Source organism: Candidatus Nitrosacidococcus tergens, assembly GCF_902810445.1.
Lineage (GTDB): Bacteria > Pseudomonadota > Gammaproteobacteria > Nitrosococcales > Nitrosococcaceae > Nitrosacidococcus > Nitrosacidococcus tergens.
This window is the reverse complement of the sequence record NZ_LR778175.1, coordinates 1,653,515-1,711,185: the sequence shown is the minus strand read 5'-3', so window position 1 is coordinate 1,711,185 and position 57,671 is coordinate 1,653,515. Positions and strand designations below refer to the sequence as shown.

The 57,671-nt window shown below is 36.4% G+C and carries 48 protein-coding genes, 1 tRNA gene, 1 other RNA gene and 1 pseudogene (2 of these 51 running past the window's edge); 25 read left to right on the top strand and 26 right to left on the bottom strand.

Annotation, left to right across the window (positions count from 1 at the left end):
- From ybgC to NSCAC_RS08190, 11 genes and pseudogenes are all read left to right on the top strand, one after another.
- Positions 1-372 carry the 3' portion of a tol-pal system-associated acyl-CoA thioesterase gene (ybgC, locus tag NSCAC_RS08240; protein WP_197744327.1) on the top strand. 30 nt of this gene lie to the left of the window's left edge, so 372 of the gene's 402 nt are visible here — the last part of the coding sequence; the start codon falls outside the window, past its left edge; it ends in the stop codon at positions 370-372.
- A 29-nt stretch (positions 373-401) separates the two neighbouring features.
- Positions 402-1,079, top strand: coding sequence for a protein TolQ (gene tolQ, locus NSCAC_RS08235; protein WP_197744326.1), 678 nt, complete (start codon positions 402-404; stop codon positions 1,077-1,079).
- 24 nt (positions 1,080-1,103) lie between these two features.
- Entirely contained in the window at positions 1,104-1,535 is a 432-nt protein-coding gene (gene tolR / locus NSCAC_RS08230) for a protein TolR (RefSeq protein ID WP_197744325.1), read from the top strand.
- On the top strand, positions 1,532-2,482 hold the full coding sequence (gene tolA, locus NSCAC_RS08225; protein WP_197744324.1) for a cell envelope integrity protein TolA: 951 nt from the start codon (positions 1,532-1,534) through the stop codon (positions 2,480-2,482). The genes tolR and tolA overlap by 4 nt, the downstream gene beginning before the upstream one ends.
- A 2-nt stretch (positions 2,483-2,484) precedes the next feature.
- On the top strand, positions 2,485-3,774 hold the full coding sequence (gene tolB, locus NSCAC_RS08220) for a Tol-Pal system beta propeller repeat protein TolB (protein ID WP_197744323.1): 1,290 nt from the start codon (positions 2,485-2,487) through the stop codon (positions 3,772-3,774).
- A gap of 32 nt (positions 3,775-3,806) precedes the next feature.
- Positions 3,807-4,367, top strand: coding sequence for a peptidoglycan-associated lipoprotein Pal (pal, locus tag NSCAC_RS08215; RefSeq protein ID WP_197744322.1), 561 nt, complete (start codon positions 3,807-3,809; stop codon positions 4,365-4,367).
- Between the two features lie 65 nt (positions 4,368-4,432).
- Positions 4,433-5,152 (top strand): tol-pal system protein YbgF, encoded by a 720-nt coding sequence (gene ybgF / locus NSCAC_RS08210; protein WP_197744321.1) that lies wholly within the window; start codon positions 4,433-4,435, stop codon positions 5,150-5,152.
- Positions 5,153-5,169: 17 nt separating this feature from the next.
- Entirely contained in the window at positions 5,170-5,811 is a 642-nt protein-coding gene (gene queE, locus NSCAC_RS08205; RefSeq protein WP_197744320.1) for a 7-carboxy-7-deazaguanine synthase QueE, read from the top strand.
- On the top strand, positions 5,808-6,482 hold the full coding sequence (queC, locus tag NSCAC_RS08200; protein WP_197745360.1) for a 7-cyano-7-deazaguanine synthase QueC: 675 nt from the start codon (positions 5,808-5,810) through the stop codon (positions 6,480-6,482). Before queE ends, queC begins: the two co-directional genes overlap by 4 nt.
- A 63-nt stretch (positions 6,483-6,545) precedes the next feature.
- Positions 6,546-6,621: transfer RNA gene (locus NSCAC_RS08195), tRNA-Lys, on the top strand.
- A 331-nt stretch (positions 6,622-6,952) separates the two neighbouring features.
- Positions 6,953-8,251, top strand: a pseudogene (locus NSCAC_RS08190) (AAA family ATPase); the annotation flags it as partial.
- A 133-nt stretch (positions 8,252-8,384) separates the two neighbouring features.
- Here NSCAC_RS08190 and NSCAC_RS08185 read toward each other — a convergent pair.
- From NSCAC_RS08185 to NSCAC_RS08165, 5 genes are all read right to left on the bottom strand, one after another.
- Entirely contained in the window at positions 8,385-10,070 is a 1,686-nt protein-coding gene (locus tag NSCAC_RS08185) for an ABC transporter ATP-binding protein (RefSeq protein WP_197744319.1), read from the bottom strand.
- Positions 10,071-10,093: 23 nt separating this feature from the next.
- Entirely contained in the window at positions 10,094-11,263 is a 1,170-nt protein-coding gene (locus tag NSCAC_RS08180) for an ABC transporter permease (RefSeq protein WP_197744318.1), read from the bottom strand.
- 3 nt (positions 11,264-11,266) lie between these two features.
- On the bottom strand, positions 11,267-12,643 hold the full coding sequence (locus NSCAC_RS08175) for an ABC transporter permease (protein WP_197744317.1): 1,377 nt from the start codon (positions 12,641-12,643) through the stop codon (positions 11,267-11,269).
- Positions 12,644-12,646: 3 nt separating this feature from the next.
- Entirely contained in the window at positions 12,647-14,431 is a 1,785-nt protein-coding gene (locus tag NSCAC_RS08170) for a peptide-binding protein (RefSeq protein WP_232086015.1), read from the bottom strand.
- 248 nt (positions 14,432-14,679) lie between these two features.
- A complete protein-coding gene (locus NSCAC_RS08165) occupies positions 14,680-14,976 on the bottom strand; it encodes an RNA-binding regulator (RefSeq protein ID WP_197744315.1) in 297 nt (98 codons plus the stop codon).
- A gap of 360 nt (positions 14,977-15,336) precedes the next feature.
- Between NSCAC_RS08165 and secF the strand changes: the two genes are divergently transcribed.
- A complete protein-coding gene (gene secF, locus NSCAC_RS08160) occupies positions 15,337-16,275 on the top strand; it encodes a protein translocase subunit SecF (RefSeq protein ID WP_197744314.1) in 939 nt (312 codons plus the stop codon).
- A gap of 16 nt (positions 16,276-16,291) precedes the next feature.
- On the opposite strand, the gene NSCAC_RS08155 is transcribed toward secF, so the two are convergent.
- The 8 genes from NSCAC_RS08155 to thiE form a co-directional block, all read right to left on the bottom strand.
- Positions 16,292-17,191 (bottom strand): hypothetical protein, encoded by a 900-nt coding sequence (locus NSCAC_RS08155; RefSeq protein WP_197744313.1) that lies wholly within the window; start codon positions 17,189-17,191, stop codon positions 16,292-16,294.
- A 77-nt stretch (positions 17,192-17,268) separates the two neighbouring features.
- Positions 17,269-20,547: a hypothetical protein gene (locus NSCAC_RS08150; protein ID WP_197744312.1), complete on the bottom strand. Its 3,279-nt coding sequence runs from the start codon at positions 20,545-20,547 to the stop codon at positions 17,269-17,271.
- 12 nt (positions 20,548-20,559) lie between these two features.
- The gene (locus NSCAC_RS08145) at positions 20,560-21,417 is read right to left on the bottom strand and encodes a hypothetical protein (RefSeq protein WP_197744311.1); all 858 of its coding nucleotides are present in this window, start codon (positions 21,415-21,417) and stop codon (positions 20,560-20,562) included.
- Between the two features lie 180 nt (positions 21,418-21,597).
- Positions 21,598-22,560: a hypothetical protein gene (locus NSCAC_RS08140; RefSeq protein WP_197744310.1), complete on the bottom strand. Its 963-nt coding sequence runs from the start codon at positions 22,558-22,560 to the stop codon at positions 21,598-21,600.
- Positions 22,561-23,020: 460 nt separating this feature from the next.
- Positions 23,021-25,177 carry a DNA helicase II gene (gene uvrD, locus NSCAC_RS08135; RefSeq protein WP_197744309.1) on the bottom strand — a complete coding sequence of 719 codons (2,157 nt, stop codon included), beginning with the start codon at positions 25,175-25,177 and terminating at the stop codon, positions 23,021-23,023.
- Between the two features lie 121 nt (positions 25,178-25,298).
- Complete coding sequence (gene hemL, locus NSCAC_RS08130; RefSeq protein ID WP_197744308.1) at positions 25,299-26,579, bottom strand: glutamate-1-semialdehyde 2,1-aminomutase; 1,281 nt, start codon at positions 26,577-26,579, stop codon at positions 25,299-25,301.
- Between the two features lie 46 nt (positions 26,580-26,625).
- Positions 26,626-28,329 (bottom strand): mechanosensitive ion channel domain-containing protein, encoded by a 1,704-nt coding sequence (locus NSCAC_RS08125; protein ID WP_197744307.1) that lies wholly within the window; start codon positions 28,327-28,329, stop codon positions 26,626-26,628.
- 105 nt (positions 28,330-28,434) lie between these two features.
- On the bottom strand, positions 28,435-29,061 hold the full coding sequence (thiE, locus tag NSCAC_RS08120) for a thiamine phosphate synthase (protein ID WP_197744306.1): 627 nt from the start codon (positions 29,059-29,061) through the stop codon (positions 28,435-28,437).
- A gap of 98 nt (positions 29,062-29,159) precedes the next feature.
- On the opposite strand from thiE, the gene NSCAC_RS08115 reads away from it, so the two are divergent.
- The 8 genes from NSCAC_RS08115 to NSCAC_RS08080 all read left to right on the top strand — a co-directional run bounded on the left by NSCAC_RS08115 (position 29,160) and on the right by NSCAC_RS08080 (position 35,513).
- Positions 29,160-29,324, top strand: coding sequence for a rubredoxin (locus NSCAC_RS08115; protein ID WP_197744305.1), 165 nt, complete (start codon positions 29,160-29,162; stop codon positions 29,322-29,324).
- Positions 29,325-29,555: 231 nt separating this feature from the next.
- Positions 29,556-30,332 carry a DUF3450 domain-containing protein gene (locus tag NSCAC_RS08110; protein ID WP_197744304.1) on the top strand — a complete coding sequence of 259 codons (777 nt, stop codon included), beginning with the start codon at positions 29,556-29,558 and terminating at the stop codon, positions 30,330-30,332.
- 85 nt (positions 30,333-30,417) lie between these two features.
- Positions 30,418-31,749, top strand: coding sequence for a MotA/TolQ/ExbB proton channel family protein (locus NSCAC_RS08105; protein ID WP_232085922.1), 1,332 nt, complete (start codon positions 30,418-30,420; stop codon positions 31,747-31,749).
- On the top strand, positions 31,733-32,251 hold the full coding sequence (locus tag NSCAC_RS08100) for a MotA/TolQ/ExbB proton channel family protein (protein WP_197744302.1): 519 nt from the start codon (positions 31,733-31,735) through the stop codon (positions 32,249-32,251). The genes NSCAC_RS08105 and NSCAC_RS08100 overlap by 17 nt, the downstream gene beginning before the upstream one ends.
- Before the next feature lie 10 nt (positions 32,252-32,261).
- Entirely contained in the window at positions 32,262-32,672 is a 411-nt protein-coding gene (locus tag NSCAC_RS08095; RefSeq protein WP_197744301.1) for an ExbD/TolR family protein, read from the top strand.
- Complete coding sequence (locus NSCAC_RS08090) at positions 32,669-33,322, top strand: energy transducer TonB (protein ID WP_197744300.1); 654 nt, start codon at positions 32,669-32,671, stop codon at positions 33,320-33,322. The genes NSCAC_RS08095 and NSCAC_RS08090 overlap by 4 nt, the downstream gene beginning before the upstream one ends.
- Positions 33,323-33,411: 89 nt before the next feature.
- Positions 33,412-34,620, top strand: a complete 1,209-nt coding sequence (locus tag NSCAC_RS08085) for a tetratricopeptide repeat protein (protein WP_197744299.1) — start codon at positions 33,412-33,414, stop codon at positions 34,618-34,620.
- An 89-nt stretch (positions 34,621-34,709) separates the two neighbouring features.
- On the top strand, positions 34,710-35,513 hold the full coding sequence (locus NSCAC_RS08080; RefSeq protein WP_197744298.1) for a DUF3298 and DUF4163 domain-containing protein: 804 nt from the start codon (positions 34,710-34,712) through the stop codon (positions 35,511-35,513).
- A gap of 59 nt (positions 35,514-35,572) precedes the next feature.
- On the opposite strand, the gene NSCAC_RS08075 is transcribed toward NSCAC_RS08080, so the two are convergent.
- The 4 genes from NSCAC_RS08075 to NSCAC_RS08060 form a co-directional block, all read right to left on the bottom strand.
- Positions 35,573-37,729, bottom strand: a complete 2,157-nt coding sequence (locus NSCAC_RS08075; RefSeq protein WP_197744297.1) for a TonB-dependent receptor — start codon at positions 37,727-37,729, stop codon at positions 35,573-35,575.
- Positions 37,730-38,190: 461 nt separating this feature from the next.
- Positions 38,191-38,454, bottom strand: coding sequence for a TonB-dependent receptor (locus NSCAC_RS08070; protein ID WP_197744296.1), 264 nt, complete (start codon positions 38,452-38,454; stop codon positions 38,191-38,193).
- A 39-nt stretch (positions 38,455-38,493) separates the two neighbouring features.
- The gene (locus NSCAC_RS08065; RefSeq protein WP_197744295.1) at positions 38,494-40,626 is read right to left on the bottom strand and encodes a TonB-dependent receptor; all 2,133 of its coding nucleotides are present in this window, start codon (positions 40,624-40,626) and stop codon (positions 38,494-38,496) included.
- Positions 40,627-40,944: 318 nt separating this feature from the next.
- On the bottom strand, positions 40,945-43,062 hold the full coding sequence (locus NSCAC_RS08060; protein ID WP_197744294.1) for a TonB-dependent receptor: 2,118 nt from the start codon (positions 43,060-43,062) through the stop codon (positions 40,945-40,947).
- A gap of 693 nt (positions 43,063-43,755) precedes the next feature.
- Here NSCAC_RS08060 and guaB point away from each other — a divergent pair.
- From guaB to NSCAC_RS08035, 5 genes are all read left to right on the top strand, one after another.
- Entirely contained in the window at positions 43,756-45,216 is a 1,461-nt protein-coding gene (gene guaB, locus NSCAC_RS08055) for an IMP dehydrogenase (RefSeq protein ID WP_197744293.1), read from the top strand.
- A 3-nt stretch (positions 45,217-45,219) separates the two neighbouring features.
- Positions 45,220-46,788, top strand: coding sequence for a glutamine-hydrolyzing GMP synthase (guaA, locus tag NSCAC_RS08050; protein WP_197744292.1), 1,569 nt, complete (start codon positions 45,220-45,222; stop codon positions 46,786-46,788).
- A 369-nt stretch (positions 46,789-47,157) separates the two neighbouring features.
- Positions 47,158-48,840, top strand: a complete 1,683-nt coding sequence (locus NSCAC_RS08045; RefSeq protein ID WP_197744291.1) for a P-loop NTPase fold protein — start codon at positions 47,158-47,160, stop codon at positions 48,838-48,840.
- A gap of 85 nt (positions 48,841-48,925) precedes the next feature.
- Entirely contained in the window at positions 48,926-49,354 is a 429-nt protein-coding gene (gene tadA, locus NSCAC_RS08040) for a tRNA adenosine(34) deaminase TadA (protein ID WP_197744290.1), read from the top strand.
- Positions 49,355-49,652: 298 nt separating this feature from the next.
- Positions 49,653-51,008 (top strand): porin, encoded by a 1,356-nt coding sequence (locus NSCAC_RS08035; protein WP_197744289.1) that lies wholly within the window; start codon positions 49,653-49,655, stop codon positions 51,006-51,008.
- Between the two features lie 96 nt (positions 51,009-51,104).
- Here NSCAC_RS08035 and infA read toward each other — a convergent pair whose 3' ends face one another.
- The 9 genes from infA to hflC form a co-directional block, all read right to left on the bottom strand.
- Positions 51,105-51,323: a translation initiation factor IF-1 gene (infA, locus tag NSCAC_RS08030; protein WP_197744288.1), complete on the bottom strand. Its 219-nt coding sequence runs from the start codon at positions 51,321-51,323 to the stop codon at positions 51,105-51,107.
- Between the two features lie 98 nt (positions 51,324-51,421).
- Positions 51,422-52,117, bottom strand: coding sequence for a leucyl/phenylalanyl-tRNA--protein transferase (gene aat / locus NSCAC_RS08025; protein WP_197744287.1), 696 nt, complete (start codon positions 52,115-52,117; stop codon positions 51,422-51,424).
- A gap of 11 nt (positions 52,118-52,128) precedes the next feature.
- Entirely contained in the window at positions 52,129-52,737 is a 609-nt protein-coding gene (gene recR, locus NSCAC_RS08020; RefSeq protein ID WP_197744286.1) for a recombination mediator RecR, read from the bottom strand.
- Positions 52,738-52,750: 13 nt separating this feature from the next.
- Positions 52,751-53,071, bottom strand: a complete 321-nt coding sequence (locus tag NSCAC_RS08015; RefSeq protein WP_197744285.1) for a YbaB/EbfC family nucleoid-associated protein — start codon at positions 53,069-53,071, stop codon at positions 52,751-52,753.
- A 12-nt stretch (positions 53,072-53,083) separates the two neighbouring features.
- A complete protein-coding gene (dnaX, locus tag NSCAC_RS08010) occupies positions 53,084-54,694 on the bottom strand; it encodes a DNA polymerase III subunit gamma/tau (RefSeq protein WP_197744284.1) in 1,611 nt (536 codons plus the stop codon).
- A 26-nt stretch (positions 54,695-54,720) separates the two neighbouring features.
- Positions 54,721-54,817, bottom strand: an RNA gene (gene ffs / locus NSCAC_RS08005) — signal recognition particle sRNA small type.
- A gap of 23 nt (positions 54,818-54,840) precedes the next feature.
- On the bottom strand, positions 54,841-56,130 hold the full coding sequence (locus NSCAC_RS08000) for an adenylosuccinate synthase (RefSeq protein WP_197744283.1): 1,290 nt from the start codon (positions 56,128-56,130) through the stop codon (positions 54,841-54,843).
- The gene (locus tag NSCAC_RS07995) at positions 56,131-57,300 is read right to left on the bottom strand and encodes an ATP phosphoribosyltransferase regulatory subunit (protein ID WP_197744282.1); all 1,170 of its coding nucleotides are present in this window, start codon (positions 57,298-57,300) and stop codon (positions 56,131-56,133) included.
- 73 nt (positions 57,301-57,373) lie between these two features.
- Positions 57,374-57,671, bottom strand: the final stretch of a protein-coding gene (gene hflC / locus NSCAC_RS07990) for a protease modulator HflC (protein ID WP_197744281.1). Its footprint extends 629 nt past the window's final position; the window shows 298 of its 927 coding nt (coding positions 630-927); its start codon lies beyond the right edge, outside the window; it ends in the stop codon at positions 57,374-57,376.

The following is a 57,671-nucleotide window of genomic DNA, read 5'->3' as shown; positions in this document are numbered from 1 at the left end:
TATTATGAAGATACGGATAGTGGAGGGGTAGTGTATCATGCAAATTATCTTAAATTTATGGAACGGGGACGTACTGAGTGGCTCCGAGAGCGAGGGTTTAATTTAGATGTATTAAATCATGAATATAGCGTAATATTTGTGGTACGTACTATACAGTTGGAGTATTTACATCCTGGGCGCTTTAATGATTGCCTAAAAGTGTATACTCGTCTTTTAAGACATGGTGGTGCTAGCCTGTATTTTGAGCAAACAATAATACAACGGGATCAGGGTAACAATCTCTGTCATGCAACAGTTAAGGTAGCTTGTCTTAATGCTCATACTTTTCGCCCTTGCCCTATGCCAAAAAAAGTAATTTCTACTTTATTTTAATTTTTTGGATAAATAATTATCATAATTAAATGGCCAATCATCTTTCTGTCTTTGATTTAATTCTAGAGGCTAGTTTATTAGTTCAACTAGTCATGCTTATTTTACTTGTTATCTCAATTATTTCTTGGACTCTTATTTTTCGTAAAAGAAATGAACTTCAGCTAGCAAAAAGTACTGCAGATAGTTTTGAGGATTATTTTTGGTCAGGCCAAACTCTAAATAATTTATATACACAACTGTCTACCCATGAGCCTCCACTCATTGGGATAGAAGGGATATTTTTTTCAGGATTTAAAGAATTTACACGTCTTTATAAAGAAGAAAATATAGAGAAAAACGCTGCATTAGACGGGATCCAACGAGCGATGCGAATTTCTCTTACTCGGGAAATAGATATTTTAGAAGATTCTCTACCTTTTTTAGCTACTGCAGGATCTATTAGCCCTTATATTGGATTATTTGGTACCGTATGGGGAATTATGAGTGCATTCCGTGGGCTAGGTGATGTACATCAAGCTACTTTAGCTATGGTTGCTCCAGGTATTGCTGAAGCTTTAGTTGCTACTGCGATGGGATTATTTGCTGCGATTCCTGCAGCCATTGCTTATAATCGATACACAAATGAGATCGATCGTTTAATTAGCCGTTATAATACTTTTTCAGAGGAGCTTTTTTCTATTTTTCAACGGCAAATGTATAAATCTTAATACTTACCTTGTAATAATATAGATATGTACTCTACACGATTTGAGCGAAAACGACGGCTTATATCAGAAATCAATATTGTGCCTTATATTGATGTTATGTTGGTACTGTTGGTGATTTTTATGATCACTGCTCCTATGCTTACACAAGGAGTAAAAGTCGAATTACCTCAAGCAAAGGCTGAAATAGTAGAAACTCCAGATAATCTTGATCCTGTACTTGTCAACATTGATGCCCAAGGTCAGTATTATATTGATATTGGAAATACAAAAGAACAGCCTATTACCAGTGACGATCTCTTCAATAAAATCTCCATAGTATTAAATCACCAGCCAAATACCCCAGTTTTTGTAGGTGGAGATCGCCGAGTTTCTTATGGGAAAGTAGTAAAATTAATGGCATTATTACAACAGGCAGGAGCAACTCATGTTGGTCTAGTCACTGAATCTCCTTTATGATGAAAACCTCATCGGCTCTTGGCTTCTTTAGAGAGAGTCTAGATATAAAACAGTCTTTTTTTTTACTATCTTTACTGATACATGGGCTTTTAATTGGAATGCTTGCAATAAAATTAAAATGGCCCCATCATTCCAAGCCTAAAAATATAGCTTCTATACCTGTCATAGAAGCTACAGTTATTAGCAAAGATTTAATTTTTCCTGAAAAAAAAGAAATCCCTCAGAAGTTTCAACAAAAAGATATAGCATCAGAGCAGTTATCCCTCCTTAGGCAAAAAAAGAAAGCCCAAGAAGAAGCCAAGCAAAAAGCTGAAGCCGAACGTAAAGCTAAAGAAGAAGCAGAGCGGAAGCAAAAAGAAGCCGAAGAAATAGCACGTAAAAAAGCAGAAGAGGAACAAAAACAGGCAGAACTGGCTAAAAAGAAAGCTCAAGAAGAAGCCAAGCAAAAAGCTGAAGCTGAACGTAAAACCAAAGAAGAAGCAGAGCGGAAGCAAAAAGAAGCCGAAGAAATAGCACGTAAAAAAGCAGAAGAGGAACAAAAACAGGCAGAACTGGCTAAAAAGAAAGCCCAGGAAGAAGCCAAGCAAAAAGCTGAAGCTAAACGAAAGCAGAGGGAACTACAAGACAGAATAGATGCCGAGAAAAAAAATGAATCGCGAATCAGAGACGCTATTGAGCGATTTATTCCCCAACTACAAATGCGTGTTCAACGCTATTGGGTTCGTCCGCCCGGAGTGCAAAATGATATGGTAACTGTATTACGGGTTGATCTTCTTCCTAGTGGAGATGTAAATAATGTGACAATCATTGAGAGTAGTGGCGATCCAGTATTTGATCGATCTGCACAAGCTGCTGTTTATCGAGCTTCTCCTTTACCAATTCCTACAGATAAAGAAGCAGCAAAGCAGCTTAAAAGTTTTAATTTTAAATTTTGCCCTAATTGTTAATAATGACTAATAGCATAAAAAAATCTTTTTGGATTATCTTTTTTTTGATTTGCTCATCAAAAGTATTTGCTGTACTTACCATTGAAATTACTGGTGGAACTCAAGCGGCATTGCCTATTGCCATTGTTCCTTTCAAAACTAATGGTAGTATGCCTCCAGAGAATGTGTCTGAAATTATCAGAAATGACTTAGCTTTAAGTGGACGTTTCTCTCCTCTAGAAAATAGGGAATTAATTGCTCAACCCCATGATGCTTCAGAGATTCAATTCTATGATTGGCGAAGATTAGGATCGGAAGGATTAGTGATTGGAACCGTTACTAATATAAATACAGATCAATACGACGTAAGTTTTCAATTATTTGATGTATATAAAGGGGAGCAGTTAGTAGGACGACGCTATCATATTTTGACAGAAGATTTGAGGAATTTAGCTCATCAGATTTCAGATGTAATTTATGAAACCCTAACTGGAGAAAAGGGAATTTTCACTACCCACATTGCTTTTGTTGCAGTCTCAAATAATCAAGGAATAAAGGAATATACACTACAAATCTCTGACATGGATGGGCAAAATCCACGTACAGTGCTGCGCTCTAAGGAACCTATTTTATCTCCTGACTGGTCTCCAGATGGTACTCAGATTGCTTATGTTTCTTTTGAACGTAAACAATCAGAAATTTTTATCCAAGAGTTACGTACTGGTAATCGTCAATCTATTGCTGCTTTTCCTGGTATTAATAGTGCACCTGCTTGGTCTCCAGATGGCAATAATTTAGCTTTAGTGCTATCTAAAGATGGAAATCCAGAAATTTATATCTATAATTTTATTAAAAAAATATTCACTAGGCTTACAAAAAATGGAGCAATAGATACTGAACCTACTTGGTCTCCAAATGGGCAGACGATCATATTTACCTCTGATCGAGGTGGGCAGCCACAACTATATGAGATCCCAATTTCAGGCGGGCAAGCAAAACGCTTAACTTACGAAGGAATATATAATACCTCTGCGTCTTTTGCACCAGATGGGCAACATATTGCAGTTACTCACAAAGCAAATACAGGAACATTTCATATTGCTGTTTTAGACCTAATAAGCAAAAAATTACAGACTCTAACGCAAACTAAAATGGATGAATCCCCTAGTTTTTCTCCTAATGGTAGGATGATTATTTATGCCACTGTAGGTGAACAAGGTGGGGCACTTGCTGCAGTTTCTAGTGATGGGAAGATTCAACAGCGCTTGGTACAGCGTGGTGATGAGGTTCGGGAGCCTGCATGGTCTCATTAAATTTAATTAAAATTGTTTTAGGAATTACTACAATGAAAAAAATACACTTATTCATTCCAGTACTTTTTGTATCAGCTTTATGGCTTGCTGGATGTGCAAACGATAGCGAGATCAAAAAAGATGAAGTTGTTCCAATTGCCACTGAAAGTTTATCAGATTCTACTGAAGATTTATCAGATGCTGGTGCTACAGCCCTAGGTATGTCTGATGGTATGATGTATGAAGGAGATGAACTAACTGATCCTAGTAGTATTTTGGCAACTCGCGTATTTTATTTTAAGTTCGATAGCAGTGAAATTGAAGAAGATGATCGAACCGCTATTGAAGCTCATGGTAATTACTTAGCAAAGCATCCAGATACTGTTGTGACTTTAGAAGGTCATACTGATGAGCAAGGTGCTCGAGAGTATAATTTAGCACTAGGAGAGCGTCGAGCTAATACGGTAAAAAACTTAATACTCCTAATGGGTGCTACTGAAGATCAGGTCAAAGTGGTCAGTTATGGGGAAGAGCATCCAGCTGTAGAGGGTCATAATATTAGTGCTTGGAAGCTTAATCGCCGAGTTGAAATTGTTTATCCTAGTAACCCATAGAAAAAACTATAGTGAAACCATCTTATTTTAGAAAAAATATATGGTTTATTATAGGAGGTATTTGTTTGTTTCAATTACCTATCATAGTAAATGGTATTGAAACAATGGGGGCTGGAGCTAATGCAAATTTAGCACAGCGCGTACAGCATTTGGAGAATATTATACAAGGACAGGGATTGTCCAAATTACTTACGCAGTTAAATCAGTTGGAGTCAGAGGTACGTCAGCTGCAAGGAGAAAATGAAAATCTACAATATGAAATTGAAAATTTAAAAAATAAGCAAAGAGAACTATATGTTGATTTAGATCGAAGAATAGAATCGCTAAATACTCTAGAAGGTAACCAATCTTTAGATGAGCGTAACGATGAAGAAAATAGTTTTAAGAGTGGTGGCTTTACAAGCGATTCTGATTTGAGCGATCAAGCATATCAACATGCACTAGAAGTATTACAAGAGGGTCATTATACAGAGGCAATTATAGCATTTACTAAATTTTCTAAACAATATCCTGAAAGCGATAAATTTGCAGATGCTCAATATTGGCTAGGAGAAGCATATTATATGAATCAGAACTTTCAGGAAACAATCACTGCATTTCAAGCATTTATCAATGATTCCCCTGAGAGCTTAAAAGTACCTAACGCTATTTTAAAACAGGGAATTTCCTACTATGAATTATCCCAAAAAAATCAAGCAAAAGATAAATTTGAAAAAATAGTTGCTGAATACCCAAGCTCAACGGCACGCCAACTTGCTGATGAATATCTTAAAAAGATACAGTAATTTTTTCCTAATATTTTGTGAATCAACTTAAAATTACTGAAATTTTCTACTCTTTACAGGGAGAAGCTAACACCGTAGGAATTCCTACTGTATTTATTAGGTTAACAGGCTGCCCTCTGCGATGTCACTATTGCGATACTAGCTATGCTTTCCAAGGGGGCAATTGGTGGGATTTATCAGAAATCATTCATAAAGTTGCTACATTTAATACTCGTTATATAACAGTAACTGGTGGTGAGCCACTGGTACAATCCTCCTGTTTAACACTCCTAACTCTGCTTTGTGATGCAGGATATAAAACTTCTTTAGAGACTAGTGGTGCTTTAGATATTTCTAAGGTAGATATTAGAGTAATTAAGATTATGGATATTAAAACTCCAGAATCTGGGGAAGAATCCCGTAATTTATATCAAAATATTGATTATTTACTTACTCACGATCAAATAAAATTCGTGCTTTGCAGTCGAGAGGATTATATTTGGGCTAAATCTATTCTGAGTAACTATGACTTAGATTCACGATGTGAGGTGCTTTTTTCTCCAAGCTATAATCAGCTAAACCCTACTCATTTAGCCGAGTGGATTTTAGAGGATAAATTACAGGTAAGAATGCAAATTCAGCTACATAAGTACCTCTGGGGAGATATTCCTGGAAGATAAATATGACTAAAGCAGTCATCCTACTTTCGGGCGGATTAGATTCGTCTACTGTACTTGCAATTGCTCGCTCTCAGGGATATTCCTGCTACGCCATCAGTTTTAATTATGGCCAAAAAAATAAGGTTGAACTTGAAGCTGCCCAAGAAATAGCTCAGCACTTTAAAGTGGCTGATCATAAAATTATCAATATTGATTTAGGCAATATAGGAGGATCTGCTCTTACTGATTCAACTATTCCAATTCCTAAAGCTTCCAAAGGACAAATCCCCGTTACCTATGTGCCGGCACGAAACACACTCTTTCTTGCCTTTGCTTTAGGATGGGCTGAGGTATTAGATATACAAAACATTTTTATTGGTGTCAATTCAGTGGATTATTCAGGTTATCCAGATTGTCGACCAGAATTTATTGCTGCTTTTGAGCAATTGGCTAACCTTGCTACTAAAGTAGGAATGGAAGGGAAAAAAATTCGAGTTCAAGCTCCTTTAATAGGTCTTTCTAAGAAAGAAGTTATTAACCAAGGGATTTCACTTGGCGTTGATTATTCCCATACCATTTCTTGTTATCAGATAGATGATAAACGGCGTGCTTGTGGTATATGCGATGCTTGTACTCTTCGTAAAAAAGGGTTTCTAGAAGCTAGAATAAAAGATCCTACAATTTATCGTTAAAATTCATCTCGATAACTTGAGATTCTTGAGAATTAGGGTAAAATTATATTTTCTTATTTCTATGGGCCGTTAGCTCAGTTGGTAGAGCACCGGGCTTTTAATCCGTGTGTCGAAGGTTCAAATCCTTCACGGCCCACCAAAGTTTGCTTTTCAGGCATTCCGCCAGTGTTGCAAGAAAAGTAAAAATTCCTAACAAAATAACCACGCAGCCTAAAGCATTAAACATTTGAATCAGTTGTTCTGATTTATCTTGACTCTTCATTTTTCACTTAAAAGATGAAGTTTCAAAGCAACAAGAAATTATAAAGCAGGAATAGAAAGACCCAATACCAAAAATTAGTTTTGCTTCAGATCTAGATTTATCTAATATCTACGATGAAGTAATTGGTATTTGTAAAGAAACGGTTGAAACAAATGTGATTAGTAGACTTGCAGAAAATCAGGATATTTCAGCGTGAGTTGAGCACGGGTTAACTTTACACTCAAAAGATAGCGAGCAGTGTGAGTTTTGCGGCTCTAATCTGCCAAACGGCAGAATTGAAGCATTACTTGGTCATTTCAACGAAGCTGATAAAAAGTTAAAAGAGAAAATAAGCGAAAAGATTGCTAATCTTCAACAAATCATTCAATCTGTTGAAAAACCTCAGGCTCCAATCAAAGAACAGTTTTATACAGATTTACAAAAAACTTTTGTACCACAAGCAATTACCTATAACCAAGAAAAAGACAATTATTGTGCCGAATTGTCAGATATGGTTGATATTTTGAATGCTAAAAAGCAAAAAACGACAGAAAAAATACCCTTCTCAAGATCGTTGAGTAACAATTTTCAATTTGTTCTTGATTCTATAAATAAGATTATAGAACAGCACAATCGAAAAAGCGATAATTTCCAGGACGAAAAAGATGAAGCCACTAAATCACTAAAAACTCATTACTTGAGCGAGATTTTTGATGAGGTGAAAGGCTTAGTACGGGAAATTGAGGAGTGCAAAAAAGAAATTTCAAGAATTCAGAATGATATAGAGGTACTCAATGAACAGATTACTGAAAGTAAGAATAAAATTCTATCAGAACACAAGGCTTGCAACACACTAAATAAACAATTACAAACCTTCTTAGGTAGAAATGAGATTACTTTTGAGGTAGCTCCCGAAGGTGGCTATGTTATTAAGCGTAATGGTATCATTGCAAAAAATCTAAGCGAAGGCGAAAAAACAGCCATAGCATTTGTGTATTTTGTAGTGCACTTAAAAGATCAAAATTTTGATGTAACCAATGGCATAATTGTCGTAGACGACCCTATATCAAGCCTTGATTCAAATTCACTGCATCAAGCTTTTGCTTTTCTACAAAATGCAGTTAAAGGCGCGAAGCAGGTTTTTATTTTTACGCATAATTTCAATTTCTTGAGACTTATTCTGAACTGGCTAAAATATAAACCTAATAAGAAACATAGTCGGTATTATATGATTAAGAATCAAAATGAAGTGGCAAATGGCAGAACCGCATTTGTTTCGAAACTTGATAAAGCTTTGATAGACCACGAAAGCGAGTACCACTATTTATTTAAGGTTTTATATACATTTGAATCGGACGATAGTATTGCTTCTGTCTATCACATACCAAATATTGCGAGAAAAGTTCTTGATACTTTTTTGATGTTCCGTGTTCCAAGCAGCGAAACCTCCTATAAGAAAACGGAAAGTTGTTCAATATTTGCTAGAAATGATGGACATAACTTTTCCAGAACATTACAAAATTCTTAAAGAACAATTGCAAATCAGAATTAACACCGATGCGAGCTTGTTGAGCACGGGCGAGATACAGCCCGCATTAGTTTTGTTCAAAATGGATTCGTAGCAGAGTATATAACTCCACTACTCAATATTCCATTATCGCTTAATGCAATAATGTTTTTCCTCTCCCCTGCCCATTTATCCTTGGTACTGCTTTGAGTAAATTCTGTGTATAAGGGTGTTCAGGGCTACTGCAAATTTGTTCTGTAGTTCCTTTTTCGATAATAAACCCTTCTTTCATAACAGCAAATTCATCGCTAATATATTTCACTACACTGATATTATGACTAATAAAAAGTAAGGTTAAATTTTTACTTACTTGCAACTCTAACAATAATTCTAAAATTTCAGCTTGTACTGAGACATCTAAAGCACTAGTAATTTCATCACATACAATAAATTTAGGTGATAAAGCAAGAGCACGAGCAATACAAATTCGTTGACGCTGACCTCCAGAGAGCTCATGAGGATAACGCCATAAATAATCTCCATTTAAACGCACTTGCTTTAGTAAATTCTCCGCTCGATCTAAGCGCTCCTGGAAAGATATACCTATGTTGTGCACTGCCATAGGTTCAATTAAAGTAGTTGCAATGGAAAGTCGGGGATTGAGAGAAGACAGCGGATCTTGAAAAATAATTTGTAATTCCTTTCGATAGGGCTGTAACTTCCTTTGATTTAAAGTAGTAATATCAGTTCCGTTATAGCAAATTTTACCACTAGTAGGTTCTATAAGACGAAGGATTGCACGCCCAAGGGTAGTTTTCCCACAGCCCGATTCTCCAACTAATCCCAAAATTTGACCAGTAGGTATGATTAAGCTAATGTTATCTACCGCGTGAATATGCCCAACGACTTGTCTAAATATGCCTTTACGGATTGGAAAATATACTTGTAAGTTCTCTATTTCTAATAGAGGCCGTATTACAGCCGGAGTTATATTTTTTTGAGGTGTATGAGAAGAGGGTAGAGGCCTAAGGTTTTCTGGTAATGCTGCAAGTAACTGGTGAGTATAAGGACGTTTAGGATTACCAAGTACTTCTTTTAAAGTACCAGATTCAATTATTTTCCCTTGTTGCATTACACCTACTTTGTGAGCCATTTGAGAAACCACTCCAAAGTCATGGGTAATAAATAAAATCCCCATTTGTTTTTTAGCTTGTAATTCTTGCATCAATGCAAGAATCTCAGCTTGAACCGTCACATCTAAAGCAGTAGTAGGTTCATCTGCAATAAGTAAATCAGGCTCACAAGCAATTGCCATAGCGATCATGACTCGCTGGCGTTGTCCTCCAGAGAGTCTATGGGGATATTCATTCATACGTAATCTAGGACTTGGAATACGCACTTGCTCTAAAACATGAATTGCCCTTTCTTGTGCTTCTGTTTTATTCAAGTTTGGGAAATGTAATTGTAAAGTCTCTATAATTTGCTCACCAATAGTAAATACTGGATTGAGGCAGGTCATGGGTTCTTGGAAGATCATAGAAATTTGAGCACCACGAATGTGTTGCTTTTCCGATTCAGGTAACGATAGTAAATCTACCTGTCGATAGTGATTATCACTTTGGTACCAGTTAAATAAAATGGATCCTTCAGGGTGTGTACTAATCTGTTTAGGAAGAAGCTGCATAATAGATAAAGCAGTGATAGATTTTCCACTACCTGATTCACCTACAAGACAAAGGGTCTCTCCTTTGTTTAGAGCAAAACTTACTCCATCTACTGCTTTAATAGCACTACTTTTTCCATAAAAATAGGTTTTTAAATTATTAACTTGAAGCAGCACAACAAATTATAGAAGTGAACGTATTATAATGGCTTTTTTAAATAGGGATCCAAGATGTCACGAAGGGATTCGCCAATCAAATTATAGGAAAATACTGTAAGAAAAATTGCTCCCCCTGGAAAAACTGCCATCCACCAGTTAAACATAGAAGACTTTACCGCCTGATTAAGCATTTGTCCCCAAGAAGGATCATCAACTAATCCTAGTCCTAAAAAACTTAATACTGCTTCTGCTAAAATTGCAGAGGCAATGCCAAAACTCGCAGATACTAAAATAGGCCCGATCCCATTTGGCAGCATGTGACGAAATAAAATAGAGTGTAAAGGAAGACCACAAGCAATCGCTGCTTGAACAAAATCCTGTTGCCGTAAACGTAGAAATTCAGCCCGTACATAGCGAGCATAACCAGGCCAACTGGTAATACCAATAATCACCATTAGCATGTATAAGCTACGCTCAAAAAAAGCAACAAAGGTAAGTAATAGAAACAAGGTAGGTACTGCTTCAAAAATTTCTATTAAACGCATACCTATCATATCTACTATTCCAGAAAAATATCCCATAAGTCCACCAATCACTATGCCAAGCACCATTGCAATGCTTGTGGCAACAAAACCAATGCCTAAAGAAACTCGAGAAGCGTAAATCATACGAGACAATACATCAGCACCATTTTCTTCAGTACCTAGCCAGTGATTTTGATTAGGCGGTTGCAATCCCAATTCATCTTTATCTCGTTGGTAATCCTTAGGGGAATAGGGGATAGGCGTATGAATAACCCACTCATACTTTCCTATGGATTCTTGTTCTCGATACTGCTCATAAATAGTTAGGGTGGGCGGGTGAAGTAGCCATGAACTAAGTACTCCTGATAAAACACAGGTAATGCTTAAGATCCACAACCAAGTTCTCAGCGAGGATTTTATAATTATTAATATAAAACCTACAATAAATAGTGTAATGAGTACGGTATCAGTAGAGGTGAAGTTATATAATATAGGACTACTAATTTGTCCTTTCTGGCTTAGGAGTAAGGGATGGCTATTTGCTAAAAATGGAGCAAAAATCGCAAAAAAACCTAGTAACCCAATCCACAATAATCCTAAACGAGCACCCCATTGGGAAAGAACTTGACTGGCAATACTTGCTTGTTTTTGGGATGGAATTAAATTTTTAGCGTTTGATATAGCCATTTTCTAATCATAGTTTACTCGAGGATCAACGATTGCATAGCAAATATCAGCGATTAGGTAGCTCACCAAAGTGAGTAACCCGCTAATTAAGGTAATAGAAAGCACTAGCTCTCGGTCTCTAGCTTGTACTGCTTCCACTGCTAATTTTCCCATCCCTTCAATAGAAAAAATAGATTCTATAATAACTGATCCAGCTAACAGGCTTGGTAGTAGAGTACTGGAAACCGTAATGAGCGGTAAAAGACTATTGGGAAATACATGCTGCCATAAAACTGTATCATCAGATAATCCCTTAGCTCTAGCAGTTCTAGCATAATCTGTCATTAGATTTTCTAAAACTGCCGTTCGTGTTAAACGAGAAAGAAAAGCAAAGCTCCCATAAGTTAAGCATAAAATAGGTAAAATAAGATGCCAAATACGATCAGCTAGAAATCCACGGGTAAAATCTCCTACCCAATAATTGGCTAAAACTATCCCTCCTACTACTCCAAAAATGCTCATTATGCTTACCCGTAGCATTATATGATTTAGATAACTTAATCCACCTAGGATAGATGCGAATAATGCCCCTAGAAAAATACCTACTCTAAAAGAAAACGTAGGCAGCTGAGTTGTCACCCAAATACCAATACTCACGCCTAATCCAATTAAAATAGCAGATCGGAGTAATTTAGAATGATATAGAGCGATCCAAATACTTACTATGACACTTACAGTAAAAATCGTTAAGAATAACAACCCATCTTGTATAGAATGCCAGTGGGGTAAAAAAGGCATATCTAATGCTTTACGAGTGCTTAATCCTGCTGTAGGGAACCAGTGCCAATATTGATTACTTGCAAGAAAGCCAATTAATAATACTCCAGCGAGCATAGTAGGTATTGACCATAACCCAAGCATGATAGTATTTGAGAGTATATCAAATGCTTTGCCTCGCTCAATTGCTGCATGTACGCCAATTGTAATTGCAAAAATATATACAAGAGGCAGAGAAAGAGTATTAAGTAATAAAGTGATAGGGACTCGCTCTTTTATAATATCTAACACAGGTCTCCCGTAGCGAAAGCTGGTACCTAAATTGGGTCTTTTCCAAAGAGAAAAATTACGAAACCGATTTTCTGAATCTAAGCTAAACCCTATGGGAGAGATATTGTTTAGCCAGTGAAGATATTGAACAGTAGAGGGAGAATCCAATCCATAGAGTTTATTATAGTAATCTTCTAATGCTTTTTTCGCCTCAGGCTCTAAATTTTGGGTACCAATTAAACTTTGAGTACTAATACCACCTGGTGCTGCTGCCATTACAATAAACACAACGATCGTAATGCCAAGCAAGGTAGGAAGCATAAGCAGCAAGCGACGAATGATATAAGCTAGCATAGGCTAATGTAGCATATACTTTTGTTCAGCTTTGGGGATATACCATTCTATAGGAGTAATACCTAAATTTAAACCAAGCCCAGTAATATTTAAATTTTTAATCCTTTTGTCAACAAAAACTAGAGATTTCCCACGAACAAGAAAAGTGTAGGGCTGATCTTCATACAGGATATGCTCGCAAGCTTGCCATAAGGACATACGAATAGATTCATCAACTGTAGATCGAGCTTTTTCAATTAAAGAATCTAATTTTGGATTACGATAAGAAATATAGTTATCTCCTCCAGCAACAATTTGACCACTATGAAACATAGGATAAATATCTGTTTCAATCCCACCTGTCCAACCTAAGGTGATGGCATCAAAATCTCTATTCTTAATTTTATCCAACATTACCGGCCACTCTGTAGGCTCTGGATCTAGCAGTATACCAGCACGAGCGTAGATATCTTTAAGGAGTAATACCATGCGTCGAGTGTCATCCATATCTTGAAAAAAAACCAATTTAAATTTAAAAGGATTACCGCTACTATCTTCTATTACTCCATCGCCATCTTGATCTGTATATCCTGCTTGTGCTAGTAATTCCTTTGCTTTAGTAAGATTAAAGGATTGTGGTATTAAGGCTGGATCATGTTGGGGGCTATTTAAGTTAAATGGACTTACTGCAGGATCGGCATAGCCTGCCATGATTTGATCAATAATTCGTTTTTGATCAGTTAGCAGAGTCATTGCCTGTCGTACTCGCTTATCAGCAAAAAATGTAGATTTTCCCTGCTTATCTTCATTCCAAGCAATATAATTGTAGCCTGCTGTAGGGCTTCTATATTCGAAATTTTGGCTATGGTTTTTTAGAGTTTCATCAGTTAATAATTTTTTATACTCCTGAGGACGTGCTCCATAGACATCAATATCTCCATTGCGAAAAGTAGTTAAACGGGCGCTATCATTGGCAATGATTTTCCAAAGTAGTTTATCTACTGGAGGCTGAACAGATCCCCAATAACGAGGATTTCTCTCTAATTCCACCAATCCTTGATCTGGTCGCCAGCTTTCAGGATCTCTTAATCGATAAGGACCAGATCCTAAAAGTAATCCTTTAGATTGATTAAATTTTTCTGGTTGCTCTAAATAAGGCTCGTAAAAGTGTTTTGCCAAAATGGGTAGTCCACCTGCTAGAGCTAGGCTATTAAAGTAGGGCTCCTTAAATTTAAATTCAACTGTATCTTCATTTAGTGCAGTCACACTTTTCAATTTATCGTAATAAGCTCGTTCTCTAGGGGCTGCAATTACAGGATTCATAATAAAATTAAAAGAAAAGACTATGTCCTTTGCAGTTAAAGGCTGCCCATCTGAAAAAACCAAACCCTTTCTTAAAAAGAATCGAAATGTAAGACCATCACCGCTTACTTCCCAACTTTGAGCAAGCATACCTTCCCATTCTAGAGTTTCTGGATTTCGACTAAGAAGAGAATCTAAAATATAACCTTGTATCTCTGCTGCGTACGCATCAGTGGAAATGAGAGGAGTAAGGGTTTTTAACCCTACACTAAACGCCTGTACTAGCCAATCTCCAGTACTATAATCTAGCTGTTCAGTTGCATAAAAAGCTCGGCTGAAAATACTGGAGATAGACTTATTTTTATCTTCTTTAGCAAGTGTAGTTCCCAGCTGATTCTTATCAATATGAGCTAACTGTTGTCGTAAAGTATGCAAGTCTTGTGCTTGCTCTGATAAAATTTGACCCATTTCAGTTAGCTTAAGCCATTGCCGATCTACCATATACATGGTAAGCAGGATAAGGGTGATAATTGAGCTAAGGACTAGAAATATTAGGGAATTTTTTAGGGTAAATCGAAGTACCATAAAAACTCTAGAAGAGATAATTAAGTCTATGAGATATTCAGTAAGGATAATTATTTAATAAATAATTAAAATTGTAGATTATACCTGTTATTTATTTTAATAAAAAACCGCCTATCATAAAACTGAAATAGGCGGTTTGAGATAGGTATAAATTTTATTTTTATAAGTAATTAGTGTCTTTCTCTACGATCTCCAAAACTTCTAGTATTACGTCGGGGAGCATCAGTTTTAGGGCGAGCTTCATTGACAATAATTTGCCGTCCTTTAAGATCTGTATTATTTAATTCTTTAATTGCAGATTCTCCATCCTCTTTTTTTACCATCTCAACAAACCCAAACCCTTTGGAACGGTTTGAGAATTTATCTATTATCACCGTAGCTGAAGATACCTCCCCATAGGCTTGGAAAGCAATTCTTAAATCCTCATCTGTCACTTGATAAGGTAGATTACCGACATAAATATTCACTATAATACATTCCTGATTTAAAAATATGCCATGCGACAAATAACATCATAATCTTAACTCATGGCATCTCTATTAAGATTTGATTTATCCAGTCATTAACTAGATATATTCCTTAGCTACAGCGCTTTATTGTTGCTTATCAATATGAGCATTTAAGTGCTCATTATTGAAAAGATAGATCAGATACTGATATATTTGACCCTAAGCAGCGTTATTTAAGACAGCAGCATCTAATTAAGCCAGAGAATAGCATAAACAAAAAAATTTCCCTAGCTATAATTAGTATATATTTTCTCTTTACGTTTATAATTAATCTCTAAAATTATCTATCCATTACATAGCAATTATCTAAGAAATACCATGGAAATTTTTAAGAATAAAACCCAGTTTGATTTTATGGGTAAACGTCGTATAGCACTTGGTCTATCTACTACCATAAATGTACTCTCAGTTATCTTTTTAATTTTCTATGGTCTTAATTTCGGTCTAGATTATACGGGGGGAATCCTAATAGAGGTAGGATATGAGCAACCTGCAGATTTATCAGAGGTGCGAAATGTCTTAGCTAAAAAAGGATACGAAGATGTGCTTGTGCAGCATTTTGGCACTACTCGAGAAGTAATTATTCGGCTAGTACCTCAAAAAGGAGAAAACAACGGCGAAAAGGTAGGTAATGAAATACTACAAGCTTTAAATCAAGGAAATAATTACTCTATTGAGCTACGGCGCGTGGAGTTTGTCGGTCCAGAAGTAGGAGAAGAACTTGCCACTGATGGTTGGGTAGCTATGTTTTATGCTGCAATAGGCATTCTTATTTATGTTACTTTTAGATTTGAGTACCGATTTGCAGTCGGAGCCATCGTTGCCCTTGTTCATGATGTTTTGGTAATTCTCGGTATATTTTCACTTTTCAAACTAGAATTTGATTTAACAGTACTTGCAGCAGTACTTGCTGTGATTGGTTATTCTCTCAACGATACAGTGATTATTGCCGATCGGATTCGAGAGAATTTTCATAAACTACGCAAAGCAACTACTGTTGAAGTATTAAATCGGGCAATTAATGATACGCTCTCTCGTACTATTATGACTAGTGCTCTCACTTTAATGGTACTTATTGTATTTTATTTCTTAGGTGGTAAAGCTCTTCATAATTTCTCCTTGGCTTTAATTATTGGTATTGTAGTAGGTACTTATTCCTCTATCTATATTGCAAGTCCAGTTGCTCTCTATCTAGGGGTAAATAAAAGCCATTTTCAAGCAAAGCGTAAAAATCCTAATCAGGGTAATTTAGTTTAAAAAAAACAATATTTTACTAGTGTTGTATAGCATTTAAATAAGTAACCTTATTTAAAAGTATAGAGTCTATTGATTTTGCAAGCTTGTTAAGTAGGACACTCATTGTGCTTATCTCTTGATCTTGTAGCGGGGGTAAGGGATAAGTAATATCTAAATTCCTAATAGATTCGCTGCGATAACCTAACATTAATGTCCCGTTATTTTGCAGCATATTATTCATTTGATCTACGCTAGCTGTATTATTTACTATAGTAGCTATCCCTGAAAATGAATTTAAACTCTGTAAAATACCTACTATAGCAAGATACTGTTTATCCGAAGTTTTATTTAAACTTACATAAACATTAGGTATGTTTGTTTGAGAGATAATCGTACGAGAATCTCTATCCACAATTTGATGATTATCAATTTGTGAAAAAAGCACTATATCTGCAAACCCAATAATCCCATTTTCTCTTTTTATATAGGGTAAATTTACTGACCAAGCACCTAACATTTTCGCAATTCCTTTTGAGCTATTAAAGTAAAATCGCTCAATAGAAATTAGCTGATTTTGGGTGGTTATAGTTCCATGATTTTCATCAATAAAACTTAAAGTAGATTGCATACTGGGATGAGTAGAGGATTGTACTGTTACATCAGTATAATTTGAATAAGCACCCTCTTTAGACTCAAAAAAATCAATAGTAATAGTATTTTCGCTACTACCTATATTATTAGCTCTTCCTGAATACCAAATGGGCTGTCCTTGTTGATTGTAAATAAAAGTAGTTATAAATAAAGCATTATTTTCTATTTTAATATCATATCCACCTCCAAGATGCTGAGGATTCCACCACCAACCATTTTCTGGCACTGTAGCAAAAACATTGTAAGAGAAAAGAGTTAAAATTATTATGTTCAATATATTTTTCATTATTATTTTTCAACTCGTATAAAAAATAAGGGAGCCATATAATACTAGAGCTCCCTTAAAGAGTTTAATAGTTCTTATTATTCAGTAACGTTAAGACTACGCGGTATTACTGCCCAAACAGGCCAGTCATTATGCGCTTTTTCACGGGCTGTATTAAAGTATTCTGATTTATAATTTGTCCAGCCTGTTGATCCATAGCTTATAGATTCAGATGAGCCACTATCAATTGCAGCAGCTAAACCAATTTGCATGTAATCTGGAAAATCTCCAGCAACACCATGGGAGCTCATCATTTGAGTTGGGTAGCTTAGCGTGATTGGACCAGATCCACTATTTGCGACTTTAGTACTAAATATACCCCAATCCTTGACTAAGCCTTGAGACATCTCTGTAGATGGGCAAGGTTGCCCTACTGCATCAGGAAAAGATACGTTAAAAATATCTTGAATAGATGTAAGCCAATTAAGATTAGCATCTTTAACACTGAGTCGATAAGCACTTGCGGCTATCCAACAATAGCCGGTCTGGCTGTAAGGGCCAAATATTCCAAGCTCGAATTGAGCCATAAACTGGGCAAATGGTTGTATGTTAGTATAGCCTAGCATATAAATATGCTGTACAGCCCACATATAATAACTATGCATCCAAGGAGATGTTGAAGTGTTAGGAACACCATTCACAATACCTGGGGTTGAGGTTGCACTAGCAGATTGCCCAATATTATTTGCACAATCAGTTGATTGTGTTATACCAGGCACGGCTATGCAATTTTTATTATTTGGAGGCTGATTATTTGCATAATCAGTATTTAAGAAGTAAATATTATTATTTAATATTGTGTTAATTTCATTTGTGGTTGGGTATGCTGTTGCAGATTCATTAGGTAGCAAATATGCACCATGAGCGATTTCTCTGAGTACCCACGCTTTACCTCGTACCTGGCTAACTGAACTATCAATATAACCTTCACTTCCTTGCCGATAAACTGGATGGGGCCATATAAGGTTGTTAGATACAACAAACGCTAGCTCTTCCATCCAATAGTAGTCACCAGTTACCATATAAGGAATAAAAGCAGTTGAAGGTTGATGAGAATTATCCCAAGATAAATTATTATTCCCATTGCCATAAGATCTATCTGTACAGATAGAAGGATCACAAGGAAGTTTATCTTGAGGGCTAGAATAGGACCATGCAACTAAGGAAACACCGGGGTGTTCTACAATACTTAAGGGATAATAATTAAGGGCCATATTACTTAAGGTACCGTTTTGATTATTTTCCCTAAAATGAATATCATAAGCTCCCATTCCATCATCGCCAGCCAACATATAGGTAAAAGTACGTTTATCCTGTGGATAAGTAATATAGCTAGTAGTCCAAAGTGGTAAAGGACCAATCATTTTACTTAAACCTGCAGCACCCATTTGAGTAGTGTCTTCACAGTTATCTAAGGGTGCACAAGATTGACGCATTTTACTCAAATAACTCTGTGAGGGCTGAATATTAGCTTGATATTTATCAATTACTCCAACCTGCGTCATATAAGGAGTATCTTGTACAACATAATTATCTAGCTCTTGATTGTTATACCAAAGTGTGTGATGCCAACGCTGTGCTTTATAGTGAGTAAGTTGCCCTGTATTAAAGGTAGCACTACCTGATGTTATTTGTGCTGAATAAGCAACAGTATGTTGCGGCGCATAAGCTTTAGAGTTTTCAACTACTGCTTCAGTACGAGTAGCTCCATTGTTATAGTGACGTACATGGAACTGTACCACAAGATTAGGATCATTATGATCTTCTAAAATTTCTTCAACTACTAGAGGACCATTTAACCAAGTTGTTTTTAACGGCATAGCTTGACTACTATAGTTTTGACCACTCGTTAAAGTTAAGGTAGTACCTGGATCACTATAGTTTGCAGCTTCTTGGTTAGTTGGAGGATTAATAACACTAAAATTTATAAATCCTTGTTGACCATCTATGGTAATCACTGCATGTTTTAAGCTACCGTCATCCCATCTTGCTTTAACATCCACTTGAGTGTCATATTGAGTAGTAATTATTTTACCTTGAGGTACTATACCCCTATTAAAAATTTGACCAAAAGTAGCTAATCCATTTGAGCACAGATAAGGCTGAGGTAAGTTACCTGTAGATTTAAATCCGGGAAAAGATGAACAACCAGTAGTAGCAGTAGTAGTTGGTGTTGAGGCTGGGGGTGATGCTGTAGTTGTGGAGGGTGGAGGTGGTTCAGTAGTTGAGGGAGCTGGAGGGGCTGTTAGAGGAGCTGTGCCATGCCACACTAGAGTAGTATTAGGGCTGCCTGATAACGCTAGAGTATTAGGGCTAGTGTTTAATGCACTGCCAAAAAGTGCAGCTGTATTGGAAGCAGCAAGTTGTAGCTGGCTAAATTTATTAGCCAGTGTAGCATTTATAGCCGCTGAATCAGCTGGTTGTGTAGTACTTACACTTTGGATCGTACTACTTCCAAATTGTGTACTAACAGAGTTTTGATTTGTAGATACTGGCAATAAAGTTAAATTTTCGAGATTATTAAAAGCTATGCTAATATCTGATAGCCTAAAATCGGTTGCTGTATTATCTCTAATGCCTAGCGTTTGTGTACCTTGGCTATTTAATATATCTATTATCTCTTGTTGGGTTAAGCTAGGATCTAAAATAGAGGTTTTACCTACAAAAGTATTTATATCATTTAAAGTAAAAAGAGTTGCTAAATTCTTATCTGTAGAGATAGGAACAATACTAAGAAATGTTCCATTTTCATCTAGTTGAGATAAAGATCCTAGCTGATTAAATATCCCCTCACCAGTGATAACCCCATTATTTTCAGAAAAAGAGACGATATCGGAATATCCAGTAGATCCATCCTTTCGACCTACAAACGGTGCACTAACTACCCAATTACCTAAAATTCTTTCTTCACTACTTTTTTGGCTAAAATTAAACCTTTCAATAGTTATAAGCTGATCATCTATGGATAAGTTACCATGACCTGAATCAGTAAAACTTAGCAATATCTCTGTACCACTATCACTTTGAGTAGGAGTGACATATGAGCAGCCTATACAAGATCCACCTTCTGATTTAAATAAATCAATAGCTGTTGAGCCATCTGCTGCAACTTGACCAAAGCCTGAGTACCACTCAGGATTACCTTGATCATCATAGGTAAAAGTAACTATGGATAGGGTATTGTCTTGTGCTTCAATGCTATAACTTATATTTGGATTTTGAGGATTCCACCACTTACCACTCTCTGGAGCAATGGCAGCTGCATGAGATATATTTATAGCAAAAATAAAACTAAAAAATATTAATATACGCTTCATTACAATATTTCCTTAAGGAGTTACTGAAAAATCTATATTTTTAATAGCCGTATCTACCTGACTATTCGTAATGAGTGACATACTAGAGCTTTGATCAGATGGTGTGTTAATTATTAAATTATTTCGAAACCCAATTAATAAGGTTCCATCTTGATTAAGTGCATTACCCATTTCTTGCTCTGTAGCACCAGAATCAAGTATCACTGCTTTTCCTTGAATTTCATTTAAGCCATTAAATATAAAAGCAGCTACTAAATTCTCTTGGTTAGAGATTGGCAGGGTTGTAATAAATACGTCTGAATTTTCCTTTGTAATGAATAATTGGCTACTCCCAGATATGCTTTTACCTATTACTGAATCACTACTTGGAATATATGAAACCACGCTAGAGAATCCATAAATGTCGTTTGATCTGTTGATAAAAGGGGCACTTATAGTCCAGTTACCTATAATACGCAAATCGTTTTCTTCGTAACCAAAATTAAATCGCTCAATTGGAATGGTTTGATTGTCTACAGTGGCATTACCATGGCCTGAATCGGTAAAACTAAAGTTAATTTCCATCCCACTATCACTTGTTATAGCTGCCGTGTAAGCACAAGTAAAGCAAGACCCCCCAATAGATTGGAGAAGATTTATGGTTGTTATATCGTTTGATAATAATCCAGATCCAGAGTACCAGATAGGATTACCCTTACTATCGTAAGTAAAGGTAGTTACAAATAAAGTATTATCTTGAGTTTCTATGCTATAGCCTATTCCTGACTGATCAGAATTCCACCACCAGCCATTTTCTGGAGAAGCCGCAATGGCATATTTGGTAAGGAATAAAAAAAAAATACTAAATATTAGTTTATAGATAATTTTCATAAACTTTATTTCTCTTGGTATTAATGGTTTTTATATGTTTATATTGATTTTTTTACTAGCCCTCCTAAACTAGCTATTTTTAATAGTAAGTGCATAATTTAACAGGATAAATAAATTTAGGCTACTCACCAAAAATAGGTGGGTAGCCTATATTAGTAATATATCGCAAAAAATTAATAATTACTTAAAGCTTGGGATTTCTATTCCAGTAGTTTCTAATTTAATTGAATCTATTAAATCTGTTGCTTTAGGAAAATTCTTTATAGAACTATTAGTAGATTCGTTAATAGACTGGACTTTGACGGAAGTAGGTTGTTGACTGCTACTAGGTAGTCCTAATATAGGAGTAGCACGATAACCGATAAATATCGCATTATTATTTACCGCATTAGTTAATGCAGTACTAATCTCAGAATCGCTAGCAGTAGAATCTACTAATGCTGCTGTTCCAAAAATAGTGTTTAACCCAATAAGCATGAACGATGCAACTAAATCTTGTTGTGCAGATGCTTGGGTACGACTAATAAAAGAGTTATTACTGCTTCCTTGGGCTGCGATAGTTTGTCCTGCAAGTCCTTGACCCGATGCTTGACCACTGCTATTGACCTGAGTATAAGCAAGGATATCAGTATAACCAAAGTCGCTAGCAGCTGCTGTAGTAGTGCTAGAAGTAAAGGGCGCACTGACAACCCACGATCCTTGGAGGATAGCTAATCCATCTCCATAGGCAAAATCAAATCGCTCAATAGGAGTAGATTGACCATTAATCACTACTGTGCCATGACCTTCATCAGTGAAGCTTAGGGTAAGCGGAATACCAGCATCTCCAGTTTGTGGGGCAGTATAAGTACAGCCTAAACAAGCACCACCTTCTGATTTTTGTAGTGCAACAACAACAGTGCTGTCACTGCTGCTTAAATTATTAGCACTTCCTGAAAACCAAGTAGGTTGTCCCTGATTATCATAAACAAAGGTAGCAATAAACAAGGTATCATTTTGTACTTCAATATTATAGCCACTTCCAGATTGCTGGGGATTCCACCACCAACCATTTTCTGGATAGAACTGTATCGCAAAAGCTGAGTGGGTGAAAAAAATTAAAGATAGTAAAGGTAATATATATGATTTTTTTTTGATAATCATGGTTTTCCTCATTAAGTATGATGTTTTTTTTGGAAAAGTAAGTATATATTGTTTTAATTGACTTCTTCAAATAAAAAATAATAAAAATATATCGTTATTTGTTTATTTATAGCTAAAAGGTTAATATTACTCTTAGGATTACATCAAGGCTGACCCATTGTATAGGCTTAAGTCATATTTATTAATCCCTATATGTTCAATACTTTTTCATTCCATTAAAATAGGATAAGTCATATTGTCATAAGTACTACTGGGCGACGATTACTTATGCCATTAGAACTAATCACTGAAACGAATCGTTCAATTAGTTGCTCTACTGTTAGGTAAGTTTCTTTGTGTTTCTTCTTAAACAATAAAAAAATAAAGAAAAGCTTAATTCTGCAATAAAGCATCATTTATTTTGATTGATTAAACAGTAAAACCCCGCAGATAAGAGAGGTTAGGGGAAGATTATAAATAGCTAAATAGGTCGGAGCTTAGCATATATCAATGCTAGCCGTTTTATACCAAAGGAATAAAACTTTACTTCTACCTCTGCAGTCTCTCTCTCTCCGATGATGGCTAATAAAATACCTTCTCCAAATTTAGGATGATATACTCGTTGCCCCTTTCTAAGTTGTATATTTTTTAAGAGAATTTCTTTGGAAGAGGCGGGTTGGGAAGTTTGGATCTGGTGCATCCCTAATTCTTGGGTAAGCTGGTTAGGAATTTCAGTGATAAATCGAGAAGGTTCAGGATAGTTTTCTGATCCATAAAGGCGGCGACAATTTACATAAGTAAGGTAGAGCTGAGATTTTGCTCGCGTCATCCCTACATAACAGAGACGACGTTCTTCTTCTAACTTATTTGAACTAGAAAAAGATTGAGCACTTGGAAATAAACCCTCTTCCATACCTACTATAAAAACTAAAGGAAATTCTAACCCTTTAGCTGCATGTAATGTCATTAGTTGCACATAAGTATTAGTCTGCTGTGCTTGTTGAGGATCTGCTTCTCCAAGGGTAGTATAGGCAAGAAATGCAGATAGCCTTTCTAGATTCTGATCCTCTGGCTGAAATTGGGCGATAGCCTGAATAAGCTCTTTAAGATTATCTAGCCGTGCTTGACCACGCTCGCTTTTATCTTTTTCATAATGTGTAACTAAACCACTTTTTTTAAGAACATACTCAGTAAATTGGGGTAAAGAGCTAGATTGAAATACTATTTCTATATCTTGAATAAACTGGCAAAAATTGTTGAGCGCCTGAGTACTCCGTGGCGTGAAGGCTTTTTGTGCTAAAAGCTGTGTTGTAGCTTGCCATAGAGAAATAGTTTGATCCTGAGCATATTCTCGTATTTGAGAAAGGGTTTGTGCACCAATACCCCGAGGAGGCATATTAATAATACGTTCAAATACAGGGTCACTCTCTCTTTGAATGAATAGGCGTAAGTAAGCAAGAATATTTTTAATTTCTGCTCTTTCGAAAAACCGTAATCCACCATGTATCCGATAGGGAATTTTATGCTGAAATAGGATATCTTCAAAAATACGGGACTGAGCATTAGTACGATAAAGTAGTGCTATATCAGCATAGCTACCTCCCTGATTCCTCCAATTTAAAATTTGGATAAGGCAAAAGTGTGCTTCTTCCTGTTCATTAGAACCGCTATAAATTTGGATAGGAATGCCCTTTTTACCTTCTGTCCATAAATTTTTGCCTAACCTTGCTTTATTGCAAGAAATCACAGCATTAGCAGCTGCAAGAATAGTACTGGTAGAGCGATAGTTTTGCTCTAAGCGAATAGTATGAATAGAGGGAAAATCGAGAGTAAGCTGTTGGATATTTTCCACTCGAGCACCTCGCCAGCCATAAATCGCTTGATCATCATCACCTACCGCAAACAATGTTCCCTGTCGGCCAATAAGTAGTCGGAGCCATTCGTATTGAATAGCATTAGTATCTTGAAATTCATCAACAAAAATATGAGTAAATCTGGTTTGATAGTGCCTCAGTAGCTCGGGGTAGTACTGCCATAATTTATAAGATCGTAATAATAATTCAGTAAAATCTACTAAGCCATTTCGTTCACAGTAATTTTGGTATTCAAGGTATATCTGTACCATTTTTTGGATATCTGGGTTGCCATCATCTGGGATATGTTGAGGATATTCCCCCTTATCTTTATGGTGATTAATAAACCATTGTATTTTTCGAGGAGGCCATTTGGTTTCATCAACTAAGTTATGATTTTTTAAAGTTTGACGAATTAAACGGAGTTGATCCTCAGAATCCAAAATTTGAAATTCTTTAGGAAGTTTTGCCTCTTGATAGTGAATACGTAAAAAACGATAGGCAAGGCTATGGAAAGTCCCTATCCATAGGAATTTGGTAGATTGGTTTAAAAGGGATTCTATTCTTTTTTGCATCTCTCCTGCAGCTTTATTAGTAAAGGTAACTACTAAAAAAGTAGACGGAGAGATATTTTGATTTTTAACAAGCCATGCTACCCGATGAGTAAGCACTCGAGTTTTTCCGCTGCCTGCACCAGCAAGTACTAAACAATGGCCTTGGGGAATACTTACAGCTTCTTGTTGGCTTTTATTTAAAGAGTGTAGCAGAGAAATGGAAGCATCCATGAAATGCTAATAGGTAAGATTTTTATCGCTTTATCTTCTTTAAATTTAGGAGATAAGCTAAATAGGATTAAGAGATAGCATAAATTAATAGGCTATCTCCCTTAAGAATTTATAAAGAGTATTAGATACGAGAAAATACTTTTTCTGCTATTAGATGAGTAGCCTCTATTTCTTTATCTCCGTGAGCACTAGAGACAAAGCTTGCTTCAAATGCGGATGGGGCAAAATAAATCCCTTCTTTGAGCATTTCATGAAAGAAAGATTTAAAACGATCAGAATTACAGTGAGTAGCCTGATGGTAGTTTGTGACTTCTTTTTGATCAGTAAAAAAGAGACCAAACATACCACCCACTTGGTTTGCAGTCATATGAATACCTGCTGCTTCTGCTCGAGTAAGGAGTCCTTGAACTAATTTTTGGGTTTGATTAGTTAAATTTTTGTAAAAATCTGGAGCCTGAATAAGCTTTAATGTGGCTAGTCCCGCGGCCATTGCTACTGGATTACCAGAGAGCGTTCCTGCTTGATATACAGGACCTAAAGGTGCGATCATCTCCATAATTTCTTTTTTTCCTCCAAAAGCAGCTACAGGTAATCCTCCGCCAACTATCTTTCCTAAGGTAGTAAGATCAGGAGTAATATTATAGAGAGACTGCGCTCCACCTAATGCTACTCGAAATCCAGTCATGACTTCGTCAAAAATAAGGACACTATCATAATCATCACATACTTTCCTTAGCCCTGCTAAAAAACCAAGACTCGGTAGTATGCAGTTCATATTTCCTGCTACAGGCTCGACAATAACTGCCGCAATATCATTACCAAATTGTCGAAAGGCTTTCTGTACTGTTTCCAAGTCGTTATAAGGAAGAACAATTGTTTGTTCCGCAATAACTGCAGGAATACCTCCGGAGGTAGGTACGCCTAAAGTTAAAGCCCCAGATCCTGCCTTAACTAATAGAGAATCTCCATGCCCATGGTAACAACCTTCAAACTTTAATATTTTATCCCGCTTAGTAAATCCTCGTGCTAACCGAATAGCACTCATAGTAGCTTCAGTACCTGAACTCACCATACGAACTAAATCCATACTAGGTACTAAACGACAAAGAGTTTCTGCCATTGTCACTTCAATAGGTGTAGGTGCTCCAAAACCTAAGCCTTGCTCTGCTGCTCTTTGAACCGAATCAATCACTTCTGGATGAGCATGACCTACAATCAAAGGTCCCCATGAGCAAACATAATCAACGTAGGGACGATCATTTACATCGTATAAATAGGGACCTTTACCATGAGTGAAAAAAATAGGATCACCACCTACGCTTTTAAAAGCACGTACTGGAGAATTTACCCCACCAGGAATATAATTTTGTGCTTGCTGAAATAAATTATTGATATGATCCATAGTCTATTAAGGTCTCAATAGTTGAAAATATATTATATTTAATAAGTTATGAAAGCTCTATGCTAAATTTATCAAATCTACTTTTTAATCTGCGCCGATATTCTCTAGCAACGGACCATTGCTTGCCAGCAACCGTTTTAAAGCGACAACGGATGATAATTTCTTCTTTCTTTAGGCTCTCGATACCAAGCATTTCAAAGTTTTTAACTAGTTTTTCATATTTTGGTCCTTGACGCATCTCCTTCATAACTTCTTCCATAATTTCCATAACTCGATCTGTATTTTCTTTAAATGGTACCCCAATATCAACCACTATTCGACCATAATTTTTAGTAAAATTCGTTACCGTTCTAATATCACCATTAGGGATATAAATAGCACTGCCACGTATATCTCTTAATTGAGTACGGCGTAAATTAATATTTTCTACTCGTCCTGAAAACCCATCAGCAATAATTCCCTCAACCCTAATTACATCGTTAATATTGTACTGTCCTTCAATTAAGATAACCGTACCATGAAGAATATCCCTTACTAAATGTTGACCTCCAAGACTTAAAGAAAGTGCTAGAAATCCTAAGCTAGCTAAAATAGGAGCCATGTTAATTCCAAATGTATCTAGGATTAAATAAAGTGCTACTATAATAATAAGAAGTGTGCCAAACCAACTTAGAAATAACGCAAGAGTTCTCAAACGAGAGCTGCCCTCTTGTATTTCTTCTTCCTCTATTTCTGGACTTTCAAATCTCCGTACAATGATTTTTTTAATTAACCAAATAATAAAGCTAATTACTATAATCCATAGAGTATTCATAAGTTTTTCAGCCAAAGTAAGTTGATCAGCTTTTATTTTTTTTAGTTGAATAAGTTCTGCATTTAATTTTTCTATTTTAGATTCACTTGCAGCTACTTTTTCTTTAGCAGCCTCTTCTTTTGCTTGTACTGCAATAAGCCTACTTGTACCATCAATAGCAGCTTGCTCAAAAGTTCTAACTTTTTCTATTAATTCCTGAACTCTTGATTTAATACCATTATCAACTAATGCTTCTTTTTCTATATTATGAAGTGTTTCCGCTTGTACTTTAGCAGCACTTGCGATCTGTGATTTTTTTTCTACTTCTTGTACAGTAATGGCTTTTTCAGTAGCTGCTTGTGCTGCTTCTTTTTTTGATTCCTGTATAATCGCTTTTGCTTGTTCTATTTCCTCGCGAATTTCCTTTTCTTTTTTATCCAGCAGTTCTATTTCCTTTTTTTTCTCTGCTTTTTGCAGAGCATTTTCGTCTTGTTCAGATACTTCTGCAATTTCTGGTATTTGTTTGCTTTCCAGCTTACTTTGAGACTCTTCAGATTCAGAGTTAGGGGCAATCACGCTAAAACTAAAAGGTGTAGCATTTCTACCTCCATTATTAACCTGTACTCTCCATAAAGAAGGTTTTGTAGAAACATTAATGTAAATTGCTAACTCAGTACTACTAATGAGTTTTATGCGTTCAGGAGGGATAGAAAAAACTCTCTCACCAAGATACAGTGCTACTGTAGATTTAAAAGTAAAATGATTACCTATAATTCTTATCCATTGTCGTTCCGAAGAGCCAACAACAGGATTAGGTTGAATTTCACTAATTTGAGGGTAGAGTAATGCTTCCTTATTTTGAGCAAAGCTACTTTGTCCTAGAGTACAAAAAACAATTACTACAATTACTAAAAGTGCTCTATAGAATTTATGGTAAGTAATATTTGTTAAAAACATACAAGAAATTAGCTAAATCTCAGCCTTATACTTTAGATGAAATCACTTTCATGCTGAACCTAAAAATAGGGATCTATAATTGTAGAACCCCTAAGAAAGTTATATTCAACCTAAAAATAATTTTTTATAGATAATAGTTTGTTGACGGATATTTCGATGACGAAAAATACCACCAATAACAGCGATTGCATCAGCTCCTCCTTGAATAATTGGCAGAGCGTTTTGTGGTGTAATTCCTCCAATTGCAACGATGGGTAGTGGTACTTTCTCGCGCACTTCTTTTAGCAGATCTAGTGAGACAAAAATAGGTTTAGGTTTGGTAATTGAAGGGAAAAATCGACCTAAGGCAATATAATCGGCTCCTGTCTCCCAAGCAGCAATTACTCTAGATAACTCATTGTAACAAGAGATTCCAATAATCGCTTTCTTTCCTAAAATTTGCCTAGCAAGCAAGATAGAAGCATCGCTTTTCCCTAGATGAACACCATCTGCCTTAACTTGAGCAGCAAGTTCAATATCATCATTAATAATTAATGGTACACTGTGTTGGCTGCATAATTGGCGTAAGTCTATAGCTTGTTTATAGCGTTGCTCAGGGCTTTGATCTTTATCTCGATACTGAATTAAATCTGCACCCCCTAATAGTACTTCAGATGCTGCATTATGAAAGCGATCGGGGGGAATTACTCCAGTATCTACAATTGCATAAAGACCATGAATTAAATGTTTCATAAACAAATACTGTGAATTTCAGTATAATTTTAATAAGTTTTAATTTTTTAGAAAAATATATAAAGATTTAGTTTTTTCACTATAGCAGAGGATAAGAAATGAAACGATATATCTGTATCATTTGTGGTTTTATTTATGATGAAGCAGAGGGTTGGCCAGATGATGGTATTCCACCAGGAACAAAGTGGGCAGATATACCAGAAAGTTGGGTTTGCCCAGAGTGTGGGGCAAGCAAAGATGATTTTGAAATGATAGAAGTATAGTCCAGTCCTTTATAGACTAAAGTAATAACTCTTAAGTCGAGATATAAAAAACAGAGGATTCTAATTAATATTGTCCTAGTAGTATAAGTAATATCCTTTATTATAATAAAAAAATTATTTTATTAGCTATGTAGCTTGCGAATTTTGAATTTCTATAATATTGTTATTGATAATTGTTTTTATTTACACTAGAGTAGAGATAATTAAAAAATTTTATGGGTAACGATATCGATGAGAATAGCAAGGTTTATCTTATTTCTTTTCATTTATTTTAGCTCTTTTATTTGTCAGGCAGAAACCACATTAGAGCAAACCATTCAAACACAGATAAACACTAACCAAGCTGCAAGGCAATCTCAGCAAAAAATTAACGCACTTTCTGAAGAAACCCAAGCTTTACTAACTGAATATCGCCAAGTTACTGCTCAACTCGATAGCCTTAATACCTATAATCATCAATTAGAGAAACTTATTCACTCCCAAGCTGAAGAATTCTCTACTTTACAAGAGCAGTTAAGGGATATCGAAACCACTCGGCATGAAATTGTACCACTCATGCTCCGTATGGTTTCTACTCTAGATCAATTTGTCTCTTTAGATGTTCCTTTTCTACTGGAGGAACGCCACACTAGAGTGAAACAACTTCAAGATCTTATGAATCGAGCTGATATTTCTCTTTCTGAAAAATACAGGCGGCTTATAGAGGCTTATCAGGTAGAAGTGGAGTACGGGCAAACGATTGCATCATACCGAGATATTCTAGCAATGGATGACGGTAAATCTCGCACTGTTGACTTTCTTCGTGTCGGCCGTACTGCTTTATTTTTCCACACTTTAGATGATAAAACCTGTGGTCGTTGGAATCAGCAAAAACATGGCTGGGTAACTGTCCCTGATTCTTATTGTTCCGCAATTACTAAAGGATTATTAATTGCTCAAAAACAAGCACCAGAGGATTTATTACTACTTCCTATTCAAGCACCAAAGAAATATAACAGCCATGGCTAATTCTAAAAAAATGATAAAAAATTCAAGCCAAATTTTACTAAAAAAAATATTCTTTTTTGCTCTAAATGGGATGTTTTTCTTACCTATGAATTCTTGGGGGGAAACTCCTAAAACTTTAGATCAGCTCCTAAATCAAGTGCGACAGGAAGGTATTCAAGAAAAAAAGCTTAATGCTGCACGAGAATCGCATTTCCTATCTGATCGAAATAGGCAAAAAGAATTATTAGAAAAAGCAAAATCTGATCTGGTAGCTGCTGATCAGAGAGAACAAGAGTTAAGAGAGATTTTCAAAAAAAATGAAGAAATTCTGGCAGAAAAAGAAGCTGATCTCAAAGAACGCTCTAATTCTCTAAAAGATCTGTTTGAGACAGCACAGAAAGTAGCACAAAATTTCCTACCTATTCTAAACGAGTCTTTAGTTTCTGCTCAATTTCCAGATCGATCTGTGCCACTTACTGCAATTGCAGAAAAAGATAAACTACCTACCATTAATAATCTACGCCAGCTTTGGTTAAGTCTACAAGAACAAATGACAGAAAGCGGGAAAATAGTTACGTTTCAAGCACCGGTGATTACTGTAGGTGGGGAGATTATAAATAAACAAGTAACCCGAGTAGGTACTTTCACTGCAGTTTCTGAAGGTAAATATTTACGCTATCTCCCTGAGCCTGTTTCTAGTTTAGCGGAGCTTAGTCGCCAACCTGCTGCTCGTCTCCTAGGAATTGCCGCAGATTTTGAAAAGGCCACTGGAGATGAAGCACTTCCTATAGCAGTAGATCCAAGTCGAGGTACATTACTTTCTCTATTAGTACAAAATCCAAATTTAAAGGAAAGAATTGCTCAAGGTGGCTGGATTGGTTACGTTACTATAATTCTAGGAGTTATTGGTCTTTTAGTGGCATTACAACGGTTTATTTACTTATCTATCGTTGACAGAAAAATTGAGCAACAACGCCGTACAGAAACACCGGATCAAGATAATCCTTTAGGGCGAATTTTAGGTGTTTATAAAAATGAAAAAGAAGATGTAGAAACCTTAACCTTAAGATTAGACGAAGCTATTTTAAAAGAAATCCCTCCCATAGAGCGAGGGCTGCCTATTTTGGCAATTTTAGCAGATGTAGCTCCACTTCTAGGTCTGTTAGGGACGGTGACAGGAATGATTGAAACATTTCAAGCGATTACCTTATTTGGTACTAATGATCCTAAGCTAATGTCTGCTGGAATTTCAGAGGCACTAGTCACGACAGTGATTGGATTAGTCGTTGCGATTCCTATTTTACTAATTCACAGTAGTCTTGCCAGTAAAAGTAATCGAATTATCCAAATTTTGGATGAAGAAAGTGCTGCTATCATCGCTTGGATAGCAGAAAAACAGCATGGATTACAGGAGAGCAAACATGGGAATGTTCTCTGATGGATTATTCAAAATAAATTCATTTTTGGTACAAGGAGGAAGTGTACTATGGATTATTTTTATTACCTCTTTTTTTATGTGGATGCTAATTATTGAGCGTTATTATTTTTTATTTATTCTCCATCCTGCCAGATTGCAGCAGCTAATTAGCTCATGGGAACAGCTACCAAAACACCGCTCTTGGCATGCTCAAAAAATTAGAGAAGGAATGATTGCAGATATTGCAAGTCATCTAAAGCAATTTTTACTTTTAATTAAAAGCTTAACTGCTGCATTACCTATGCTAGGTCTACTAGGTACAGTAATTGGAATGATCGAAGTTTTCGATGTGATGACAGTTTCTGGCACTGGCAATACTCGTGGGTTTGCAGGAGGGATTTCTACCGCTCTAATTACGACCCTAGCAGGATTAGTTACCTCTCTTTCTGGCGTGTACTTTAGTGCTGATTTAGAACATCGAGTTGATCGCACAATTGAGCAGACTATGGATTTACTAAGATAAGGGAAATTATATGAGACCACAGCATAGTCACCGGCAGAGTAATTCAGCAGTCAATATCAATCTTACTCCTATGATTGATATGGTATTCATTTTACTTATTTTCTTTATTGCAACCACTTCTTTCACTAAAGAATCTGGGGTTGAAGTCAGTCGCCCTTCTGCAAAAACAGCTATTAGCAAAGAACAAGAACACATCACAATTACTATAAGTAGTAATAATGAAATTTGGTTAAACCAAAAACAGATCGATATTCGATCGGTACGTACCTTTATTGAACATGGGCAAGGAGAGAAGCAGATTAACTCAGTGGTCATTGTAGCGGATAAAAATGCAAAAACTGGAGTAGTCATTGAAGTTCTGGATCAAGCGCGACTAGCGGGTATTAGTGATATATCTATCGCTGCAAATCAAAAACAATGAAATATACTACTGCCTTTGTTGTTGCTGGGCTAATTAATCTTGGGCTATTTTTGCTTATGTCCTTTATGGTAGAAGAGCAGCATGGAAAGCTTAAAAAGGTAGATTCTATTCGCTTGACCGATTTTACTCATTTAACTCCAAGAGAAAAGCTAAAACCTCTTCAGCCTAAACAACGCGAACTGCCTAAAAAGCCACTAACTCCTAAAAACCCCCCACCTATGGCTACGCTACAAAAACAGACTATAGCCCCTAAATCTCCTTCATCATTACCTAAAATTACTACAAGTGTTGATTTGCCTTTACTTGCAAATAAAATGGAGCCTTATTTAGGGAGTTTTGGAGATGCCTTGGGTAGTAGCTTAGGAACTGGGACTGATATGGGGGGTGGAGACTTAATTCCTATTGCACGGATACCTCCTCAATACCCCTACAGTGCAGCCCGCAGGGGAATAGAAGGTGCTGTAACTATTGTATTTACAGTAGATAAAGATGGGTTAGTGCATGATCCAAAAATCATTGAAGCTCATCCCCCCGGTATATTTGACCAAGCGGCACTACAGTCAATCAAACGTTGGAAGTTTAAAAGACAAGGAAAGGATATCTCAGAACAACGTGTAACTCAAACCATTGATTTCACTTTAGCGCAATAGAAAGTTTAAATTTATAATCTATGAATGCAAGCAGATATTTAGAAATTTCTTTGAATAAAAAGCTAATCCTATTAGGATATTTACTATGTTTGAGCATCTTATCTAATTCTGCAATTGCTGCAGCTCAATATTCACTGAGCCCTCGTACTTATGAATCTTTGAGTGCAATCCATAAGCTACTAAATAAAGAAGAATATAATACTGCACTTAGCAAGCTTAAAGATCTATTTAGTCTGGTGCAAGGCGCAGGTCAACAAAAAAACTATGAACAAGCAATTGTACTACAAACTTTAGGCTATACTTATTCCTCTTTAGAAAATTATCCTAAAGCTATTCAGACATTTAAAGATAGTTTGAACCTAAAGGTTTTACCTGATCAAGTAAGTAATAGCGTACACTACGCACTTGGTCAGCTTTATATTATTACTGAACGATATGCTGAAGCAGCAGCATTTTTGGAAGATTGGCTTAGAGATGAGAGTATTGGAGATTCTAGTACTGATGCTCACGTACTTGCAGCTAATGCTTACTATCATTTAAAAAAATATACTAAAACAATCTCCCATATCACTGCTGCAATTAATCATAGCGAAGATCCCAAAGAGTATTGGTATCAGCTTAGCTTGGCAGCTCGATTAGAGCTAAAACAATACCCTGAATCTGCTAAAATTCTAGAAATTTTAATCACTAAATTTCCAGAAAAAAAAGAATACTGGCAACAGCTGGCTGGAATATATCTAGAGTTAAACCAAGAGCAGCGTTCATTAGCAGTCCAAGGGTTAACTACTCATATTAAATCATTTAAAGAAGTAGATTTAGTCCGGTTATCTGATTTTTATCGCTATCTTAATATGCCCTATAAAGCTGGGATAGTTCTACAAAAAGGATTTACAAACAACACGATTAAAACTAGTGATAAAAATTTAGAGCGACTTGCTGAGTCTTGGTTTGCAGCTAAAGAGTGGGAAAAAGCTGCAAACGCATTTAAACAAGCAGGGAAGCTACGTGAAGATGGCAAAATGGAGCTGCGTTTAGGGCAAATGTTTATCGAACTTCAACAATGGAAACAAGCAGAGCTCGCTTTTAAACAAGCCTTAAAAAAAGGAGGACTTAAAGATTCTGGACAAGTTTATATTTCCCTTGCTCGAGTAGAATATGAACAAGAGCAAATTGTTCCAGCAATTGAATTCTTAAAAAAAGCAAAGCGATCCCCTAAGTATCACAATCAAGCTGATCAATGGCTCAAACATTTACAATTAGTACAACAACAGCACACAGAGGCTGAAACTGAAGGCTGAAAATTTATTATAGAGAGTTGCAACACTTCGTACTATCCATAAGAAGAATCTTGTGGATAATATGTGAGAATTCCTAGTAGGGGTGATTTTTGGAGCGTTGGTTACCTCTTATTCTTACAGTAATAGTAAGTACTATTGGTATTCATCGTGCTAGTAAAACATGCTCTATCTATCCTGTTAGCAATCAATCACAAGTATTGGTATTGCCTAAAGAACCACGCTATGCGATTAGTATTACTTACCCCGAGCTAGTACAAGAAGAAAGGCTTAGAGATATCCTAGAAAAAACAGGTCAATCTGTTAAAGAAGAATTTATAAAAAATATACCTGATTTACAATACTTCCCAGATCTTACAAAACGGAAATTTACGTTATTTTTAACATTTTCTATTATTTCGCAAACAGAAGAACTAATCAGTATTCGAGGAAGCGGTGGAGCTGATACAGGTGGAGCACACCCTCTACCTATAGAGATGAGCTTTATATATAACAAGCAAGCACAAAGAATAATCACTTTTAATGATTTGTTTATAGATCCTCAAACTGCACGTCAGCAATTTTCTAAATTTTCTCGTACAGTACTTAAAGAAAAACTACTCAATCAAATTTCTTCTCAACTCTCTAATATGCAAGTTCAACAAGAACAATATAAATTTATAACAGAAGCAATTAACGAAGGTACTCAGCCTATTCAGTCAAACTTTTCTGAATTCATACTCTTGGCTACAGATGCTTCTAGTAAGATAAATATATTACAGTTAATTTTTCCCCCTTATCAAGTGGTACCCTATGTTTATGGAACTCAAGTGGTAGAAATACCATTAAAAATTTTTGCTGATTTCATTAACCCTATCTATAAATCAATGTTTGCAGTTAATGAAACTAAACCATAGGTAAACTTAGAAAATCTTGGCAGAAGGTATAAGGATTTTCTGCCAAGTATACATGGACGCTAAAATGAAGCAGTAAAATTTGCCATTACATTAAAGGGTGCCCCTGGCATAATCTGATTATCAGTAATTGCGGTGGAATAATAACGAGCATCTCCAATATTGTCAAAATTTAAAGAAACTCGATAGTTCAAATGTTGATAATAAGCCATAGCATTAGCAATCGCATAGCCTGGAAGAACTTGTGTGTTAGTAAATGAAGTAAACATACTCGACCGCCCAAGCACTCCAGCACCTATACCAAAATGAGAAGTAAAGTCATAAGTACTCCAAAGATTAAATTGATTTTGAGGGACTAAACCTACAACAGCCCCTGCTGTAGCATTCGTTACAGTATCTAAAGTTTCTGTTGAATTAGTTAAGATATGAGCATTTAAAGAGGTGTAGCCGCCAAAAATTTGCCATTTAGGTAGAATTTCTCCAGCTGCACTCACTTCAAAACCTTCATTTTGCTGTTTGCCCGTTTGTACCACAATAAGTGGATTAGTAGGATCTGGATTATTAATATTTTCTTGCTCAAGGCGAAAAAGAGCCACGTTTACTGAGAGTTTATCCTCAAGTATATTAAATTTGGCACCCATCTCATAATTTGTAGCAACCAAAGGAGCTAAATTTAGATCATCGGTACTCTCTATAGTGAAAGCAAGATTGTTTGCTTGAGGTGCATGAGCTTGACTATAGCTGATATAAAACGAGGCAATATCGTTTGGCTGGTAGGTTAATCCCAACTGAGGACTAAACATAGTATCTAAATGATCAACATTTGGACCATTATTTGGTAAAAAATTTGTAGCTGTTGTTCTAAAATTATCCCAACGAGCACCAACAATCATCTTCCAATTTTTGGTAAACTCAATCTGATCTTGAAAGAAGAGACTAATATCTGTTGCATTAACAATAATATTTTTAGAAGGTATATTAAATACACCTACTACATTAGGATTAAGAACTGATACAGTAAAAGTACTACCTGGAGCGGCCGATGCCAAATTAATAATACCGCGATCGTTTTCATAAGATAGAAACATACCTCCTAGTATTTTTTGATGTATTGGTCCTGTATCTACATCATAAATAATATCAGTACGGTTAAAAAAACCATCACGATTATCAAAATCATTATAGCCAAACATAGTTACGGTTCCTGCATTTGATACTGCACTCGTTGGAAAAATGTTTGCATAGATCTTTTCTGTGTTAGTAAAGCGAAAAGAATTTTGAATTTTTAAAGACTCATTAATCTGATGCTCAAAGATACCGTGAGCAGCAGTAAGCACAGTTAAAGTATTATTTTGAGTAGGCGAGCCAAAAAATTCACTGATGGGAACATCTGCTGGCTTTCCATTTTGTCCGGGAATTCCTCGATCTACAAGTCGCCGATCATTAAGATATTGCATTCCTACTGTAAGTTTAGTGTTGTCATCAATCTGAAAGCCTATTTCTGGATCTACGCCATAGCGATGGATAAAAAAATCGTCTCGAAAACTTCCTGAATCCTGAGCCATGGCATTGAAACGATAAGTTGTCATATCTCCTAATGGAATGGGGCCACCAAGATCTATAGTCGTACGCTTATGATTCCAATAGCCATAGTTTAGATTTAAATTATACTGAGGTGTAGAGGTAGGTTGCTTGGTTACTCGATTTATGATACCACCACCGTCATTTCGACCATAAATCATCCCTGCTGCTCCTTTTAATACATCAATATGCTCTACGTTATAGGGATCACGAAAATATTGTGAAGTGTCTGGCATACCATTCATATAAAAGTCATACTCAGTAACAATACCTCGAATAGTTGCTTCATCTCGATCTCCCTCTCCCAGCATAGGCATTACTCCAGGTACATTACGCATAGCGTCCGTAAAGGATTGTGCATTTTGATCACGGAGCAGATTTTTTGGAAGTACGTATATAGTTTTGGGAATATCTCGAAGAGATGTATTAGTTCGAGTGGCACTGGAAGTGTTAGGGATATTATATCCTTCTTCAATTACACTTTGAACATGAATAGGATCAAGTTTTTTTATCTCATCAGCTTCCTCCTCATTTTCTTCTTCAGCACCTTGACTCGGAGAGGATACTAAAAATAATAATATAAACAATAAATTAACAAAAAAATTAATTCGACCTGATACTGCACTCATTTGTAACATAGCTATACTCCAAAATTAATAATAGAAATAGATGTCAATTGAGGGTATAATGGTTAACATTTTTAACAATTTTGTTATAAGACGAATAGAGCTATATGTAATTTAAACTCCTATTGGTAGCAACCTGCTTCACATGTACTATGAAAAAGTAACAGCTTAAGTAGAGAAATCGATTTTAATAAACTGGTTCATAAGATAAAGCAATTAATATGCCAATCTATTTTTAGCTAAGAAAACAGTGAATTATTGAATCAATGGTTTTTTAATAAAAAAATACTTTGTGATTTCACGAAATATTTAAAAAAATTCTGTGAAATACCGTACTTTTTATTCCTTATTTAAGAGAGAAAAAAAGGGTGGATTAAAATAAAGTGTTGGAACTTGCTATTGTGTTAGATGATATATCCAGTTGATAAAAGATTAGACAGAGAAATGAATATTTCTCTGTCTAGAGAAAGGTACTAGAATGAAGCAGTAAAATTTGCCATTACATTGAACGGTGCCCCTGGCATAATTTCATTATCACCAGCAGCAGTAGGGTAATAAATCGTATTAGTTATATTATCAAGGTTCAAAGAGACTCGATAATTTAGAGCTTTGTAGTAAAACATCGCATTAGCAAGCGTATAACCAGGTAATAATACTTTATCGCTAAATGTAGTATACATGCTAGACTGACTAGTCACGCCAGCATCCATCCCAAAATGAGGTGTAAAATCATACATACAGGGTCGCTGGTTAGTACAGAAATGCGGGAACCCCTTTTAGAAATCTATATTCACACTAGCGAATACGCTACGAGGCATTCCAGGCATAATTTGGTTGTCTGCTTGGGCCGTTGCATAGTAGGTTTGATCAGAGACATTATTTAGGTTCACTTGGAAGCGATAACCTTTTGTTTGGTAGTAGGCCATAAGATCCCCTACGGCATAAGTAGGTAGGGTGACCTGATCGGTAAATGTGGCGTACCGGTTAGATTCTCCATGAACGCCAGCCCCAAAACCCCAATGTTTATTAATGTCATAAGTAGACCAGATGGAAAACTGATTGCGTGGTACTAGACCCACTCGAGCACCAGCAGCAGTACCTACGACCGCTACTAAATTATTAGCTTCTGGCATATAGGTGTAATTGGCAAAAATATTCCATTGATCGGTGATACTACCATTGGTAGACCACTCAATACCTTTCATTCGCTGTTTACCGATAGAGATTGCTTCAGGGCTACCGTTGGGGAGCTCGCCTGGTATATTGGTTAAATTGATTTGAAAAAAAGCAAGAGTCATTAGTAATTTATCATCTACTAGGCTGAGTTTATTACCAAACTCATATTGATCGGATCTTTCTGGTGATATATTAGTGCCTGGCGTTGAAATTGAGCTGGAAAGATTGGCACCAGTTGGAATGTAATTTCGGCTGAAACTAAAGTACATCGTGTCAAACTCAACTGGTTTGTACATCAAGGCGAGTTGGGGTGACCAAGTGTCATTCGTTTGTTGCTGGGTAGCGTTTACTGCAAGAAACTGTGTATTCACCGTAAATCGATCATAACGGGCGCCCAGTAATATAGACCAGTGCTCATTAAAAGCAATCTGATCCTGTAGGAAAACGCCGATTTCATCCGCAGCAATGTGGTTATTTCGACTTAAGCTCGTCAAGGGCACCTCGGTGGTAAGGAGCGAGTTGTTTATGGAGAAAAATTGCGGCAGATCAAATCCCCCTTGGGGAGAAACTACGCTGGCCCAATCTCGTTGCCAGGTATAGTCTGCACCACTTAGTACCTGATGCTTTATTCCTCCGGTGTTAAAATCGCTAATAATCTCAACACGATCCTGATAACTGATACGCTGAGTCAGGCTCTGATAACCTAGAAATTGAAACATACCGTCTTCGTTGACGGAAGTAGCGGGGGCAAAGTTGCTGAAATTATGGGTATTATCAAATACATAAAATTTATTACGTATTTTCAGGTGCTCGTCGAATTGGTGTTCGATGTTAAAATAACCTGCCGTAACTTGAGAGTAATATCTATTTTGGTTAGGAGAGCCAAAGAATTGGCTACGGCTAACATCAATTGGTAATCCATTTTGAGAAGGGATGCCTCGATCATCAAGACGATTATCATTAAGGTAGGATAAATTCAGATCGATTTGGGTGCGGTCATCGGGTTCAAAATGGAATTCTGGGTTAACTGCATAGCGATTAAGAAAGTAGAAATCACGAAAGCTTCCTGAAGTTTCTCCCATTCCCATAATACGGAAAGCGCTGGAGTCGCCCATAGGAGTACCGAAATCAAGCTGGCTTCGGAAATGGCCCCAGGGAGATGCATTATTGCCGCCGCCACCTTCTACCATAATATGGCGTATTTCTCGACGTTCTGCTTGTTTGGTCACAAAATTGACGATACCGCTGGCGTTTCCTCGGCCGAACCGACTTGCCGACGGTCCTTTTAGGATATCGATATGATCTACATTATAGAGCGGTCGAAAGTACTCAGCATCATCTCGCATATTATTCATGAAAAAAGCGGAATTAGTGCTGACACCGCGAATAATAAGCTGGTCTCGATTACCTTCACCTAGATTGATTGAAACCCCGGGAGTATTACGGACTGCATCCTCTAGGGATTGGGCGGCTTGATCATTGAGAACTTGTCTGGGGATTGGAGTAATAGAAAAAGGGGTATCCAGTACTGGGGTGTCGGTTCCCAGTGCGGTGTTGGTATCCACTCTATAGGGGGAGAGTTTTCTACCCATGACCGTAACGGGTTCTAATTTTTTAGTTTCTTCATCAGTTGTATTTTCTTTAGTTTTTTCTCCCTTCTCTTTTTCTGCTCCTTGAACTGGAGCTATTGCTAATAATATTATGATGGCAAATACCATCGAGGTTTTTTGCATATCACTATCCCCTTTTAACTTTAATTTTAAAAAAGCTATTTAAAAATAGTAATAACAATTATCATTATCAAGGTAAATTAGATAATTTTTTTTATTTAAAAAAAAAGAGCAGAGAAAATATTATTTCTCTGCCTAGAGAGAGGGAGTAAAAGTGATGCAGTGTTTAGAGTGTAGTAGTAAATTTTACTGCTACACTTTAAATATAGTAATAACAATTATCATTATCAAGGTAAATTAGATAATATTTTTATTTAAAAAAAAAGGGCAGAGAAATAATAATTTCTCTGCCTAGCAAGAGGGAGTAAACGTGATGCAGTGTTAGAAGGTAGCAGTAAAATTTGCCATTACATTAAATGGTGCCCCTGGCATAATCTGATTATCGCCAGCAGCAGTAGGGTAATAGACTGTATTGGATATGTTGTCAAAATTCAATGAGATTCGATAATTTAAATCGGTGTAATAGATCATTGCTCGAGGCAGCACATATCCGGGAAGAAGTACTTTATCACTAAAGGAAGTATACATACTCGATTGAGCATTTACTCCTGCGCTCATGCCAACGTGAGGCGTGAAAGCATAGGTACTCCAAAAATTAAATTGATCCTGTGGCACTAATCCAACGGTAGCCCCAGCATTACCACTGGTGGTAGCCGTTAAAAGATGGGCACTTAAACGAGTATAACCACCAACAATTTGCAATCCGGGGAAAATTTCACCAGTAGCACTGACTTCAAAGCCTTCATTTCTTTGGGAACCTAGTTGAACTAGAATGGAAGGATCATTAGGATCTGGGCTATTTACATTATCTAGGTCAAGACGGAAGAAGGCAGAATTGACAGAAAGTTTGTCTTTAAGAATGACAAACTTAGTCCCTATCTCATAGTTAGTGGAAACAAGAGGAGCAAGAGCTGCATTTGAAGCATCTTTTAGAGAAAGAGCGAGGTTAGCTCCTTGAGGAGTATAGGTTTTAGCATAGCTGGCGTAAAATGAAGCAAAGCTAGTAGGTTCATAAATTAACCCTGCTCGAGGACTAAAAGTATTATCAACGCGTTCGGTATGTGGACCACCTAAGAAATCATCACCTACTACTTTAAACCAATCATAGCGAGCCCCAGCCACCAACTTCCAATGTTCATTAAAAGCAATTTGATCTTGCAAGTATACACCAATATCTGTACCTGTAACATGGCGATTTCTACTGACCTTATCAAAAACACCCACCCCAACTGGATCTAAAATAGAAACCCCTGTAATTTTATTCGCATCAATTTTAAGATCACTATCTTCTTCATGAGAAACCACTAAACCACTCATAATCTCTTGGTGAATAGAACCTGTATCTACTTTATAGATAATATCTGTACGGTTAAAAAAATTATCTCGAGTATTATCATGGTGATAGCCTGAAAGATCGACAGTACCTGCACTTGAAACTGCACTGCCTGGATATAAATTTTGATAATTATGTACCGTTTGAATAAACCGGAAAGAGTTTTGAATTTTTAAGGAATCATCGAAGGTATGCTCAAATATTCCATGAGCTTCTTCCACATTCTGATAAGAAAAATTTTGGGTAGGTGAACCAAAGAATGTTTCAATCGGTACATCTGCAGGACGACCATTCTGAGAGGCAATCCCTCGATCAGCTAATCGGTTATCATTGAGGTGCTGTCCTCCAATAGTCAGCTTAGTGTTGGGATCAATTTGAAAGGTAACCTCTGGATCTACCCCATAGCGATGGAGATAGAAAAAATCCCGAAAACCACCAGAGTCCTCTACCATGGCATTTAAACGGTAACTGGCTACATCTCCAGGAATAGGTCCACCAAAGTCTACAGTAGCTCGTTTGTGATCCCAATAACCACCGTTTAAGTTGATACTATAATGAGGAGTTAAGGTAGGTTGCTTAGTGACTAAGTTTACGACACCTCCTCCATTACCTCGACCAAAAATCATTCCTGATGATCCTTTGAGCACATCTAGATGCTCTATGTTGTAGGGATCACGAAAATATTCGGAATCATCACGTAGTCCATTGACAAAAAAATCAAATTTAGTATCGATCCCTCGAATTACAACTTCATCTCGATTACCTTCTCCCAAATTTACGGTAACCCCTGGGACATTGCGCATGGCATCTCCGATAGATTGTACGTTTTGATCTCGGAGTAATTCTTTAGGCAACACGTAAACACTTTGGGGGGTGTCTTTAAGAGGAGTGTCTGTACGCATAGCACTACTGGTATTGGGAAGAAAATAGGTACTTTCTCCTTTAGCACTTTGTACTTGTATTGGATCTAGTTTTTTGGTTTCTTCACTCTTTTCTTCTTTAATTTTTTCTGCCCCTTGAGCAAAAGAGATACTCGATAAGAATGTAAGTAATATGATTGAGTTAGGTATTTTTAATTGAGATGAAAATATATTTGTATTCTTCATAAAATGAACTACGCTTAAATATTTTTATTAAGTTATGAAAACATCTATCCATTAGTATAAATGAAAATTAATATCATTTGCATATTTTTTTATAAAAAATTTATCTTTATTTTGTTAGAAACAAGTAGATGGGGCTTTCTAGAAGATCTATGTAGAATAAGGTCTTAAGTAAAAATCTTAATTAATTTACCTAAGATATAAATTGGTGGCCTATACTGCACATAATAGGTGTTGTACGATTACAAATTTGATAGGCTAGCGTTCTTTTATTAAATAGTCATAAATTTTCTAAAGAACTATCTCGGCAGGATATAATTAAAATATTAAAGACTTTGTTTTTTGTATTTTATTTATGATGATTATCTATTGATAAGCCCTAGATTTCTGTATAAAGACTAGGTAAATTGGTGCTGATATTTCTGAGAAATACCACTTTAATATGGAACTAGGCAATGCAGATAGGAGTTATTTGTGTTGCCTAAAGAATAGACAAGAGCTAATTTTAATTTCTCAAAATCTTACTATAAGGTCCCATGATCCTATCGCCCTAGATATTCAACTATAAACTGAAATTCGCTTAGAGCTTGATAGTAAGCAAATTCTAAACTAGAGAAGTTCTCCATAGTTGGACTATATTACCATGGAGAAAAATCTGTATAATTTAGATTAAAAATTTTATTTACTAACTTCTTTATGCGTATCATTCAAGAAGCTTTAACTTTTGACGATGTTCTACTGCTCCCAGCATACTCGCAGATTTTACCAAAAGAGGCCGTTCTGACGACTCGTCTTAGTCGTACAATTACACTAAATATTCCTATTGTCTCAGCAGCTATGGATACAGTAACTGAATCTAAACTGGCCATTAGTCTAGCTCAAGAAGGTGGGATAGGCATTATTCATAAAAATATGAGTATAAGAAACCAAGCTAATGAAGTACGAAAAGTAAAGAAATTTGAAAGCGGTATTATTAGTGAGCCTATTACTGTAACACCAGAAACAAGCATTGGAGAAGTGCTTGCAATTACTCGATCCCATCGAATTTCTGGCGTACCTGTAGTCGAAAAAGAACAATTAGTAGGTATTGTTACTAGTAGGGATCTACGGTTTGAAACCCGTTTTGATAGCCCTGTATCTAATATTATGACTCCAAAATCACGGTTAGTGACCATCTCAGAAGAAGCTAATCGGGAAGAGGCGGTTAACCTTTTACATAAAAATCGTATTGAAAAAATATTGGTTGTTAATGATCAATTTAAACTAAAAGGATTAATTACGGTTAAAGATATTCAAAAAGCAACTGAGTATCCTTTAGCTTGCAAAGATGAATATGGACGATTACGGGTAGGAGCAGCAGTAGGTATTGGAGAAGGAAGCAAGGATCGCATTAATTCACTGATTGAAGCTGAAGTAGATGTATTGGTAGTAGATACTGCCCATGGTCATTCTAAAGGAGTGCTTGACCAGATAAAATGGATTAAGTCAACTTATTCTAATATTCAAGTGATTGGCGGCAATATCGCAACTGGAGAAGCAGCTAAAGCACTTATAGAAGCAGGTGCTGATGGTGTAAAAGTGGGTATTGGTCCAGGATCTATCTGTACTACTCGAGTTGTAACTGGTATAGGAGTACCTCAAGTCACTGCCATTACCAATGTTGCTGAAGCACTAAAAGGTAGTGATGTCCCATTTATTGCAGATGGAGGAGTTCGCTATTCAGGGGATTTTGCTAAAGCGATTGCTGCAGGTGCTCATACAGTAATGGTAGGCGGCATGTTTGCTGGTACTGAAGAGGCACCGGGGGAAGTAGAGCTTTATCAAGGTCGAGCTTATAAAGCTTATCGAGGAATGGGATCACTAGGGGCAATGCAACAGGGGTCAAGCGATCGCTACTTTCAGGATCATAAAGAAGGATCTGATAAATTAGTTCCTGAAGGGATTGAAGGTCGTGTTCCCTATAAAGGTAATTTAGCACCTGTAGTTCACCAGCTTATTGGTGGATTACGCTCTAGTATGGGTTATACTGGCTGTGCCAATATTGAAGCAATGCGTACTAAAACAAATTTTGTACGTATTACAGCGGCAGGCGTTAGGGAAGGTCATGTTCACGATGTAACAATTACTAAAGAAGCACCTAACTATCATAGGGACTAGTTAGTGAGTCTCTCTTATAATCACTCTATTTTAATTCTTGACTTTGGTTCGCAATATACCCAGCTGATTGCCCGTCGTATTAGAGAAATAGGGGTATATTGCGAGATATATCCTTATCATATTAAGGATGAAATACTAATATCACTTACACCTAAAGGAATTATTCTCTCTGGAGGGCCAGATTCAGTACGAGGAGAATATGCACCTCAAGTTTCTGAATTAATATTTTCTATGGGTATACCTATCCTTGGTATTTGCTATGGCATGCAAACAATGGCAGCCCAATTAGGCGGAAAAGTAGAGCTTGCCACTCACCGGGAATATGGCTACGCACAAGTTTGTGCATACCCTTCTCCACTATTCATAGAAGTAAAAGACAAAAATACTCATGAAGAGTTTTTATTAGATGTTTGGATGAGCCATGGGGATCGAGTCACTAAATTACCTGCGGGGTTTACAAAAATTGCTTCTACAAATAATAGTCCTATTGCAGGGATGGCAGATGAAAAACGACAATTTTATGGTCTTCAATTTCACCCGGAAGTCACTCATACTCCTCAAGGAACAAATATTCTAAAGGGATTTATCCAGAATATTTGCAAATGTGAATTCCAGTGGACTCCTCAAAAAATTGTTGAAGATAAAATCATACAAATAAAAAATCAAGTAGGTGCTGATAAAGTATTACTTGCTTTGTCTGGAGGCGTTGACTCTTCGGTTGTTGCTGCATTGTTACACCAAGCAATAGGTAATCAACTTATCTGTGTTTTTGTAGATAATGGATTACTTCGTTTAGGAGAAGTCGAGCAGGTAATGACTACCTTTGTAGAGCATTTTGGCATTCAAGTAATTCTTGTTAATGCAAAGCAACGCTTTTTAGAAGCACTATCAGGTGTTAGTGATCCAGAAGAAAAACGTAAAATTATTGGTCATATATTCATTGAGATTTTTGAAGAAGAAGCAAGAAAATTAAAAAATATAACATGGCTTGCTCAAGGAACGATTTATCCTGATGTCATTGAATCAGCAGGTACCAAGACAGGAAAAACACAAACTATAAAATCCCATCATAATGTAGGTGGATTACCTGAAAAATTAAATTTAAAGCTACTTGAACCTCTACGAGAGCTATTTAAGGATGAAGTGCGTAACCTTGGTACTAAATTAGGGCTACCGTTTGAACTTGTACACCGCCATCCTTTTCCAGGACCAGGTTTAGGCGTACGTATTCTTGGAGAAATAAAAAAAGAATATGCAGATTTGCTTCGCTGTGCAGATGCAATTTTCATTGAAGAATTGCGTGCTCATGATTGGTACTATAAAACGAGCCAAGCCTTTGCAGTATTTTTACCTATAAAATCTGTTGGTGTAGTAGGAGATGAGCGTAGTTATGAATTTGTAATTGCACTACGAGCAATAGAGAGTATCGATTTTATGACTGCTCACTGGGTACATCTACCTTACGAATTACTTTCTTATATCTCTAACCGAATTATTAATGAAATACCTAAAATTTCCCGAGTGGTTTATGATATTTCAGGTAAACCACCAGCTACTATTGAGTGGGAGTGATTACACGTCTGACACGACCAGGGATCTGATGGCATAAAACTGTAGGTTCTTGTTTAGCAAGCAATATTGTAAATTCCTTTTCTGTTTCATACCTCATTAAGATAGCCACCTATTGTTGTAGTAGTATGTAACAATGCTATTTTCTTGGAGTTAAGCTGATAAATTCTCATGAACCTACTTTTCTTGATAGTGAAGACCTAGGTGCTGATTTATCGGTGTTCATCTCTACTACTAGCGCTCAAGAGCAGTACGAACTGTGATATGGAGAAATCGTGGCCGAAGCTATAGCTCGATATCAAAGCAAAGAACAGGAAGAGCAGAATATCTTGTAGCATTCAGCAAAATAGAAAGAATAAGAAGGTGATAAAAATGAGTATTGAAATGATCAAGAGCGAAATTCGCTACTTTCTCACAGAGGAAGATAGGCTAGCTCTTTGCTTAAACGGTAAGTGGGGCACTGGTAAAACTCACACTTGGAAAACGCTCCTTATTGAAGCATTTAAAAATGAAAATGTGAGTCCCTCTAAATACGCTTATGTATCGCTTTTCGGACTCGAAAGCTTGGGGGATGTACGGCGTTCGCTTTTCGAGAATACCAAGGGGTCTACTGCCTTTAAGAATACAGAGCCGTTTGAAGCGACCACTAGCGGTATTTTAAAAAAATTGCCCTTCCTTGTATCAAAATGGCGAGAATGGGTTGGAGCAGTAACTCGCAAAACACCGATTAAAATACCGCTCATCGCAGACTATAGTAGCTTGGTGGAATTAGGGTTTCTGAGTGTACAAGATCAAATAGTATGTTTTGATGATCTTGAGCGAATGAGTGAAAATCTTGCACTTAAAGATGTACTAGGTCTGATTTCTTTTCTTAAAGAAGAGAGACGATGCAAAGTCGTGCTTTTACTGAATAGTGAAGTGTTGGAAGGCCAAAATACCAAAGACTTTAAAAATCAGCTTGAAAAAGTAATTGACATTAATCTCGTTTTTTCACCTACAGCCCAAGAAGCAGCTGAAATAGCGATTTCAGATACGGCAATAGCATCACACGAATGGGTTAAGGAATGTGTAGTTAAATTAGAAATTTCAAATATCCGTACGATCTTTAAATTGCTTCGTATAGTAGATAGGCTTGAAAAAATACTTGATGGTTATGATAAACGTATTCTGAAGCGGGCAATTCATAGCGCTTGTCTTTACGGATTTGCTTTATATCAGCCCAGAGATGCTCCTTCAGTTAAGTATATTTTGAATCAACCATCTGAGGTATATAGCCTCTTATCTAGAGGTACCAAGGAAAAAAACCCAAGAAAGATTCGATGGTCTAGGTTGCTTAAAGAATATGAGTATCATGGCCCTAATGCATTAGATATAGCTATTTTTGATAGTATTCGTACCGGAGTTTATGATGAAGCGAAAATTAAGGAAAAAGCTCAAACTCTCTTTCAGCAATTATCTTTGGATGATCAATATACTTCCTTCAAGGAGATATGGAAAATTTATCATGACTCCTTCGATGATAATGCTGATGAGTTTACTACAAAATTAAAAAAGTCTATTTTGGACTGCGCTGCAGTCATTAGTCCTAGTGATCTTTCTGGATCGATAGAGGCATTGAAACTTTTAGGCTATAAGGGGGATGTTAAGAGCTTAATTCAAGGTTATATAGAAAAAAGAAATGACGGAAAAGAATTTTGGTTGTCTGGAGCTTCCATGAAGGATCCAGATCCAGATGTAGCAGAGGCTTTTGCGAAGAAGGCAGCTGAGTTTTGCGATGATCTGAAATTACAAGATGTTTTGACTGATATTGCTCGAAGCAAAAAATGCAGTAAAGAAGTGTTTGAATCTATTGACAAGCATAGTGTGGACGATTTCTATGAAATGTTGAAATCTACAAAGGGCGAAGCCCTATATCTTGCAATTGAGGGCCTGATTATAGCTAATGATACGATGCAGAGCATAAGAGAAAAAGCTATATCTGTCTTTCAGTGGATAGAGCGTGAGAGCAAGATTAATCATCTTCGTGCCAAAACAAAATTTTTCGATAAATTATAAATTGTTTAAGTAGGGTTTTTGTTTTAATTACAATAGAATAGGAGAATAAAATATAGAAAGTACGGAAGATATAGATATTAAATGGATGAACTACGCTTTAGTACTCGCAAGATATGCTAAAGAAATAGGAGAGGTTCCTATTGGGGCTGTGCTGGTAAAAGATGGTGAAATTTTAGGAGAGGGCTGGAATTGCCCAATTACTACTAATGATCCTACAGCACATGCAGAAATACAAGCTATTCGAGCTGGTGGAAATAATCTTAAAAATTATCGCTTAATTAACAGTACCCTTTATACCACCTTAGAACCCTGTAGCATGTGTGCTGGAGCTGCTATTCAGGCTCGAGTTAAAAGAATTGTGTTTGGTGCCTTTGATCCTAAAAGCGGGGCAGCAGGAACAGTTATTAATATATTTCCAACAGGATTATTTAATCATAGCATAGAGATTCGAGGAGGGGTTTTAGCAGATCTTTGTGGATCAGTTTTGACTGCTTTTTTTAAAGTACGCCGATAATAGGTATTATTTAATCGTATTTTTTACTTAAGCTAGTTTTTTTGTGAAAAACTATTTTATGAATTAAGATATATATAATAAAATTACACAATTAGATCTTTAACTAAGTTAAAGGAATTTCTTAAATTTCTATATAATTATCTGATATAAATATAAAAGAACTAGTTTAAATAAATATTGTCCTAGTTTAATCTATAGAGTAATCTCTTTTTTTTTATATATAAAAAGAAGTTTTAGGTAGAATTTTGGAGATATTATGCCAGTGTAATTTACGGCATACAAAATCATGGAGTATGGAATGAAGAATTTTAAAAACACCAAATTAGCTGTAGCTATTGCAGCAGCAATGGGTTTTTCTCTTCCTGTGGGTGCGATTGTAGTAGTTGGAGGAGACAATGGTTGGGAAGTTAGTTTTGATGGTAATATCAACCAATTCTATGTTTGGAGCGATCCAAGCGGTCGTCCAGACAATGTAATTGGTGGTAATATGAATATGAGTCCTATTGCGGAGCATCAAAGTAGGTTTCGTAGTGGATTAATGCCTTCTCTATTTGGTTTTAATGTAAAAGCACCTACTTGGAATGGGTTAGATATTGGTGGAAGAATTAGTTTTGCAGGAGAAGTAAATAATTCTAATACACAAAACAGGGGTTATAATGGCGGCCCTGGAATGCCAAGCCAAGGGCTGGTAAATAGTAGTGAAACTACAGGGTTTGGCGGAAATTTAGAGTTTCGAGAAGCGTACTTCACTATTGATGGTCAGTTTGGTCAAATTTTGATGGGGCGGACACTAGATGTTTTTATGGGTAAAAATATCTTAACTGATCAAACCCTCTTTGGTGTAGGTGCTACCGGTGATGTTCATGGTGGAGGGTTTACTCTAGGCCGAATTGGTTATGGGTATCTTTATCCTAACTTTAACGCTCAACTTCGATGGACTAGTCCAGATATGGCAGGTGTTAAACTAACTGCTGCTGCAGTAGATCCTTCTCAAGTTTGTGGTGCTGCTGGATCTTTAGTAAATGGCTATGTCGCTGCAAGCGGAGCAAATTGTTATAATACTGATAGTACTCCACGAGCTGAGGGTATGATTAGCTACGCTAGATCTTGGAAAGATGGTAGCTGGGAAGTATGGGGATCTGGGGTATGGCAAAACTTTACTCGCAATTCTATAAATCAAGGACAGATTATAGCTGATGGTTTTACCCCAGGTATTGAAAACAATGTTTGGGGTTGGTCAACAGGATCTCAGCTTCGATATAAAAATTGGGACTTTAATGGTTCCTACTACTCTGGTAGGGGATTGGGTAGCTCATTTCTTTTTGATGCTGACTCTATGGATGCATCTGGTCATCTGCGTAGAAGTAAAGGCTGGATGGCACAGTGGGGCTATACTTTCTTGGGGCACACTAAATTAGCATTTAGTTATGGTACTTCTAGGCAAGCTGAAACTGGAACGGATCAATTGATGAGCTCTATGGGATATGGGGCTGTTCTTAAAGATCAACAATCCTACACAGCTGGAATATACCATGATGTAAACTCTAATTTAAAACTGGTTGCTGAGTGGACCCGTGAAATTAATGAATGGTATGGTCATGGTAATAGACAGACTGCAAATGTAGTCGGTGTAGGTGGATACTTTTTTTGGTAGCCTTACTACTTGAAAATACAACTAAATAAGCCACCCATAAAGGGGTAGTATTGTACCCCCTTTTTTTTAGATTTTTTGTTAGTCAATATTAATTAATTAGCGAGCACGGTAAATGATTCTACCTTTAGTAAGATCATAAGGGGTGAGCTGAATAGTTACCTTATCGCCTGTAAGAATTCGGATATAATGTCTTCGCATTCTTCCAGAGATATGTGCTGTTACCACATGACCATTTTCTAGTTCTACTCTAAACATAGTATTTGGAAGGCTATCAATTACTGTACCTTCCATCTCAATATTATCTTCTTTTCCCATATATTATTAATAATTCCTATTGCACTAATAACCTGTATATTTTAGTCATTTTATCATAAAAGCTGTGAAGACGGATTAAGGTGAATTCTCATACTGCTTTATTTTAAGTTATTTACAATAGATGGGTCACATAGTTTTTGTACCCATCTAATAAAGAGATCCCTAGCAATTGCTTGGGCACCAAGGCGAAGTAAGTGATCAGACTCAACTTGGCAATCAATTAGCGAGACTCCTTTTTGCTGAAGATAATCACAAAGGTAAGCTAGTGCTATTTTAGAAGCATCTGAGCGTAGGCTGAACATAGATTCGCCAAAAAAGATACGACCGATATGTAATCCATAAAGCCCACCTATAAGATTAGATTTTTCCCATACCTCTATAGAATGAGCTATTTCCATATTATGTAGTTGGGTATAAGCAATTTGCATTTCTGTAGTGAGCCAAGTGCTAATAATGCCGTGACGTGGTGTATTGGCACAAGCTTGAATGACACCTTGAAAATTTTTGTTTACAGTAATAAACGTATGTTCAGATCGATTTAGTCTTTTTTTTAAACTTCGTGAAATTTTTAATTTATCAGGAAATAATATCATCCTAGGATTAGGACTCCACCAAAGTATCGGTTGCCCTTGACTATACCAAGGGAATATACCTTGGCAGTAGGCATAGATAATCCGTTTTGGGGATAAATCCCCACCTATAGCAAGTAATCCATTTGGATCTAAGAGGGCAAGTTTAGAATCTGGAAAAAAATAAGATGAATCGTTAGGATCGATGTAATAGGGAGAAATCAAAGATAAATATTTTACAAGTGCTTGCGACCTTTAAAAGCATAGGAAAGCGTATTTACATCAACAAACTCAAGCTCACCTCCAATAGGAACGCCATGAGCGATTCGAGTAGTAGCAATATTATATTTTTTTGCTAATTTATTAATATAATAGGCAGTGGCTTCTCCTTCTACAGTAAGGTTGGTAGCAAGAATAATCTCATTAATTTTTTTAGCTTCTAATCGCTGAATAAGTAAATCCATACCTAAAGCTTCAGGATCAATTCCATCAAGAGGAGATAAATGTCCCATAAGTACAAAATATAGCCCTTGGTAAGCTGTTGTTTGTTCAATCGCCTGTACATCACTAGGCATTTCTACAACGCAGAGTTGGCTATGATTTCGATCAGTACTAGCACATAAGGAGCATAGAAGAGATTCATTTAAAATACGACACGATTGGCATTGAGTAACTTTGTCCAGAGACTCAAGCAAAGCATTAGCAAGTTGAATTCCCCCTTCTCGATCCGATTCCAATAGATGAAAAGCCATACGTTGTGCAGATTTTGGTCCTACTCCAGGTAAACAACGTAATGCCTTTACTAAATAAGATACAGAAGGACCAAATAAATCAGTATGAGGCATTTAGGGCAATTAATTAGAAAGGTAATTTAAATCCAGGGGGAAGCATTCCAGAGGTCATACTAGACATTTTTTCCTTCGATTGAGCTTCAACTTGCTGGACTGCATCGTTAACAGCGGCAGCAACTAAATCTTCCACCATTTCCTTACCTTCTTGCCAAACTTCATCATTAATAGTAACACGCCGGCAATCATATCGTCCGGTCATCACTACACTAACCATTCCTCCTCCTGACTGACCTGTAACCTCCATGTTTGCAAGTTCAGCTTGTGCTTTTTCCATATTCGACTGAATCTGCTGTGCTTGTCTCATAAAATTACCTAAACCACCCTTCATTAATACGCCTCCTTAACTATCAGATTTATTTTCTTGAATAGCTTTAATGTTTTCAGTTAGAACTCGAGCATCAAATATTTTACAGATCGTTTGAATATTTTCATTATTCTCTATTGCTTTAATCGCAGTTTGTTTTGCTATTTCTTGATTTTTTACTTCCTGTGTAGCAATTGTATCTGTACTATCGCTGAGATTAGAAATTTGAATAATAATTTTAACTTCCTGGTTTAAGTAATTACTTAATACTTCTTGTAAACGATCCCTTCCACGCTGGAGACTCGCCATAGTTGGAGAGATTTTCAAATAAAAAGTATTCATCTCAAAATAATCGAAAATACAATTTTCGGCAAGCTGCTTTGAAATACCGCTCAATTCTAATTGAAAGATTAATCCTTGCCAGTCATGGTTACTATTTGGCAGGCTTATAGAAAATTCTCTCGGTATAAATGCCGTTTCTTTTTCTTGTATTTCTACTATTTTATTTGAATTATTATCATTCAAGATGTTCTGATAGGGTAGAGTTTCCTCATTAGATTGTGTTTCCATAGGATAGAAACATAGCATTCTTAGTAATAACATCTCAAAGGCCATATATGGATCTGGTGCATAGATAAGATCCCGGTTTCCAATAAGACCTATTTGATAGTAGAGTTGTACTTCTTCTGGAGTAAAGCGGCTTGCAAGTGCTATAAAATCTTCACTCTCAACTATCTTATCTATAAGATTAGGATTAATTTGATAAAGAGTAATTTGTTGAAGTAAATGTAATAAATCTCTAATAATTTTAGAGATATCAACTGAATAGCTGCATAACTCTCGCACCTGCTTGATCAAATCCTGAGAGTTTTTTTGAGATAAATAATCTAAAAGAATAAGAAGGTTTTTTTGATCGATACCGCCTAAAACTGCTTGAGTAGTATTAACAGTAACTTGCCTATTATTATAATTAATAGTTTGATCTAAAAAACTAAGTGCATCGCGCATGCTACCTTCCGAGGCTTGAGCAATTGCAAATAACGCCTCTGGATCAAATAAAATATGTTCTTCATCTAGGATTTTACCTAGATGATCTGCAATAGCCTTCGGATTTATCCGTCTTAAATTGAATTGTAAACAGCGAGAAAGGACGGTAACAGGTATTTTTTTAGGATCAGTAGTCGCTAATAAAAATTTAACATGAGGTGGGGGCTCTTCTAAAGTTTTTAATAATACATTAAAACTTGAAAGAGAAAACATATGCACCTCATCAATGAGATATACCTTATAGCGCCCATGACTCGGAGTGTAGCAAGCGTTTTCTAGTAGTTCCCTAGTATCATCTACGCCTGTACGAGATGCTGCATCTACTTCTATGAGATCAATAAAGTTACCTTTATTAATTTCTAAGCAATTTTTACATTTTTCGCATGGAGAAGAACTAATACCTGCTTCACAATTAAGAGATTTTGCTAAGATTCGGGCTAGGGTAGTTTTACCTACACCTCGAATTCCTGTAAACAGAAAAGCATGATGTATTCTTCCTGTATCTAAACTATTTATAAGTGGTTGAAGTATATAATCTTGTCCCACTACTTGAGAAAAGTTACGAGGTCTCCATTTTCGTGCTAGTGCACAATAACTCATTAGTTTATAAAAATAAGGTGGTAGCCTACAACTAGCCGTATCTCGGCACATGAAAATACTGCTGCCGCTGCTCCTTTCCAGGCCTGACGGGGTTTACAATATATCATTGCGAGAGAACCAGTGCAGGCTACCATTAAACTATTAGTTTACTCAAAGGGGTTATTTAGAATGATTGTTTGCTCTCGCTCTGGACCAGTAGAAATAATTCCTATAGGAGTTTCTGTTAGCTCTTCTATTTTATTAAGATAATTATGTGCATTTTTAGGAAGCTGTGTATAGTCAGTTAAACCGACTGTAGATTCACTCCAACCTGGTAATTCTATATAAACTGGATCGCAGTGAGCTAGAATTTCAGTATCTGGAGGAACTTCATAATATTGATTATTATAGCGATAAGCAGTACAAATATATAATTTTTCTATACCGTCTAGTACATCTAATTTAGTTACACAGAGGCTAGAAATGCTGTTAATAATAATTGAGCGTTTTAGTGCAACTAAATCTAACCAACCACAACGGCGAGGACGATTAGTGGTTGATCCAAATTCATATCCTACTTTAGCTAAATGCTCACCAATATCATCGTTAAGCTCGGTGGGGAAAGGCCCATTACCTACTCGTGTCGTATAGGCTTTAGTAATCCCAATAATGTGATCTAAATTTCTAGGACCAATACCGCTTCCAGTTGCAGCTGCTCCTGCGGTAGTATTAGAAGAAGTTACAAAAGGGTAGGTACCATGATCTATATCGAGAAAAGTGCCTTGAGCCCCTTCAAATAAAACATTTTTCCCTTTTAATCGTAATTGTGTAAGTAAAGCAGGAATATCAGCTATTAGAGATTTGAATTTTTCTTTAAAAGAAAAAGCTTGATCTAGAGTTTGTTTATAGTCAACAGGTTGAGTTTGGTAATACTTCTCTAGAATAAAATTATGGTAATCTATAATTTCAGCCAAATTTGTCGTGAAATTCTCTTCATTTAATAAATCACTGACTCGTAAAGCTCGCCTTGCAATTTTATCTTCATAAGCTGGTCCTATCCCACATCCTGTAGTACCAATTTGTCTACCTTGGGTTTTCTCTCTTGCATGATCTAATGCAATATGGTGCGGCAGAATAAGCGGGCTCATTGGGCTGATTTTAAGTCGATTGTATAACATAATGCCTTGCTGCTTAAGCATTTCTGCTTCTTTCATAAAGGCAACAGGGGACAATACAACCCCATTTCCTATCATGCACAATACATGCTCATGTAATATACCTGAAGGAATTAAATGAAGAACTATTTTTTGATTAGCTTTAGTAACTAAGGTGTGGCCTGCATTGTGCCCTCCTTGGAAACGAACAACAGCATCAACATGATGAGTAAGCAGATCAACAATTTTTCCCTTTCCTTCATCACCCCATTGACTACCTATAATTACTATATTTTTAGCCACTTACTTAATCCTTATCACTTTCCATTGTCCATCTTCTAATACTAATCGACGATTACATCCTAGTGTTTCATAGTCCTCTTTAGTATCTGAAAATCCATAGACTACCTTTTCTCCTTGCTGACGTAAACGCAGCACTTCTTTCTCAAACTTAGCATCCTCAATCCAGCATGCATAAATCCTATGATAAGATTTCGAACGAGGGGTAATAATTTTTTTTAAATCTATGCTAAACCCAGTTGCTGGTTGTGCATATCCGAAATCTTGCCCAATTCCGTCATAACGTCCACCTTGAACAATTGCTTGACCATACTTAGGGGTATAAACAGAAAAAACAAGTCCTGTATGATAATGATAACCCCGTAGCTCAGCTAAATCAAAATGAATAGGCAATGAAGGGAAATACCTTTGGATAGCACTTGCAGTTTTCTTTAAGGTAGTTAATGCATCTATTGCTTCATTATCTATTAGATATTGTTCTGCTTCCTTCATAATCTCTTCTCCTCCATGGAGATGTATTAATGCCATAAGCATTTCAGAATATTTAGGGTCAACTTGGTATTCTATCAATACATTTTCAATTTCATCTTGTGCTTTGCGTTGTACCATATCAAGCAATATATATTCTTGTGCTTTTGAAAGCCGTGCTTGAGAAATAATATTTTGGAATATTCCTACATGACCTAAGTCTAAATAGATTTTTCCTACCCCAGATTGAAATAGAGATTCTACTGCAAGTCGTATAATCTCTATATCGCTTTCTATACCTTCATGCCCATAGAGTTCTGCACCTACTTGAATAGGGTTACGAGTACCGCCTAAATTCTTTGGTAGAGTATGCAATACACTACCTATATAACACAAACGGGTTACTCCTTTTCTTTTAAGGCGGTGAGCAGAAATTCTAGCTACCTGCGGTGTTATGTCGGCACGAATCCCCATTAAACGTCCAGTGAGCTGATCTGTAAGCTTAAAAGTTTGCAACTCTAAATCAGTACCTGTACCTGTGAAAAGAGATTCTAGGTATTCAATAAGCGGAGGGATAACTAACTCATAACCCCAAGAATAAAATAAATCTATCAGGTTTCGGCGAGCAGATTCTATATCTTCCGCTTCTTCTGGTAAAATTTCATCCACACCTTCTGGCAAAAGCCAGCGTTCAGTAATCGGCATCTTATAGATTAAACTTTAGCTTATTTTTTATTCTAAGATCTAAAAAAAGGGGGGATAACCCCCCTTTTGAATATTACTGAGTAGGATCAGAATTAGTTTGAGATTGTATGGAATGAGTTGTTAGAGAAGAAGTAGCTGATTTAGAATTAAAAAAACTGAAAAATTCTCCTTTAGGCTCTAAAAGAAGGATATTATCACCTTCCTGTGGGAAAATATTACGATATGCGCTTAAACTACGATACAGGGCGTAGAAATTTGGATCCTTATTAAAGGTATCTCCATAAATTTTAGTAGTTGCTGCATCACCTGCACCACGAATAGTATCTGCTTCTTTTTGAGCATCAGCTAAAATGATAGTGCGCTGACGATCG

What these genes read in the sequence shown, in the direction of transcription:
- NSCAC_RS08045 (WP_197744291.1), top strand. Translation starts at nt 47,158, where the DNA reads ATGAGTATTGAAATGATCAAGAGCGAAATTCGCTACTTTCTCACAGAG.
- NSCAC_RS08090 (WP_197744300.1), top strand. Translation starts at nt 32,669, where the DNA reads ATGAAATATACTACTGCCTTTGTTGTTGCTGGGCTAATTAATCTTGGG.
- pal (WP_197744322.1), top strand. Translation starts at nt 3,807, where the DNA reads ATGAAAAAAATACACTTATTCATTCCAGTACTTTTTGTATCAGCTTTA.
- infA (WP_197744288.1), bottom strand. Translation starts at nt 51,323, where the DNA reads ATGGGAAAAGAAGATAATATTGAGATGGAAGGTACAGTAATTGATAGC.
- NSCAC_RS08035 (WP_197744289.1), top strand. Translation starts at nt 49,653, where the DNA reads ATGAAGAATTTTAAAAACACCAAATTAGCTGTAGCTATTGCAGCAGCA.
- tolR (WP_197744325.1), top strand. Translation starts at nt 1,104, where the DNA reads ATGTACTCTACACGATTTGAGCGAAAACGACGGCTTATATCAGAAATC.
- tolB (WP_197744323.1), top strand. Translation starts at nt 2,485, where the DNA reads ATGACTAATAGCATAAAAAAATCTTTTTGGATTATCTTTTTTTTGATT.
- NSCAC_RS08170 (WP_232086015.1), bottom strand. Translation starts at nt 14,431, where the DNA reads ATGTATATGGTAGATCGGCAATGGCTTAAGCTAACTGAAATGGGTCAA.
- hemL (WP_197744308.1), bottom strand. Translation starts at nt 26,579, where the DNA reads ATGGATCATATCAATAATTTATTTCAGCAAGCACAAAATTATATTCCT.
- NSCAC_RS08075 (WP_197744297.1), bottom strand. Translation starts at nt 37,729, where the DNA reads ATGTTACAAATGAGTGCAGTATCAGGTCGAATTAATTTTTTTGTTAAT.
- NSCAC_RS08065 (WP_197744295.1), bottom strand. Translation starts at nt 40,626, where the DNA reads ATGCAAAAAACCTCGATGGTATTTGCCATCATAATATTATTAGCAATA.
- NSCAC_RS08060 (WP_197744294.1), bottom strand. Translation starts at nt 43,062, where the DNA reads ATGAAGAATACAAATATATTTTCATCTCAATTAAAAATACCTAACTCA.
- NSCAC_RS07995 (WP_197744282.1), bottom strand. Translation starts at nt 57,300, where the DNA reads ATGCCGATTACTGAACGCTGGCTTTTGCCAGAAGGTGTGGATGAAATT.
- NSCAC_RS08110 (WP_197744304.1), top strand. Translation starts at nt 29,556, where the DNA reads ATGAGAATAGCAAGGTTTATCTTATTTCTTTTCATTTATTTTAGCTCT.
- NSCAC_RS08175 (WP_197744317.1), bottom strand. Translation starts at nt 12,643, where the DNA reads ATGCTAGCTTATATCATTCGTCGCTTGCTGCTTATGCTTCCTACCTTG.
- secF (WP_197744314.1), top strand. Translation starts at nt 15,337, where the DNA reads ATGGAAATTTTTAAGAATAAAACCCAGTTTGATTTTATGGGTAAACGT.
- NSCAC_RS08180 (WP_197744318.1), bottom strand. Translation starts at nt 11,263, where the DNA reads ATGGCTATATCAAACGCTAAAAATTTAATTCCATCCCAAAAACAAGCA.
- NSCAC_RS08115 (WP_197744305.1), top strand. Translation starts at nt 29,160, where the DNA reads ATGAAACGATATATCTGTATCATTTGTGGTTTTATTTATGATGAAGCA.
- guaB (WP_197744293.1), top strand. Translation starts at nt 43,756, where the DNA reads ATGCGTATCATTCAAGAAGCTTTAACTTTTGACGATGTTCTACTGCTC.
- NSCAC_RS08070 (WP_197744296.1), bottom strand. Translation starts at nt 38,454, where the DNA reads ATGTATGATTTTACACCTCATTTTGGGATGGATGCTGGCGTGACTAGT.
- NSCAC_RS08155 (WP_197744313.1), bottom strand. Translation starts at nt 17,191, where the DNA reads ATGAAAAATATATTGAACATAATAATTTTAACTCTTTTCTCTTACAAT.
- thiE (WP_197744306.1), bottom strand. Translation starts at nt 29,061, where the DNA reads ATGAAACATTTAATTCATGGTCTTTATGCAATTGTAGATACTGGAGTA.
- NSCAC_RS08015 (WP_197744285.1), bottom strand. Translation starts at nt 53,071, where the DNA reads ATGAAGGGTGGTTTAGGTAATTTTATGAGACAAGCACAGCAGATTCAG.
- NSCAC_RS08125 (WP_197744307.1), bottom strand. Translation starts at nt 28,329, where the DNA reads ATGTTTTTAACAAATATTACTTACCATAAATTCTATAGAGCACTTTTA.
- recR (WP_197744286.1), bottom strand. Translation starts at nt 52,737, where the DNA reads ATGCCTCATACTGATTTATTTGGTCCTTCTGTATCTTATTTAGTAAAG.
- tolQ (WP_197744326.1), top strand. Translation starts at nt 402, where the DNA reads ATGGCCAATCATCTTTCTGTCTTTGATTTAATTCTAGAGGCTAGTTTA.
- tadA (WP_197744290.1), top strand. Translation starts at nt 48,926, where the DNA reads ATGAACTACGCTTTAGTACTCGCAAGATATGCTAAAGAAATAGGAGAG.
- NSCAC_RS08145 (WP_197744311.1), bottom strand. Translation starts at nt 21,417, where the DNA reads ATGAAAATTATCTATAAACTAATATTTAGTATTTTTTTTTTATTCCTT.
- NSCAC_RS08100 (WP_197744302.1), top strand. Translation starts at nt 31,733, where the DNA reads ATGGGAATGTTCTCTGATGGATTATTCAAAATAAATTCATTTTTGGTA.
- tolA (WP_197744324.1), top strand. Translation starts at nt 1,532, where the DNA reads ATGATGAAAACCTCATCGGCTCTTGGCTTCTTTAGAGAGAGTCTAGAT.
- NSCAC_RS08095 (WP_197744301.1), top strand. Translation starts at nt 32,262, where the DNA reads ATGAGACCACAGCATAGTCACCGGCAGAGTAATTCAGCAGTCAATATC.
- NSCAC_RS08140 (WP_197744310.1), bottom strand. Translation starts at nt 22,560, where the DNA reads ATGATTATCAAAAAAAAATCATATATATTACCTTTACTATCTTTAATT.
- NSCAC_RS08105 (WP_232085922.1), top strand. Translation starts at nt 30,418, where the DNA reads ATGAATTCTTGGGGGGAAACTCCTAAAACTTTAGATCAGCTCCTAAAT.
- NSCAC_RS08150 (WP_197744312.1), bottom strand. Translation starts at nt 20,547, where the DNA reads ATGAAGCGTATATTAATATTTTTTAGTTTTATTTTTGCTATAAATATA.
- uvrD (WP_197744309.1), bottom strand. Translation starts at nt 25,177, where the DNA reads ATGGATGCTTCCATTTCTCTGCTACACTCTTTAAATAAAAGCCAACAA.
- dnaX (WP_197744284.1), bottom strand. Translation starts at nt 54,694, where the DNA reads ATGAGTTATTGTGCACTAGCACGAAAATGGAGACCTCGTAACTTTTCT.